Below are 57292 nucleotides of genomic sequence, written 5' to 3' on the forward strand. Positions count from 1 at the left end.
TGCACCTCGGGCGCGAGCAGCCGCCCCCAGCGGCCGGCATCGCGCAGTGCCTGCGGCAGCGCCGGCAGCGCGACCTCGCCACGGCCGCGCTGGTAGTAGTCGGCGGCGAACGACACGAGCGCGAGCCAGTCCGGCGACAACGGCGGCAGGTCGGTGCAGATCGCGTCGACTGCGCGCAGCCGCGATGGCGGCACATCGGTGTGAGTCGTCACTTCGCAGACGAGCCCGACGGCCTGCCGCTTGCCGAACGGCACCTGCACGAGCGTGCCGGGCCCGGGCACCGGTTGCGCGTCGCAGCGGTAATCGAACAGGGTGGCGAGCGGATGGTCGAGCGCGACGCGCAGATAGGTGCCGCTCATCACGGCGCTCCGGCGGCGGCATGCGCCGCATGGGCATGGACGGCCGACATCCGCGCCCGCATCGTGGCAGCGAACTTAAAGTAAAACTTCAGATTCGGCGCTAAGTTTTGGATTCGCATTAGGAATCGCCGTATACCCTGCCCAGCCTGTGGATAACTTTGTTGAGAACTCGCCGCTCGCTGGCCGCAACGCGCGCGGGGCCGCGCTTTGCGCTGATTTTCGCCGCTTGTTGCGGTGCCCCGCGGAGCCTTATTCCATAAGGCTGCTATTCAAATTACCGGACCATAGCGAGGCGAATTGACCGATACAGGGCTCTACCGCGCTGCAACGTGGAAAATGTGCATAAGTCAAGTCTTGACAAGCACTGAATCGGCAACCGGTGCGGGGTTGCGCCCTGTTTAGTGCCGGCAGCGAAACGCTGTCACGCCGCAGTGCAGCATGACAGCGCTTGCGTTCAGCCAGCGGCTCCGCTACGAATCGCGCGGCTGTGGCTATGCACTTCGTCGACGAGTTCGGCGACGTGATCGGGCGACGTGAATTGCGAAATGCCGTGCCCGAGGTTGAAGACGTGGCCCGGATGATTGCCGTAGCTGTCGAGCACCGCGCGCGCCTGCTCGCGTACCGCAGCCGGCGGCGCAAACAGGATCGTCGGGTCGAGGTTGCCCTGCAGCGCGACCTTGCCCGCGACGCGCTCGCGCGCCTTGCCGAGGTTGACCGTCCAGTCGAGCCCGACCGCATCGACGCCGGTCGCCGCGATCTCCTCGAGCCACAGCCCGCCGCCCTTCGTGAACGTGATCACCGGCACGCGCTCGCCGTCGTGCTCGCGCTTGAGCTGCGAGACGACGCGGCGGATGTAGTCCAGCGAGAAGCGCTGGTACGCGCCGTCCGCCAGCGCGCCGCCCCACGTATCGAAGATCATCACGGCCTGCGCGCCCGCTTCGATCTGCGCGTTCAGGTACGCGGCCACCGCCTGCGCGTTCACGTCGAGGATCCGGTGCATCAGGTCGGGGCGCGAATACGCCATCGACTTCACCGTGCGGAAATCGTCCGACCCGCCGCCTTCGACCATGTAGCACGCGAGCGTCCACGGGCTGCCCGAAAAACCGATCAGCGGCACGCGCTGGCGGCCCTGGCCGTCGGTGAGCGCGCGGCGGATCTCGCGCACGGCGCCCGTTACGTAGCCGAGCGTCTCTTCGATGTCCGGCACCGCGAGCTTCGCGACGTCGGCCTCGGTACGCACCGGATGCGCGAACTTCGGCCCTTCGCCGACCTGGAAGTCGAGGCCGAGCCCCATCGCGTCCGGAATCGTCAGGATGTCCGAGAACAGGATCGCGGCGTCGAGCGGAAAGCGCTCGAGCGGCTGCAGCGTCACTTCGGTCGCGTAGTCGGGATTCTTCGCGAGACCTAGGAAGCTGCCGGCGCGCGCGCGCGTCGCGTTGTATTCGGGCAGGTAGCGGCCGGCCTGGCGCATCAGCCAGATCGGCGTGTAGTCGGTCGGCTCGCGCAGAAGCGCACGCAGGAAGGTGTCGTTGAGCAGGGTATGGGCCACGGTAGGAGCGACGATGCGAGGGCAAAGCGGCATTTTACCGGACAGCCGCCGTCGGGCTGCGCTTGCCGACGCGATGGCGGCCATATGACGCGCGCAATGGCTCCGTTATGATCGGACGCTCATATCGAACGAAACGAAGGAGGAGACCGATGAAGACACTCGCCACGCTCGCCGCCACCGCACTGCTTTGCTGCGCCGCCGCGCACGCGCAGACCGGCGCGGGCGCCGCTGCCGCCGCACCGGGCGCAGGCTCGCGGCTCGACGACGTGCTCGCGCGCGGCACGCTGCGCGTGTGCACGACGGGCGACTACAAGCCGTATTCGTACTACCGCGCGGACGGCCGCTTCGAGGGCATCGACATCGACATGGCCGAATCGCTCGCGAAATCGCTCGGCGTGAAGACCGACTACGTGAAGACGAGCTGGCCGAACCTGACCGGCGATTTCGTCGCGAAATGCGACATCGCGGTGGGCGGCGTGTCGACGACGCTCGAGCGCCAGAAGCGCGTGTTCTTCACGCAGCCGTACGTGGTCGACGGCAAGACGCCGATCGTGCGCTGCGCGGACGCCGACAAATACCAGACCGTCGCGCAGATCGACCGGCCGGAAACGCGTGTGATCGTGAACCCGGGCGGCACCAACGAGCGTTTCGCGAAGCAGTACTTCACGCACGCGAACCTCACTGTCTATCCGGACAACGTAACGATCTTCAAGCAGATCCTCGCCGGCAAGGCGGACGTGATGGTGACGGATGCGTCGGAGACGCTGCTGCAGCAAAAGCTGAATCCGGGCCTGTGCTCGGTGCACCCGGACAAGCCGTTCCAGTTCGGCGAGAAGGCGTACATGGTGCCGCGCGGCGATGTCGCGTTCCAGCAGTACGTCGATCAGTGGCTGCATCTCGCGCTGTCGACCGGCGAATACCAGGCGATTTCGGACAAATGGCTGAAGTAAGCAGGCCCGCGCGCGGCGGCCGATAGCGGGCACCGACCCCGCGGCCACCGCCGCAAAAGTCGCTGCGCGGCGGCGGCCGAAGTGCCGCCGTTACACTTCGACGCAGCGTGCCGACGGCCGCAAAATCGGCCCGAAGCCACCGAATTGGCCGAACGGCCGACTTCCGCGCACACCAATCACGTTTCAAAATCTTTCTGACGAATGACTCGTCATGCGCGGTATCGGGCGAAAGGCGCATTTTCTCGCGTGCAAATCGGCAATTCGTCGAGCCTGATACGCATGAAAAACGCATCGCGCGCATGCGCTGAAAACGCTGCGGAAAATATGAGTAAAAATGACCTTTTTCAGGCCCTCAAAAACAGCAAAAAATCCCGGAAAGCCTTATCTGGCGGGCGTTACAACCTGAAACACTTTGTTACCGCGAGGGGTCATTAATTCGCCCACAATGGCCTCAACGGTTTCAACACGGATGCGGTCTCGTGTGCCAAGTGTGAGCGGACGCGAAGCGCTGCGAGCCAGTCGGTCACGTACCGAAGCCCTTCCGAGGGGCATCCCTGTTGGAGTCGTTTCCGGCCCCCCGCCGGACTCGGTTTCATCTTTGGTCTCCTCGCGCTAACCCCGTAGCGTGTGGTTTTTAGCGGGCTAATAAGCCCGCTTTTTTTCGTCCATCGAAAGCGCAACGGCCCGCAGGCCGCCGCGTTTTTTCCCGCCAGCATGCCGCGCTACGCGGTCTTCTGCACGTCGAGCTTCAGCTCCTCGATCATCCGGTCGCGCATCACGAACTTCTGCACCTTGCCCGTCACCGTCATCGGCAGTTCGTCGACGAAGCGGATGTAGCGCGGAATCTTGTAGTGCGCGATCTGCCCGTTGCAGAACGCACGCACGTCGTCCTCGGTCATCTGCTCGTCCGCGCGCAGCACGATCCACGCGCACAGCTCTTCGCCGTACTTCGTATCGGGCACGCCGAATACCTGCGCGCTCTGGATCTTCGGATGCCGAAACAGGAATTCCTCGATCTCGCGCGGATAGACGTTCTCGCCGCCGCGAATCACCATGTCCTTCAGCCGGCCGACGATGTTGCAGTAGCCGTCCGCGTCGAGCGTCGCGAGGTCGCCCGTATGCATCCAGCCGTCCACCAGCACCTCGCGCGTCTTCGCGTCGTCGTCCCAGTAGCCGAGCATCACCGAATAGCCCTTGGTGCACAGCTCGCCCGTCGCGCCGACCGGCACGATGCCGCCGCTCGGATCGACTACCTTCACTTCCAGATGCGGCTGGATGCGCCCGACCGTCGTCGTGCGCTTCTCGAGCGGATCGTCGGTTGAGCTCTGGAACGACACGGGGCTCGTCTCCGTCATCCCGTACGCGATCGTGATCTCCGACAGGTGCATCTGCGACACGACGCGCTTCATCGTCTCGATCGGGCACGGCGAGCCGGCCATGATCCCGGTGCGCAGCGTCGACAGGTCGAATTTCGCGAACTCGGGGTGATCGAGCTCGGCGATGAACATCGTCGGCACGCCGTGCAGCGCGGTGCAGCGCTCGTCGGCCACCGCCGCGAGCGTCGCGACCGGGTCGAACGCTTCGCCCGGGAACACCATCGCCGCGCCCTTCGACACACATGCGAGCACCGCCAGCACCATCCCGAAACAGTGATACAGCGGCACCGGGATGCACAGCGTGTCCTGCTCGGTGAACCGCATCGCCGTCGCGATCGAGCGCCCGTTGTTGACGACGTTGCGATGCGTGAGCGTCGCGCCCTTCGGGCTGCCGGTCGTGCCGCTCGTGAACTGGATGTTGATCGGCTCGGTGGCCGCGAGCGTCGCGCCGATCGCATCGAGCAACGCGGGGTCGACGGCCTGGCGGCCGCGCGCCATCACGTCCGCGAAGCGGAACATGCCGGCCGGCGCGACGTCGCCCATCGACACGACCGTGCGCAGGCTCGGCACGCGCGCCGCATGCAGGTCGCCCGGCGTCGCGGTCGCGAGCTCCGGCGCGATGGTCTGCAGCATCTCGACGTACGCGCACGTCTTGAAGCGCTCGGCGGCGATCACGGCCTTGCAGCCGACCTTGTTCAGCGCGTATTCGAGCTCCGACAGCCGGTAGGCCGGATTGATGTTGACGAGCACCGCGCCGATCCGCGCGGTCGCGAACTGCGTGAGCAGCCATTCGCTGCGGTTCGGCGACCAGATGCCGACGCGATCGCCCTTCACGATGCCGAGCGAGGCCAGGCCGGACGCGAGCACATCGACCTCGTTCGCGAACTCGCGCCAGGTCCAGCGCACCTGCTGCTCGCGGAACACGACGGCCGGACGATCGGGAAAGCGGCTGGCCGTATCCAGCAGGAACCGGCCGATCGTCGCTTCGGACAGCGGTACATCGGTCGTGCCGCGTACGTACGACAATCCGTTTTCGGGCGCGATCAGCGCCCCTACGCCAAGGTCTGCTGCCATGAATGTCTCCGTCCTTTTTGTCTGATCGGCCTGCACGCGCCTTCGGCGCCCGCCTCCGCCGCGCAATCGCGACGGACGGCCTCAACAAGGATGATGACGCGCGCGGCTGACGATACTCTGACAGCAAATCGCGGCGGACGGATGAAATAGCACGACCGGACGGATTGATCCGGCCCGCAAAAAATCAGACGAACACGACGGACGAAAAAAAAGCAGCCCGAAGGCTGCTTTCTTTCGCGGGATACGCGACGCGGCTCAGTGCCGGCTGCGAATCTTCGCCAGACGCTGGATCGCCTCGAGCTGCGCCATCGCGGTCGCGAGCTCGGATTGCGCCTTCGCGAGGTCGAGATCCGACTTCGCGTTCTGCAGCGTTTCCTCGGCACGCTTGCGTGCTTCCTCGGCTTTCGCCGCGTCGAGGTCCTTGCCGCGGATCGCGGTATCGGCGAGCACCGTCACGGCACCCGGCTGCACTTCGAGAATGCCGCCCGCGACGAACACGAATTCGTCGTTGCCGCCCTCGACTTCGATGCGCACCGCACCCGGACGAATCCGCGTGATCAGCGGCGTGTGACCCGGCAGAATGCCCAGCTCACCCGTTTCGCCCGGCAGCGCGACGAATTTCGCCTCGCCCGAGAAGATCTGCTCTTCCGCGCTGACGACGTCTACTTTGATGGTTGCCATATGGACTCCTGTCGGCGAGAGCGAACGCCTTGCGGCGCCTGCCCTCGTCCCATGCACGGCGGATTGAGCGTGTTGCGGTCGGCGCGACCGGCCTGACTATCGGTCAATGAAGACCGACAACCCGACCCGCACGCGCCGTGCGACTCACTCGAACCCTTACGAGATCTTCTTGGCCTTTTCGAAGGCTTCGTCGATCGTGCCGACCATGTAGAACGCCTGTTCCGGCAGGTGGTCGCACTCGCCGTCGACGATCATCTTGAAGCCGCGGATCGTTTCCTTCAGCGGCACGTACTTGCCCGGCGAGCCCGTGAACACTTCAGCAACGTGGAACGGCTGCGACAGGAAACGCTGGATCTTACGAGCGCGCGCGACCGACAGCTTGTCTTCCGGCGACAGTTCGTCCATACCCAGAATCGCGATGATGTCGCGCAGTTCCTTGTAGCGCTGCAGCGTTTGCTGAACGCGACGGGTGATCGAGTAGTGCTCTTCACCGATCACGTTCGGGTCGATCTGGCGCGACGTCGAGTCGAGCGGGTCGACCGCCGGGTAGATACCCAGCGAAGCGATGTCACGCGACAGAACGACGGTTGCGTCCAAGTGGCCGAAGGTCGTAGCCGGCGACGGGTCGGTCAAGTCATCCGCAGGGACGTACACGGCCTGGACCGACGTAATCGAGCCCTTCTTGGTCGACGTGATGCGCTCTTGCAGCTTGCCCATTTCTTCAGCCAGCGTCGGCTGATAGCCCACTGCCGACGGCATACGGCCGAGCAGTGCCGACACTTCGGTACCGGCCAGCGTGAAACGGTAGATGTTGTCGACGAAGAACAGCACGTCGAGGCCTTCGTCACGGAAGTGCTCGGCCATCGTCAGGCCGGTCAGCGCGACGCGCAGACGGTTGCCCGGCGGCTCGTTCATCTGGCCGTACACCAGCGCGACCTTGTCGAGAACGTTCGAGTCCTTCATTTCGTGGTAGAAGTCGTTCCCTTCACGGGTACGCTCGCCCACGCCCGCGAACACGGAGTAACCGCCGTGTTCCTTCGCGATGTTGTTGATGAGCTCCATCATGTTGACGGTCTTGCCCACGCCAGCACCGCCGAACAGGCCAACCTTGCCGCCCTTTGCGAACGGGCAGATCAGGTCGATAACCTTGATACCCGTTTCGAGCAGTTCGGTCGACGGCGACAGTTCGTCGAACGCCGGAGCCTTCTGGTGGATCGAACGCGTCGTTTCGCTTTCGATCGGGCCAGCTTCGTCGATCGGACGGCCGAGGACGTCCATGATTCGGCCGAGGGTCGGCTTGCCGACCGGCACCGAGATCGGCTTGGCCGTGTTCTTCACGGTCAGGCCGCGGCGCAGGCCGTCGGATGCACCCAGACAGATGGTACGGACAACGCCGTCGCCCAGCTGCTGCTGGACTTCGAGCGTCAGTTCCGAGCCATCGAGAATGAGCGCGTCGTAGATCTTCGGCATGCTGTCGCGCGGGAATTCCACGTCGATAACGGCGCCGATGCACTGTACGATCTTGCCTTCTACCAAAGCAGCAGTACTCATCGCTTTTCCTTTAAATACCTGATTCTTTACTCGCGCAAAGGCGCAGTTGTCGTCCCGGGCGCGCGCTTAAACAGCGGCTGCGCCGCCGACGATCTCCGACAGTTCTTTCGTGATCGCGGCCTGACGGCTCTTGTTGTACACGAGCTGCAGTTCGCTGATCACCGTCTTCGCGTTGTCGGACGCGGCCTTCATCGCGACCATGCGCGCCGATTGCTCGGACGCCATGTTTTCCGCGACGGCCTGGTACACCAGCGCCTCGACGTAACGCACGAGCAGTTCGTCGACGACTGCCTGCGCGTCCGGCTCGTAGATGTAGTCCCACGACGTGGCCGGCGTACCGTCATCGGCTTCGAAGTGTTCCGACGACAGCGGCAGCAACTGCTCGATCACGGCTTCCTGCTTCATCGTGTTGACGAAGCGCGTGTAAGCGATATAAACCGCCGACAGCTTGCCTTCCGAGTACAGATCGAGCTGCGTCTTCACGGCGCCGATCAGCTTGTCCAGATGCGGGGTGTCGCCGAGGTGCACGACCTGCGACATCACCTTCGCGCCGAAGCGGTTCAGGAACCCGAGGCCCTTGCTACCGATCGCGGTGGCTTCGACCTTCTGACCCTTCTCTTCCAGCTCCTTGAACTTCTGCACCGTCGCACGCAGCACGTTGGTGTTCAGACCACCGCACAAACCCTTGTCCGTCGTGACGAGGATGATGCCGGCCGTCTTCGCGCCTTCGTTCGCCACCATGAACGGGTGGCGGTACTCCGGGTTCGCGCGGCTCATGTGCGCAGCGATGGCACGGACCTTGTCCGCATACGGACGAGCGGCGCGCATGCGTTCCTGCGCGCGGCGCATCTTCGATGCGGCCACCATCTCCATCGCCTTCGTGATCTTGCGCGTGTTCTGCACGCTCTTGATCTTGCCGCGAATTTCCTTCATTCCAGCCATAGCTTGCTCCTTGACCGAAGCGGCGCGGGCGCATCAGCACCCGCGCGGCCTCAGTGTGTCACTCGCGGATCAATAGGCACCGGACTTCTTGAAGGATTCGATCGCCGAGCGCAGTGCGCCTTCGTCGTCCTTCGAGAGATCCTTGGTGTCTTCGATGCGCTTGATGAGGTCAGCGTTGCTGGTCTTCAGGCTTTCGCGCAGGCCCTTCTCGAACGACAGCACTTGCTTGACGTCGAGGTCGTCGAGGTAGCCGTTGTTCGCGGCGTACAGCGACACGGCCAGTTCCCACACCTGCAGCGGCTGGTACTGCGGCTGCTTCAGCAGTTCCGTCACGCGGCGGCCGCGCTCGAGCTGCTTGCGGGTCGCTTCGTCGAGGTCCGATGCGAACTGGGCGAATGCCGCCAGTTCACGATACTGCGCGAGGTCGGTACGGATACCGCCCGACAGCTTCTTCACGACCTTCGTCTGAGCAGCGCCACCGACTCGCGACACCGACACGCCGGCGTTGATTGCCGGGCGGATGCCTGCGTTGAACAGGTCGGTTTCCAGGAAGATCTGGCCGTCGGTAATCGAGATCACGTTCGTCGGAACGAACGCGGTCACGTCGCCAGCCTGCGTTTCGATGACCGGCAGTGCCGTCAGCGAACCGCTCTTGCCCTTCACTTCGCCGTTCGTGAACTTCTCGACGTACTCTTCCGAGACACGAGCAGCACGCTCGAGCAGACGCGAGTGGAGATAGAACACGTCACCCGGGTACGCTTCACGGCCCGGCGGGCGGCGCAGCAGCAGCGAGATCTGACGGTATGCCCAGGCTTGCTTGGTCAAGTCGTCATAAATGATCAGCGCGTCTTGACCGCGGTCGCGGAAGTATTCGCCCATCGTGCAGCCGGCGTACGGTGCGAGGTACTGCATCGCTGCCGAATCCGAAGCCGAAGCGGCGACGACGATCGTGTATTCCATCGCGCCCGTTTCTTCGAGCTTGCGAACCACGTTCATGATCGACGAAGCCTTCTGGCCGATCGCGACGTAGATACAGATCAGGTCCTTGCCCTTCTGGTTGATGATCGCGTCGAGCGCCACTGCGGTCTTGCCGCACTGACGGTCGCCGATGATCAGCTCACGCTGGCCACGGCCGATCGGCACCATTGCGTCGATCGACTTGATGCCCGTCTGCACCGGCTGCGACACCGACTTACGCCAGATCACGCCCGGGGCGATCTTTTCGATCGCATCGGTCAGCTTGGCGTTGACCGGGCCCTTGCCGTCGATCGGGTTGCCGAGCGCATCGACCACACGGCCGACGAGTTCCGGACCAACCGGGACTTCGAGAATGCGGCCCGTCGTCTTGACGATGTCGCCTTCCGAGATGTGTTCGTATTCGCCGAGAATCACCGCGCCGACCGAGTCGCGCTCGAGGTTCAGCGCGAGACCGAACGTGTTGCCCGGAAACTCGAGCATTTCGCCCTGCATCACGTCCGACAGGCCGTGGATACGCACGATACCGTCGGTCACGGAGATCACGGTGCCCTGGTTGCGAACGTCTGCGCTCGCTTCAAGGCCCTGGATCCGGCTCTTGATCAGCTCGCTGATCTCAGAGGGATTGAGTTGCATTATTCGCTCCTGATAGTCAATTCTGTTGCGTGCCGGCGTGGCGCTCAGGCGGTCAACGCTGCCTGCATCGATGCGAGGCGCGCGCGAACCGAGGTGTCGAGCACTTCGTCGCCGACCGTCACGCGCACGCCGCCGATCAGCGACGAATCGACTGCGACCGTCGGTTTCAGCTTGCGCTTGAACTTGCGTTCGAGGCCCGAGACGAGACTCTCGAGATCCGCGCCGTTCAGCGGGAACGCGCTCACGATCTCGGCGTCGGCTGCACCTTCACGTTCGTTCTTGAGCGCCTCGAACTGCTCTGCGATTTCCGGCAGCAGCGCGATGCGATGATTGTCGACCAGCATCTGCACGAAGTTCTTCGCTTCTGCGCCAGCTCCGAGCGGCGACTTCACCGCAGCAAGCAGCAACTCGGCTACTTGCGTGCGCGTCACCTTCGGGCTCGACGCGACCGACAGGACTTCCGGCAGACGCGCAACCTGGGCCAGCTCTTGCACGAGCGTGGACCAGGCGGCGATGTCACCGCCCTCGGCCACGCGGAACAGCGCTTCTGCGTAAGGGCGGGCGATGGTTGCAAGTTCGGCCATGATCAGAGCTCGGCTTTCAGTTGATTCAGCAGTTGGGCGTGGGCCGTTTGATCGACTTCGCGCTTCAGGATCTGCTCGGCGCCCTTCACGGCCAGCGTAGCGACTTCACCACGCAGCGCTTCGCGCGCCTTCACGATTTGCTGTTCTGCTTCCGCCTTCGCCTGGGCGATGATGCGGGCGGCTTCAGCCTGGGCGTTGGACTTGATTTCCTCGGCGACCGCCTGGGCACGCTTTTCAGCGTCGGCGATGCGCTGCTGGCCGTCATTGCGGGCCTGCGCGAGTTCCTGGTCCACGCGCTTGTGCGCTGCGTCGAGTTCTGCCTTGCCCTTCTCGGCGGCGGCGAGGCCGTCGGCGATCTTCTTCGAACGTTCGTCGAGGGCGTTGATCAACGGCGGCCACACGAATTTCATCGTGAACCACGCGAGGACCAGGAACACGACCATTTGCGCAAACAGAGTTGCGTTGAGATTCACGGTGTTTCCTTATCTGCTATTCCGGAAAAATGAAACGGTAAGGCGCTCATCGAGTTGCATTCGATCAGCGCCCCAAGTCTCCGTTCCGCCCTGCGCCGGCTTGCGCCGGACGCATGTTTCCGAGAAACCTTAGCCTGCGAGCTTCGACAGGAGCGGGTTCGCGAACGCGAACAGCATTGCAACACCCACGCCGATCAGGAATGCCGCGTCGATCAGACCAGCCAGCAGGAACATCTTCGTTTGCAGCGGGTTGATGAGTTCCGGCTGACGTGCGCAGGCTTCGATGTACTTACCACCCATCAGCGCGATACCGATACAGGCGCCGATTGCACCCAGGCCGATGATGATGCCGATACCGATGGCGGTCAGACCCTGGATGTTGGCGATGTAAGCTTGCATGATCACTCCTTTGTGAAAAGACTTGGAACTGAGATTTAAAAAACTAAAACGGAAACTCTTTCTTGCACGCCGCGCTTAGTGCTTGTCGTGCGCCTGGCCGAGATACACCAGCGTCAGCATCATGAAAATGAATGCCTGCAACAGAACAATCAGGATGTGGAAGATTGCCCAGACGCTGCCCGCGATCACGTGGCCAACGAAGCCGAGGAACGTTGCGTCGCCACCGAAGCTCCACATGCTGCCGAGCAGGGCGATCAACAGGAACAACAGCTCACCCGCGTACATGTTGCCGAACAGCCGCATACCGAGGGAGACGGTCTTCGCGAGATATTCGACGATGTTGAGCGCGAGGTTCGGGATCCACAGCAGCGGGTGGGCGCCAAACGGTGCCGACAGCAGCTCATGCACAAAGCCGCCCGCGCCCTTGATCTTGATGCTGTAGTAGATCATCAGGACGAACACGCCGAGCGCGATGCCGAGCGTGCCGTTCAGGTCGGCCGTCGGGACGATGCGATGGTGGGAAATTACGTTCGACAGACCGAGCAGCTCGATGATGCGGCCCGGCAGGTCGACCGGCAGGAAGTCGAGGGAGTTCATCAGCGCGACCCACACGAACACGGTGAGCGCGAGCGGAGCGATGAAGGTACGATTGCCGTGAACGATGGCCTTCGATTGGTCTTCGACCATCTCGACGAGCATCTCGATTGCGCACTGGAAGCGGCCCGGCACGCCCGACGTCGCCTTGCGGGCGGCCAGACGCAGCACGAGGATCGTCACGATGCCGCAAACGATCGACCAGAACAGCGTGTCGAGATTCCAGACGTGGATGTCGAAAATCGACGTCTGATGCGAGGTGGAGAAATTCTGCAAGTGGTGCGCAATGTACTCGGACGGATCCGGACCGCGCGTGCCTTCGCTAGCTGCCATATCGTTAATGCCACCCAAATTGTCGAAAATCGTTTTGCCAGTTCCGCAACACGCTATTGCGGGAACGGGCCGGTGCGGTTCGTTGTCGAAACCGCACGCTGCTTGTTCCTTACCGCCAGGCCAGCGCGATCCAGTACGTCTTCAGCACGACGAGGTATGTAACGAGGAACGGCACCCAGTGCACGCCGGACCAGCCGAACGCCACTGCAGTGAACATCCCGATCGTCAGAGCGAGCTTCAGGGCTTCGCCCATCACCCAGCTCATCACGGTGGCCGAGCCACCTGCCTTCAGTCGTGCCACGAATACCGCACTGGGCACCCAGCCGATCGCTCCGCCCAGAAACGCGGATTGCGCAGCGGCGCCCGGCGACTTTGAAAACAGCCACCACGCCAGCGTTGCAACCAGGGACAGAACCACTTGCGCGAATACCACCTTATAAGGGGTCACGCGCGAGGGCTTGCTCACGTCCGGGCCGAACAGCTTTTCGGCTTCTACCCGTGTGAGCGGAACGATATTGTTATCTTGCTGCTCGGCATCCCAGTCATCATCGAATTCGCGCCGCTCGCCGGCCGCTGAAGCGGTGCGTTGCGTGCGCTGATCATCGTGCCTGTCGTCCGGCGCCTGACCCGCCATCGCAATCTTCCGCAAAATCCTTGAACCCGGCCCCAAGCTTTCTGAAAGCTTTCAGGGGTGCCTAGCTAACAAATCCGGGCGATTGTAAGCGATAGTTGCAAGTGATTCAAGGCTTTAGACGCGACAAAAACCTGCGTAAAACGACGCCTCATCATGTGAAAAAACGCGCGATTCGACGACGTACGATGACAGTTGTAAGGTCGCTTTTTTGCACCGGTATTTCTTGCTCGAAAAAATCCGGCGACGAGGGAATGGTGAGGAAACGATGCCCGGCGCGGGCGCCGGCGGGGCGGCACGATCGCCACCCAGGATCCACGCTGTGACGCGACTTCGGACCCGAGCTCCGCACGACACCCCGAACAAGCGAAACACTGTGGCCGCCCGGCCGCGACGGATGCGCGAAATCCGGACCGTCGTTGACGCAGCGAATTATCCAATCAGTTGTCATGCCACCACAGTCGATCGACTGTGGATTGCCGCACTTATCAACAGCCCCGCACCAGCGCGAATGCTGTGCGCCCTCCTCGCCACTCGAATGGCACGCCTGTGCCACGCACAGCGGCATCGCTCAACCGTGAACGAGCAGCCATGCGCCGAGTGCCGCGCTGGCGAGCGCGAACGGAATCGAGACCAGGTGGAACGGCAGCCACATGCGCGGCTCCTTCGCGAGACGCACCGCGATCAGGTTCGCCAGCGAGCCGATCGCGAAGCCGAATCCGCCGACCGATACGCCGAACGCGAGCGCGCGCCAGTCATGCGTGAACTCCGACAACAGGATCGCGGCCGGCACGTTGCTGATGCCCTGCGACAGCACGGCACCGGCCGCAAAGATGCGCAGCGGCGAATCGAGGCGCGCATGCGCAATCGCGTCATGGATGGCAGGCAGCGCCGCCGCGCTGCGCAGCACGACGAACATCAGCACGAAGATCAGCAGCAGCAGCCAGTCGATCTTCAGGACTGCGTCGCGTTTTACGACGAGCAGCACGATCGCGACGGCGACCAGGCCCGGCAGCGGATGATGCGCATCGGCGAGCAGCACGAATGCCGCGAACAGCACCGCCGCGATCAGCGCGTGCACGCGTTGTACGGGAATGGCGACGACGTCGCCGGACAGGTCGAGCGGCTTCGCGCGAAACGCGCACGCGGTCAGCACAAACAGCAGCGCCATCAGCGCGATCGCGAGCGGCCCGAGCGTGACCACGAAGTGGCCGAACGACACGCCACTCAATTGCCACAGGAAAAGATTCTGGGGATTGCCGAGCGGCGTCGCGACGGACCCCGCGTTGACCGCCAGCGCGACGACGATCACGAGCCGCCGGAACGGCAGCGGCGTCAGCGCACGCAGCGACACCATCAACGGCACGACGACGAACAGCGCGACGTCGTTGGTGAGCCACATCGACAGCACCGCGGCGAACCCGACGAGCAGCATCGCGAGCCCGCGTTCGGAATGCACGTGATGCACGATGCGGTGCGCGAGCCACATCAGGCAGCCGGACAACTCGAGCGCCTTGGTCAGCATCAAGAGGCCCGCGAGCGTCGCGACCGTCTGCCAGTCGACACGATCGGCCAACACGGAAAATGGTTGCGGACGCACCCATTGCAGCACAATCAGGCCCAGCGCGAGCACCGATAGCACGGGCTCCTGCGCAAGCCATCCGAGCCACCGGCGCGGCGCCGGTGCGCCCGTCTCTTCCATCGGCGGCCCGTTACTCTTCGGTTGCGACGTTGCCGCGCAGTCGCACGAGAATGCCCTCGAGCGCGTCGAGGTTGCCGAAGTCGATCGTCACCTGCCCTCGCCCGCGGCGGCCGAGCTTGATCTTCACCGTCGACGCGAGCAGGTCGGACAATTCCTCCTCGAGACGGCGCGTATCGCGGCCGCCGTCGTCCTTCGCCCGCGCCTTCACGGCCGGCACTTCCTTCGTCGTGTGCGTGACGAGCTTCTCGGTCTCGCGCACCGACATGCGCTTGTTGACGACCTGATGGGCGAGCGTGATCTGCGTGGCCGCATCGACGGCGAGCAGCGCACGCGCATGGCCCATGTCAAGATCGCCAGCCAGCAGCATCGTCTGCACCGGCGAAGCCAGGTTCAGCAGACGCAGCAGGTTCGACACCGCGCTGCGCGAACGGCCGACCGATTCGGCCGCCTGTTCGTGCGTGAAACCAAACTCGTCGAGCAGGCGCTGGATACCATGCGCCTCTTCAAGCGGGTTCAGGTCCTCGCGCTGAATGTTCTCGATCAGCGCCATCGCCGCGGCGGCCTGATCCGATACGTCCTTTACGAGCACCGGCACTTCATCGAGGCCCGCCAGGCGCGCCGCGCGGAAACGGCGTTCGCCTGCGATGATCTCATATTTGTCTGATGAAATGGGCCGTACCAGGATCGGCTGCATCACGCCCTGTGCGCGAATGCTTGCCGCGAGCTCCTGCAGGCTGCCTTCGTCCATCCGCGTCCGCGGCTGGTACTTGCCGGCCTGCAGCTTGCCAAGCGCGAGCGTGTTCGGTGCCCCTTCGATCTTCACCGCTTCGGTGATATCGGCACTGCCGCCGAGCAGCGCTTCGAGGCCACGTCCCAAGCCCTTCTTCTTTGGTACCGCGTTCATGTCTTTCTTCCTCGCTTCGCTCATGTCCGGATCACGACACCTCGAACGCGCGAACGCGGTCGATCATCTCGGCGCCGAACTGGAGATACGCTTGCGCACCGCGCGAGCTGCGGTCGAACACGACGCCCGGCAGCCCGTAACTCGGCGCTTCCGCCAGGCGCACGTTACGCGGAATCACCGCGTCGAACACCTTGTCGCCGAAGTGCGCTTTCAGTTGATCGGAGACTTGCTGCTGCAGCGTGATGCGCGGATCGAACATCACGCGCAGCAAGCCGATGATCTTCAGGTCACGGTTCATGTTCGCGTGAACCTGCTTGATCGTGTTGACGAGGTCCGACAACCCTTCCAGTGCGAAGTACTCGCACTGCATCGGAATCACGACACCGTGCGCCGCGCACAGCCCGTTCAGCGTCAGCAGCGACAGCGTCGGCGGGCAATCGATCAGCACGAAATCGTAGTCGTCGGTCACGCGCTCGAGCGCAGCCTTCAGCCGGCGCTCGCGGTTGTCGATGCTGATCAGTTCGATCTCGGCACCGGACAGCTCGCGGTTCGCAGGCAGCACGTCGTAGGTGACGCCGTCCGGGCGGATGCGCGCGTCGGTCACCGACACGCCGTCGACCAGCACTTCGTACACGGTCGCTTCGCAAGCAGCCTTGTCGATCCCGCTGCCCATCGTCGCGTTACCCTGCGGGTCGAGATCGATCAGCAGGACTCGTTGCTCCTGCGCTGCAAGGCTTGCGGCGAGATTGACCGATGTCGTCGTCTTGCCGACGCCCCCCTTCTGGTTCGCAACGCAGAAGATCTTTGCCATCGTTGGTGTGTTCCCTTTACCTTCAAACAAACGGCGCGCTACTGCGCGCCTGCCCTTCAATTCGCCTCGTCGACGGCCACTTCGATCAGATGCCGTTCGGCATCGAGCATCGGTACCGCCAGCCGTATCGTCTGCTTCACGCGGCTGCCTTCCGGCAATCGCGCAATCTCGTCGTCCGGGTGGACGCCCTTCATCGCCCAGATCGATCCGCCCGGCGCGACCAGATGTCGAGCAAGTTTAACGAAGTCGGACAGATCCGCGAAAGCGCGGGATACGATCATGTCGAATTTTTCCGGCACTTCGACACCCGGCTGCAGCGATTCGACCCGCCCGGTGACCACCGACAGGTTCGCGAGCTTCAGCTCCGCGCGCATCTGAGTCTGGAATGCAGACTTCTTCTGCACGATATCGTTCAGCGTGATCTGCCAGTCCGGCTCCACGATCGCCAGCACGATACCAGGCAATCCGCCGCCCGAGCCGACGTCGAGCACGCGGGCCGATGCACGGCCACGCAGATGCGAGACGATGGAGAGCGAATCGAGGATGTGCTGGATCAGCATCTGCTTCGGGTCGCGGATCGCGGTCAGGTTGTAGACCGCGTTCCACTTGCCGAGCAGCGCGACATAGTCGAGCAGCTGGTTGTGTTGTGCATCCGTCAATGCGAGGTCGAGCGCCGTCGTGCCTTCGACGAGCATCTGTTCCAGTACGTCCCGATTAACCGCCGGCGCGCGACGCGCCGTCATTGTTGCGTCGGGACGGCGCCGTCCCCCTGCTCCGTTGCCGCTTCGGCAGTGCCATTACGGCGGCCCAGGCCGCGGCGCTTCAGGTGCACCATCAGCAGCGAGATCGCGGCCGGCGTGACACCCGAGATACGCGATGCCTGCCCGATCGTTTCCGGCCGGAACTCGTTGAGCTTCTGGCTCACCTCGAACGACAAACCACGGACTTCACGGTAATCGATACCGTCCGGCAGGCGCGTGTTCTCGTTCGCATCGTTGCGTTCGATCTCGGAGGCCTGGCGCTCGATATAGCCCTGGTACTTGATGCCGATCTCGACCTGTTCCTTGATCTGCTCGAGCAGCACCGGATCGTCGGCCAGCGGCTCTGCAGGGCCGCATTCGCCGCCCTTCAGCCCGCAAACGCCGTCGTAGCTGATACCCGGACGGCGCAGCAGCTCGGCGAGGCTGTACTCGTGATCGATCGCCTTGCCGAGCAGCGCGGTCGCCTCTTCCGCCGGCAACGTCTTCGGCGTGACCCACGTCGACTTCAGGCGTTCGGTTTCACGTGAAACAGCGTCGCGTTTCCGGCTGAATGCATCCCAGCGCGCGTCGTCGACGAGCCCCAGTTCGCGGCCGATTTCGGTCAGGCGCATGTCGGCATTGTCTTCACGCAGGCTGAGACGATACTCGGCGCGGCTCGTGAACATCCGGTACGGCTCGGCCACACCACGCGTCACGAGATCGTCGACCAGCACGCCAAGGTAGGCCTGGTCACGGCGCGGGCACCATGCGTCCTTCTCCTGCACATAGCGGCCCGCATTGAGGCCGGCCAGCAGACCCTGAGCGGCCGCTTCTTCATAGCCGGTCGTCCCGTTGATCTGGCCCGCAAAGAACAGCCCGTTGATCGCCTTCGTCTCGAGCGACGCCTTCAGCGCGCGCGGGTCGAAGTAGTCGTACTCGATCGCGTAGCCGGGGCGCAGGATATGCGCGTTCTCGAGGCCACGCATCGAATGCACTAGCTCGAGCTGGACGTCGAACGGCAGGCTCGTCGAGATCCCGTTCGGGTAGAACTCGTTGGTCGTCAGCCCTTCCGGCTCCAGGAAGATCTGGTGCGATTCCTTCGATGCGAACCGGTGGATCTTGTCCTCGATCGACGGGCAGTAGCGCGGCCCGACGCCTTCGATCACGCCTGTATACATAGGCGAACGGTCGAGACCGCCACGAATGATGTCGTGCGTGCGCTCGTTCGTATGCGTCACCCAGCACGGCAGCTGCTGCGGATGCTGCTCCGCGCGGCCCAGGAACGAGAAGACGGGGACCGGATCGAGATCGCCCGGCTGTTCGGTCAGCTGCGAGAAATCGATCGAGCGGCCATCGATACGCGGCGGCGTACCGGTCTTCAGGCGGCCCTGCGGCAGCTTCAGTTCCTTCAGGCGCGACGACAGCGACACGGCCGCCGGATCGCCCGCGCGACCGCCCGTGTAGTTGTTCAGGCCGACGTGGATCTTGCCGTCGAGGAACGTACCGGCGGTCAGCACGACCGCACGGGCGCGGAAGCGGATGCCGATCTGCGTGACGGCGCCCACCACGCGGTCGCCTTCGACCATCAGATCGTCGACGGCCTGCTGGAACAGCCAGAGATTCGGCTGATTCTCGAGCCGGTGGCGGATCGCGGCCTTGTACAGGATGCGATCGGCCTGCGCACGCGTCGCGCGCACCGCCGGCCCCTTCGACGAATTGAGGATCCGGAACTGAATACCGCTCTCGTCCGTCGCGGCTGCCATTGCGCCGCCCAGCGCATCGACTTCCTTGACCAGATGGCCCTTGCCAATGCCGCCGATCGACGGATTGCAGCTCATCTGCCCGAGCGTTTCAATGTTGTGGGTCAGCAGCAGTGTCTTTGCGCCCATGCGGGCGGACGCCAGCGCAGCTTCGGTGCCGGCATGACCGCCACCGACGACGATGACGTCAAATTCTGTGGGAAAAAGCATGGTGGATTCCGTCCGCAGGACTGCGCACGAACCTATCTGAGAAATGTATGGGCCGAATTATAGCGGGTTCGCTTTTCACCCGAATGCCGTCCGAATGGTAGGGTCTGTGCATTTCGACGATTTTTCAGCCAGAACCCGATGAATCTGTGGTTCGGAGCCCACTGCTGCGGAGCCTCCGGCCCACCCGCCGCGCACAGTTGCACCTGTGCAGAGATCCACTTGCCGGGAGATTTCACGTGGAACATACAACCCGTTCGAGGCCTGTGCCCCACCCAAGACCTCGGACGAAACACTCTGTGCAACCACACCCGCCCTCTTCCTCACAGAATTTTCGCCGGTTCGCTAGATACTTATCCCCAGTGACGCGGCATATCGTCGGCCGGTGGAACAAGCGGCAAGCTCCCACGCGTGAGATATCGGATCGTCATCTGTGCCGCGAACACCTCACCCACTGCTAACGCACAGCGCTTTTGATTGTTCCTCCGGTACTTATCCCCTGGTTGTTAACTGTGGATGTATCGGCATCACCGCTCACCCCAAAAACAAAAACGGCGTGTTTCACGTGAAACACGCCGCCCGTTTCCCGCCAACCGCACCTCCGATCAAGCCGTTTTCTTCGCCAACCCGAGGTACGTTTCGATCACGCGCGGGTTCTGCGCGAGTTCGGCCGCCGGCCCTTCCAGCGCAAACTCACCCGTCTCCAGCACGTAGCCGTAGTCGGAGATCTGCAGCGCCGCCCGCGCATTCTGCTCGATCAGCAGCGTCGCCACGCCCGTACCGCGCAACGCGCTGATGATATGAAAGATCTCTTTCACGATCAGCGGCGCCAGCCCGAGGCTCGGCTCGTCGAGCATCAGCAGGTCGGGCTTGCCCATCAGCGCGCGGCCAACCGCGAGCATCTGTCGCTCGCCGCCGGACAGCGTGCCCGCTGCCTGCTTGCGCCGCTCCTTCAACCGCGGAAACAGCGCAAACACGTGATCGAGCTGGTCGAGGAAGTTCGCTTCGCCGGCCTGCTTGCGCCGATACGCCCCCAGCACGAGGTTGTCTTCGACCGTCATCGTGCTGAACAGCTCACGCTTTTCCGGCACGAGGCACATCCCGCGTGCGACACGCTGCTCGACCGGCAATGCGCCGACGTCGTGACCGCGGTACACGACCGCGCCCGACGCATGCCCGGTCACCGGCAGCGCGCCCATGATCGCGTTCAGCAGCGTCGATTTGCCAGCCCCGTTCGGGCCGATCACGCTGACGATCTGCCCCGCACCAACCTTGATTGCCGCGCCATGCAGCGCCTCGACCTTCCCGTACCGGACCGCCAGCCCGCGCACTTCGAGAATCGGCATCGTCGTGTCCGTCATCACTCCACCCCGCCCAGATACGCTTCGAGCACCGCCGGATCCTGCTGCACATCCTGCGGCAGCCCTTCCGCGATCCGCGTGCCGAATTCCATCACCACCAGTCGGTCGGTGAGATTCATCACGAAATCCATGTCGTGTTCCACGAGCAACACGCTCATGCCTTCCGCCTTCAGCCGCCGCAGCAGGTCGGCGAGTTGCTGCTTCTCCTGATAACGCAGCCCGGCGGCCGGCTCGTCGAGCAGCAACAGTGTCGGGTCGCAGCACAGCGCCCGTGCGATTTCGAGAATCCGCTGCTGGCCCAGTGCGAGGCTACCCGCTTCGTCGTACATGTGCTTTTCGAGCCCGACGCGGCGGATCTGCTGTGCGGCCTCGGCCAGCAACTGCGCTTCCTCGTGGGCATTGAGCCGCGCGACGCTGCGCCACACGCCCGTATGGCCACGCAGGTGTGCTCCGATCGCGACGTTCTCGAGCACCGTCATCGCCGGCAACAGCTTCACGTGCTGGAACGTCCGGCCAATGCCGCGGCGGACGATCTGGCGCGATGTCAGCCCGTCGATGCGCTCGCCACGGAACGTGATCGTGCCGCCCGTCGGCTTCAGCACGCCCGTCACGAGGTTGAACGTGGTCGACTTGCCGGCGCCGTTCGGGCCGATCAGCCCGATGATCTGCCCCGCTTTCACATCGAAGCTGACGTCATTGACGGCCACGAGCCCGCCGAACTGCTTGCGCGCGTTGTCGACGACGAGCAGCGGCTCGCCGGCCGTCGGCTTCGCGCGTTGCGGCAACGGATCGGCATGCTCGGGCACGTGCGCACGCGGCCCGCGCGGAAACAGCCTGGCGACGAACGGCCATACGCCCTGGCGCGCGTACTGCAGCAGCAGCACCATCAGCACGCCGAACACGATGATCTCGAAGTTGCCTTCGGAGCCGAGCAGCTTCGGCAGCAGCGTCTGCAGGTAGTCCTGCAGCACGGTCAGGATCGCGGCACCGAGCACCGCGCCCCACACGTGCGACACGCCACCCACCACGGCCATGAACAGGAACTCGATCCCGTGGTTCAGCCCGAACGGCGTCGGGTTCACCGCACGCTGCAGGTGTGCGTACAGGAAGCCCGATACGGCCGCGAGCACGGCCGCATAGACGAAGATCACGACGCGCATCCACGCGGTGTTCACGCCCATCGCCTCGGCCATCACGCCCCCGCCGCGCAGCGCGCGGATCGCGCGGCCCGGGCGGCTGTTCAGCAGGTTCTGCACCGACACGATCGCGGCCAGCACGACAGCCCAGATCAGGAAGTACAGGCTGCGGCCGCTTTCGAGCTCGATGCCGAACAGGTTCAGCGCCGGAATCCCGTTGATCCCGTCGTACTTGCCGAGCAGTTCGAGGTTGCCGAACAGGTAGAACAGCGCGAGGCCCCACGCGATCGTGCCGAGCGGCAGGAAGTGACCGGACAGCCTCATCGTGACCGCGCCGAGCACGAGCGCGACGAGCGCCGTCAGCACGACGCCGACGATCAGCGCGAGCCACGGCGATACGCCGTAGCGCGTCGTCAGGAGCGCGGTCGCATAGGCGCCAATGCCGACGAACGCGGCCTGCCCGAAGCTCGTCATCCCGCCGACGCCCGTGAGCAGCACGAGCCCGATCGCGACGATCGCGTAGAGGCCGATGTAGTTCAGCAGCGTGATCCAGTATTCAGGCACCTGCAGCGCGCCGGGCAGCACCGGCAGCGCGAACAGCACCACGAGAAACACCCAGAAGGTCTTTTTGCGTACCATCGTCTTCATCGTGTCACTCCTCTTCCTCTTCCGCGTGCGGCGTGGCGAAGCTCCGCCACAGCAGCACCGGAATGATCAGCGTGAACACGATCACCTCCTTGTAGGCGCTCGCCCAGAACGACGAATACGATTCGAGCACGCCGACGAGCAGCGAGCCCGCGGCCGCGAGCGGATAGCTGACGAGCCCGCCGATGATCGCGCCGACGAAACCCTTCAGGCCGATCAGGAACCCCGAGTCGTAGTAGACCGTCGTCAGCGGCCCGACGAGGATCCCGGACAGCACGCCGAGCCCCGCCGCGAACGTGAACGCGAGTCGCCCTGCCTCGGTCGTGCCGATGCCGACGAGCCGCGCGCCGAGCCGGTTCACCGACGTCGCGCGCAGCGCCTTGCCGGCGATCGTGCGGCCGAAGTACACGTAGAGCGCGCCGATCAGCACGAGCGCCGTCACGACGACCAGGATGCTCTGCACCGACACGGTCATGCTGCCGATCGACACCGACGCATCCGAGAAGCCGTTGGTGCGCGAGCCTTCCGCGCCGAACATCACGAGCCCGAGGCCGACCATCGCGAAGTGGACGGCAACCGACACGATCAGCAGCAGCAACGTCGTGCCTTCAGCGATCGGCTGGTAGACGAGCCGGTAGACGAACGGCCCCATCGGCACGACGATCGCGAGCGTCAGCGCGATCTGCGCAAGCATCGGCAGCGGCTGCACGGCGAAGCTGCGCGTGATCGCGAACACCGCGAGCGGCAGCAGGATGTAGCGGCTGCCGAGTGTCGCGAGCGTGCGGCCGAGCTGATGGCGCCGTTCGCGATGGCGGATCAGGCCGCCGACTTCGAGCAGGAAGCACGCGATGCCCATCACGAACAACAGCCAGCAGGTGGCGGGAAATTTCTGCGCCTGCAACGCGGCAAGCGTCAGCGCACCGTAGGCGACGAATTCGCCCTGTGGAATGAAGATCACCCGCGTGACGGAAAACACCAGTACGAGCGCCAGCGACAGCAATGCATATATGGCGCCGGTCGTGATGCCGTCTTGCGCGAGGATCGCTGCAATCGAGAGATCCATACGTTTCGTGTATCGAGAAGGCTGCAGAGAAACGGAAGACGGGAACGGCCGGGGCGCACGGGCCGCAAGATCGGCGCGTCGGGCGCCACACAGCGAGCCCCGGTGGTTCCACACGACATGGGCACGGTCGCGGGCCCGTCAGGCCCGGCGCCCTGCCGACGGCATGCACGGCGCCATTCGCGCCGCGCACGCCGGTTTCACGTGATGCTTACTCGGCCTGCAGCTTCCACTTGCCGTCGACGATCTGCACCATCACGCGCGCCCGCGTGTCGAAGCCGTTGTGATCGGTCGGCGTCATGTTGATCACGCCGTGCGACACGGGCAGGTCCTTCACGTTCTCGATCGACGCGCGCAGCGCCTCGCGGAACGCTTCGGTGCCCGGCTGGCCCTTCTTCAGCGCTTCCGGAATCGCACGCTGCAGCAACAGCCCCGCATCCCACGCATGGCCGCCGAACGTCGCCAGCGAGCCCGCGCCGTACGCCTTCTCGTACGCGGCCTTGTAGCCGAGCGCCGGCTTCTTCACCGGGTTCGAATCCGGCAGTTGGTCGGTCACGAGCACCGGGCCGGCCGGCAGGATCTCGCCTTCGCAATCCTTGCCGCACACGCGCAGGAAGTCGTTGTTCGCGACGCCGTGCGTCTGGTACACCTTGCCCTTGTAGCCGCGCTCCTTCAGCGTCTTCGCCGGCAGCGCCGCCGGCGTGCCCGAGCCGGCGATCAGCACCGCATCCGGATTCGAGCCCATCAGCTTCAGCACCTGCCCCATCACCGATGCATCGGTGCGGTTGTAGCGCTCGTTCGACACGACCTTCAGGCCGTTCTTCGCGGCGGCCGCGTCGAACGTTTTGTACCAGCTGTCGCCGTACGCGTCCGCGAAGCCGATGAAGCCGACCGTCTTCACGCCGTGCTTCGCCATGTAGCCGGCGATCGCGTCGGCCATCAGCTGGTCGTTCTGCGGCACCTTGAACATCCACGCACGCTTCGCATCCATCGGCGAGATGATCTGGGCGCTCGCCGCGAGCGAGATCGTCGGCGTCTTGCCCTGCGACACGGGGTCGAGCATCGCGAGCGAGTTCGGCGTGACGGACGAGCCGATGATCGCGTCGACGTGGTCTTCATCGATCAGCTTGCGCACGTTCTGCACCGCGCGACTCGTATCGGATGCGTCGTCGAGCACGATGTACTGCACGCTCTTGCCGGCAATTTCCTTCGGCAGCAGCGCGATCGTGTTCTTTTCCGGAATCCCGAGCGACGCGGCCGGCCCGGTGGCCGACAGCGTCACGCCGATCTTCACCTGCGCCGACGCCGTTGCCGCCGCACACACGAGGCCCGCGGCGAGCACGGCCTCCATCCATCGATTCATCTTCATTTACGTTGTCTCCAAACGCTGCTCGAAAAAGCCACGGGTCGCTCGGGCGGCTCCCGGTCCCCAAAACAAGTTAATAATTTAACTATCTCGCCTTGCCACGCCTACGCTCGTTTTCCCGTGAAACACCTCACCTTCAACCGCGCACGAACAGCACCGCGCGCGGACGCACCGGGCGGCGGTCGAAACGGTCGTTCGACCGTCACGATGCGCAGCAGCGGTGTCGTCTGGATGAAGAAAGCGGAGAAATGCGGAATCGTGCAGGCAATCGATGTATGCACAACGATCAAGGAAAGGCACGTCGATCCGGCCTGATGCGACCAGGCCCGCGATCGGCGCATGATCGGGAAGCCGGTCGCTCATGCGAATGCGGATGCAGATGCGGATATCGATACGGATGCGCACGCAACGACCGGCGACGGCGCCGGAACGCGCCTACAGGCCGCAGAACGGCTCGGGAAGGCCGCCGCGACCGCAGCCCAACCCCACGACGAACGAACGGCACCCGCCGCCCTTCCTGCCCCGATCCATCGTCCTGCGCTGCTCATCCAACCGTACTCCCTCTTCTGCATTCTGCTTGTAGGAGAACTGCCGACCGATTTTCCCGACCGCGCGGTCGGCGAAAGCTGAGTGTAACGGACGCGTTTTGCGCACGCCAACCGGGTTAGCCCGAACGGCCGGCGCACGGCTGCGCATCGTCTGCGAACGAATCGCGGGAAAGCGGAAAGTGGAAAACGGGGGGACGCGGCGAAGCGCGGAAGAAACGCGGTGCGAACGCAAGCGCGGAATACGGCAATCGCGCAGGCCGATGCACCATCGGTGGAAATCCGTGCACGCAAATGAAAAAGCGCTGTTGGATTCCGTCCAACAGCGCTTTGGGGTCCGGGCACTTTGTGCCTCGATTGTCTCCTCGTTCTCCACCTGCAAATTCGTTTCGCGGTGCATCAGAACTAGGACGAAGATTAAAGGACCTTTCACACTGCGACAACTTAGCATTTACCCCTATGGTGCATCGCCGCACGAAAATGGGGCACCAGCCTGCCGCGTGGCGCCGGCCCGAGCCCGCTGCGACGCCCTTCCGAAGCATGCCGGATGGTGCTTCGCATCAACGCCCGGTGACGCGCGCCGCACGCATTCAGGATGCCCTGAGCGGCTTGATCCGGGCGACCATTTCGCCGACGATGCCGCGCCGGAATGCGAGCACGCATGCGATGAAGATCAACCCCGTGACGATCGTCGCCGATTCGCCGAGCGAATGGAACCACGCGACGCCGGTCGTCGATGCGAGCCATTCGCCGATGTCGCCGAGCCGGTCTTCGAGCGCAACGATCAGCGCCGCGCCCAGCAGCGGCCCGAACAGCGTGCCCATCCCGCCGACGAGCGTCATCAGCACGACGAGCCCCGACATCGTCCAGTACGCGTCCGACAGCGTCTCGAAGCCGAGCACGAGCACCTTCAGCGAACCGGCCAGCCCCGCGATGCCCGCCGACAGGATGAACGCGAGCAGCTTGAAGCGGTCGGTGTCGTAGCCGAGCGAGATCGCGCGCGCTTCGTTCTCCTTGATCGCGACGAGCACCTGGCCGAACGGCGAATGCACGACCCGCACGATGAACGCGCACGCGGCGACGACCACCGTCAGCACGACGTAGTACAGCGCGACGTCGTTCGACAGGTCGAGCAGCCCGAACAGGTGGCCGCGCGGCACGCCCTGCAGCCCGTCCTCGCCGTGCGTGAACGGCGCCTGCAGGTAGATGAAGTAGACCATCTGCGCGAACGCGAGCGTGATCATCGCGAAGTAGATGCCCTGCCGCCGGATCGCAAACAGCCCGACGACGAGCCCAAGCAGCGTCGCGGCGACGGTACCGGCGAGCACGCCGAGCTCCGGCGTGAAACCGAGCGTCTGTATCGAATAACCGGTCGCATAGCCGGCGGTCGCGAGGAACATCGCATGGCCGAACGACAGCAGCCCCGTATAGCCGATCAGCAGGTTGAACGCGGCCGCGAACAGCGCGAACGTGAGCACCTTCATCACGAACACCGGGTACGCGCCGATGAACGGCGCGGCGAGCAGTGCGGCGAGCAGCACGCCGTAGAGCACTTTTCTCTGCATCATTTTTCCTTGCCGAAGAGGCCCGCCGGGCGGAACAGCAGCACGATCGCCATGATCACGAACACGACGGTGGCCGACGCTTCGGGATAGAACACCCGCGTGAAACCCTCGATCACGCCGAGCAGCAGGCCCGTGACGATCGAGCCGAGGATCGAGCCCATCCCGCCGATCACGACCACCGCGAACACGGTAATGATCATCGGCTGGCCCATCAGCGGCGACACCTGGATCACCGGTGCGGCCAGCACGCCCGCGAACGCGGCGAGCGCGACGCCGAAACCGTAGGTGAGCGTGATCATCATCGGCACGTTCACGCCGAATGCCTCGACGAGCTTCGGGTTCTCGGTGCCCGCGCGCAGGTAGGCGCCCAGGCGCGTCTTCTCGATCACGAACCACGTCGCGAGACACACCGCGAGCGATGCGACGACGACCCACGCGCGGTAGTTCGGCAGGAACATGAAGCCGAGGTTGGTGGCGCCGGACAGCTGCGACGGCACGTCGTACGGCTGGCCGGACGATCCGTAGATCGACCGGAATACGCCTTCGACGACCAGCGTGAGCCCGAACGTGAGCAGCAGCCCGTACAGGTGATCGAGCTTGTACAGCCAGCGCAGCATCGAGCGCTCGATCAGGATCCCGAACGCGCCGACCACCAGCGGCGCGATCACGAGCATCGCCCAGTACGGCAGCCCGAAATACGACAGGCCCATCCACGCGAGCATCGCGCCCAGCATGAACAGCGCGCCGTGCGCGAAGTTGATCACGTTGAGCAGCCCGAAGATCACCGCGAGCCCGAGGCTCAGGATCGCGTAGAACGAGCCGTTGACGAGCCCGAGCAGCAACTGGCTCAGCATCGCCGGCAACGGAATGCCAAAGATTTCCATCGACTTAGCCGTCAGAATGAGTTTCGTTGCGCGCGCAACCTTCTAGCGCTGCGTACGCGGGCGGCGCAGCGGGCACATCGCTGCGGCCGCCACCGAGCGGCGCGCCCGTGCGCGCCGCTACGCCCTGCTTACTTCCACAACGCGCAACGCGATTCCTGCTTGGTCCCGAACGCCTGTTCGCCCGGAATCGTCGCGAGCACCTTGTAGTAATCCCACGGCTCCTTCGACTCCGACGGCTTCTTCACTTCCATCAGGTACATGTCGTGGATCATGCTGCCGTCCGTGCGGATGTAGCCCTTCGCGTAGAAGTCGTTGATCTTGATCTTCTTCAGCTCGGCCATCACCTTGTCGGAGTCGGTCGTGCCGGCCGCCTGGACGGCCTTCAGGTAGGTCGTCACCGACGAGTAGTCGGCTGCCTGCAGGCTCGACGGCATCTTCTTCATCTTGCCGAAGTAGCGCTGCGCCCACTGGCGCGACGCCGCGTCACGGTTCCAGTACCAGCTGTCGGTCAGCACGAGGCCCTGCGTCGTCTCGAGGCCGAGGCTGTGCACGTCGTCGATGAACATCAGCAGCGCGGCGAGCTTCATCGTCTTCGTGATGCCGAATTCCTTCGCGGCCTTGATCGAGTTGATCGTGTCGCCGCCCGCGTTCGCAAGGCCGAGGATCTGCGCCTTCGACGCCTGCGCCTGCAGCAGGAACGACGAGAAATCCGACGCGGACAGCGGGTGACGCACCGTGCCGAGCACCTGGCCGCCGTTCGCCTTCACGACATCCGACGTGTTCTTCTCGAGCGCCTTGCCGAACGCGTAATCGGCGGTCAGGAAGAACCACGTCTTGCCGCCCTGCTTCACCACCGCCGAACCGGTGCCCTTCGCGAGCGCCATCGTGTCGTATGCGTAGTGGACCGTGTACGGCGTGCACTGCTCGTTGGTCAGCGTGTCGGCGCCCGCGCCGATGTTGATGTAGACCTTCTTCTTCTCAGCCGCGACCTGGTTCATCGACAGCGCGGTGGCGGAGTTCGTGCCGCCGACCAGCAGGTCGAGCCCGCCGCGGTCCATCCATTCGCGCGCCTTCGACGCGGCGATGTCGGCCTTGTTCTGGTGATCGGCATAGACGACCTCGATCGGCTTGCCGAGCACCTTGCCGCCGAAGTCGGCGACCGCCATGCGGATCGCTTCGAGACCGCCCTGCCCGTCGATATCCGCGTAAAGCCCCGACATGTCGGTGATGAAGCCGATCTTCACGGTATCCGCGGCCTGCGCGGCGCCGGCGGTGAACGCGGCAGTCGCGAGCGCGAGACAGGCGTGTGCGAGGGTCTTCATTTTCATTGACGTCTCCTGTTGTTCTGATGCGTTGTGGTTGTTCGAAGCCGCCACGGCTAGCGGCGAGAGAGACGGGGCGGCGTCACACCCCGAGCAGGTCGTGCAGGGTCGGCATCTTGCTTTCCAGTTCGGCCGCCTGGAAATGTTCGACGATGCTGCCGTGCTCCATCACGTAGAACCGGTCGGCGAGCGGTGCCGCGAAGCGGAAATTCTGTTCGACCATCACGATCGTGTAGCCGCGCGCCTTGAGCGCGACGATCATCCGCGCCAGCGCCTGCACGATCACCGGGGCGAGGCCTTCGGAAATCTCGTCGAGCAGCAGCAGGTTCGCGCCGGTGCGCAGGATCCGCGCGACCGCGAGCATCTGCTGCTCGCCGCCTGAGAGCCGCGTGCCCTGGCTCTGCCGGCGCGACGCGAGGTTGGGGAACATCGTGTAGATCTCGTCGATCGACATCGCGTGGTCGCGCGAACCGATCGGCGGCGGCAGCATCAGGTTCTCCTCGCACGACAGGCTCGAGAAGATCCCGCGCTCCTCCGGGCAGTAGCCGATGCCGAAATGCGCGATGCGGTGCGTCGCGAGGCCGATCGTCTCGTTGCCCGCGACCTTGATCGACCCGCTGCGGCGGCCCGTGAGGCCCATGATCGCGCGCAGCGTCGTCGTGCGGCCCGCGCCGTTGCGGCCGAGCAGCGTGACGACCTCGCCGCGATGCACCGTCAGGTCGACACCGTGCAATATGTGGGATTCCCCGTACCAGGCCTCCAGGCCCGTGATCTCCAGCGCGGGCGTGCCGCTTTCGACGCCGCTCAATTCGCGTTCCTCCCGTTCGCTGTGCTTCATGCGTGCGCCCCCGCGAGCGCCGCGTCGGCGCTGCCCATGTAGGCCTCGATGACGAGCGGATTCTTCGACACTTCCGCATACGAGCCTTCGGCCAGCACCTCGCCGCGTTGCAGGACGGTGATCGTGTCGGAGATGCCCGCGATCACGTTCATGTTGTGCTCGACCATCAGGATCGTGCGGCCGCTCGCGACCTTCTTGATCAGTGCGGTCACGCGATCGACGTCCTCGTGGCCCATCCCCTGCGTGGGCTCGTCGAGCAGCATCAGTTCGGGCTCCATCGCGAGCGTGGTCGCGATCTCCAGCGCGCGCTTGCGGCCGTATGCGAGCTCGACGGTCGGCACCTGCGCGAAATCGGTGAGACCGACCTGCGTGAGCAGGTCCATCGCGCGGTCGTCGAGCCGCTTCAGCGTGCGTTCGCTGCGCCAGAAATGGAATTCGGTGCCGAGCGCGCGCTGCAGGCCGATGCGCACGTTCTGCAGCGCGGTCAGGTGCGGGAATACCGCCGAGATCTGGAACGAGCGGATGATGCCGCGCCTCGCAACCTGCGCGGGCCGCTCGTCGGTGATGTCGATGCCGTTGAAGACGATCTGGCCGGCCGTCGGCGTCAGGAATTTGGTGAGGAGGTTGAAGCAGGTGGTCTTGCCCGCGCCGTTCGGTCCGATCAGCGCATGGATCGCACCGCGACGCACACGCAGGTTCACGCCGTTGACGGCCGTGAAACCCCTGAATTCCTTGGTCAGTCCGCGTGTTTCCAGAATCGTGTCGCCGAGAATCATGTTCCCTTCCGTACGAAGTCAGGCGAAGCACCGGGAAGATTCGCGAGAAGCGTCCGCGAAACAGGTCAGCGGATGAGCGGGCTGCCCCGGGCGCCGTGTTACGCCTCGAGGGTGGTCTCCCGCGCCGACGCGTATGCACACTGCGCCACATTGTCTCGCCGTTGGTGCAGTGCAATCATCGGGATTTGCACTTATAGGGCTGGCCGCCATGTCGCGTGCGGCTGTGCACGGTTTTTCACGCCGTTTTTTTGACACGTGCATCATCGACCGTTGCCCGCCGCACGCCCGGCAGGCGCGCAACAAAAAAGCCGTGCGGCGGCACGGCTTGCATGGATCTTGCCGGCGAACCGGCGTGTTCGGCACCATCAGCATCGGCACCGGCGCTGCAACGGCAGCTTGTTTCGCATAGCGAATCAGCGGGCGTCATCGTGACGGCCCGCTGTCGTGCGTGTCAGCGTTCCGTCACGCGGCCGTCACCGCCGGCTCCGTGCGCACCGGCGTCGCTTCGCGCGCCGCGCGGCGATCGGCACGAATCATGTCGCTCGCGCGCTCGGCGATCATCAGCGTCGGCGAATTGGTGTTGCCCGACGTAATGAACGGCATCACCGATGCATCGACGATCCGCAGCCCGGCGATGCCACGCACGCGCAGCCGGCTGTCGACCACTGCGCGCTCGTCGTCCGCACGCCCCATCCGGCAGGTGCCGACCGGATGAAAGATCGTCGTGCCGACCGCGCCGGCCGCCTCGATCAGCTCGGCTTCGCTCCGGTACTGCAGGCCGGGCAGGATTTCCTCGGGACGATAGCGTGCGAGCGCCGGCGCGGACGCGATCCGGCGCGTGAGCCGCAGCGCGTTCGCGGCAACATGGCGATCGTGGTCGGTCGACAGATAGTTCGGCGCGATCGCAGGTGCCGCGCCCGGATCGGCGCTCGCGATATGCACGCTGCCGCGCGACGTCGGCCGCAAATGGCACACGGACGCCGTAAACGCGTTGAAGCTGTGCAGCGGCTCGCCGAAGCGTTCGAGCGACAGCGGCTGCACGTGGTATTCGAGATCGGGGCGCGTGAGCGCGGGGTCATCGGGATCGGATCTGGCGAACGCGCCGAGCTGCGACGGCGCCATCGACATCGGCCCGCGCTGCAACAACGCATATTCGGCGCCGATCATCAGCTTGCCCCACCAGTGCGCGGACAGCGTGTTGAGCGTGCGCACGCCTTCGACGCGAAACGCCATCCGCAATTGCAGGTGATCCTGCAGGTTTTCACCGACGCCCGGCAGATCCTGCACGACGTCGATGCCGAGCGCCTGCAGCCGCTGGCCGTCGCCGATACCCGACAGTTCGAGCAGCTGCGGCGAATTCACCGCGCCGGACGTCAGCAGCACCTCCGAGCGCGCCCGTGCAACGTAATCGGTGCCGCCGCCGTGATATTCGACGCCGACCGCGCGCCGCCCGTCGAAGATCACGCGCTGCGCCTGCGCGCCGGTGATCACGGTCAGGTTCGGGCGCGCCATCGCGGGCCGCAGGAACGCCTTCGACGTATTCCAGCGCACGCCGCGCTTCTGGTTCACCTCGAAATAGCCGACCCCGGCATTGTCGCCACGGTTGAAATCGTCGGTTGCCGGGATGCCCGTCTGCTGCGCAGCCTGCGCGAACGATTCGAGGATCTCCCAGCGCAGCCGCTGCTTCTCGACGCGCCAGTAGCCGCCCGCGCCGTGCGCGTCGCTCTCGCCCGCATAGTGATCCTCGCTGCGCTTGAAGATCGGCAGCACGCTGTCCCACGACCAGCCGGCGTCGCCGGTTTCCTGTGCCCAGCTGTCGTAATCCTCGCGCTGGCCACGCATGTAGATCATCCCGTTGATCGACGAGCAGCCGCCGAGCACGCGGCCGCGCGGATACGACAGCGCACGGCCGTTGAGCGCCGCTTCGGGCTGCGTCTTGTACAGCCAGTCGGTGCGCGGGTTGCCGATGCAATACAGATAGCCGACCGGGATATGGATCCAGTGATAGTCGTCCTTGCCGCCCGCTTCGAGCAGCAGCACATGGATATCGGGATCTTCGGTCAGGCGGTTCGCGAGCACGCAGCCCGCGGTGCCCGCGCCGACGATCACGTAATCGAATTCGCCTTCTAGCGTGCGTTGGGTAGTCACGGTTTGTCTCCTGTCACGCGGCGCAACGCCGCGCGTCATTTCCAGCATAGTGCGTCGCGAGCCACGCTTGCGGCCCCGCGCGCCACGACCGATGAAGCGTACTCCGGCCGCCGGCCGCCGATCCAATGAGTTATGCTGAACTGCGTTATAAGCTGCGCTCATATCACGACGATGGATCTCACCCTGCTCCGTGCGTTCGCAACGGTCGCGCGCGAAGGCAACCTGACACGCGCCGCCGTACACCTGCACCTGACGCAGCCAGCGGTCAGCCTGCAGATCAAGCATCTGCAGGAAACGCTCGGCGTCACGCTGTTTACACGCACGTCGCGCGGGCTCGCTCTCACGCGCGACGGTCAGACGCTGTTGCCGCATGCGGAACGCGCGCTCGCCGCGGCCGCCGACGTGCAGCGCGCCGCTGCTGCGCTGCGGCACGAGGTGCGCGGCAGGCTGCGGATCGGCACGATCCTCGATCCGGGTTTCCTGCGGCTCGGCGGCTTCCTGCGCGCGCTCGTCGAAACCCATCCTCAGATCGAGACGGCGCTGCGGCACGGGATGTCGGGCTGGGTGATCGAACAGGTGCGCACGCAGGCGCTCGACGTCGGCTACTACATCGGCCGTCCGGGCGAGGACGACCCGCTCGACGGCGCACTGTTCCACACCGTCACGCTCACGCATTTCCAGTACCGCGTGCTTGCGCCCGCCGGCTGGAAGGAGCGCGTGCAGCGCGCCCACGACTGGCGCTCGCTTGCCGCGCTGCCGTGGATCTGGACGCCGCCGGCGTCCGCGCACCACCGGCTGCTGTCGCGGCGCTTCGCCGATGCCGGCGCGCAGCCGCTCAAGGTGGCCGAGGTCGACCAGGAGCAGTCGATGCTCGATCTCGTCAAATCGGGGATCGGGTTGACGCTCGCGCGCGACTCGACCGCGCTGGCCGAAGCGCACGCGCATGCGCTGACGATCGTCGAGCCCGTGACGGTGCCGACCGAACTGACGTTCGTGGCACTCGCCGAGCGGTGCGACGAACCGGCGATCGCGGCGGCACTGCGGCTGATCGAGGCGCAATGGTCGATATGAGTGTCGCTGATAGCGCTACGGCCGGCCAAGCATCGGGCGCCAACGCCTGACACATCGCCGGTCTGCAGCCGGCGGCCGTGCGGGCCATCACGTGTGCGTGAACGGCGAAATCACGGGGCCGAACGCCCGGCCGCGTCGTGTCGCCGCGGCCCACCGCTCGTCACGCCACCTTCGCGGGCTTTTTGCTAGATTGTGCGTTCGCACACCGCGAGACCCCGATTGAAGGAGACCCGCATGGCCCGCAACATCGAGATCAAAGCCCGCGCCCGCGAATTCGACCGGCTGCGCGAACGCGCGGCGACCCTCGCGACCGAAGCGCCGCTGTTCTATCGCCAGCAGGATTTCTTCTATGACGTGCCGCGCGGCCGGCTGAAGCTGCGCCGCTTCGAGGACGGCACGCCGGCCGAACTGATCTTCTACCAGCGCGACGACCGCGACGGCCCGAAGGCGTCGTACTACACGCGCAGCCCGGTGACGAACCCCGACGCGATGCACGCGCTGCTCGCCACCGCGCTGACCACGCGCGGGATCGTGACGAAGGAACGGCACGTGTACCTCGCGGGCCGCACCCGCATCCACCTCGACCGCGTCGACGGCCTCGGCGATTTCATCGAACTGGAAGTCGTGCTCGGCCCCGACGACGACGAAGCCGGCGGCGAAGCCGAAGCGCACGACGTGTTCGCGAAACTCGGCGTGTCGCAGGACGATCTCGTCGCGGTCGCGTACGTCGACCTGCTGAACGCCGACACGCAGCACGAAACGGCCTGATCCGGCCCCGCCCTGCGGCGGCGCAGCCCGCGCCGCCTTCAACCCTGCCGCCGCCCTGTCGCCGCGTTATGCGGCGCCGGGTGCCAGGTGCGCGAGCGGCAGCGCGCCGTTGCGCTTGAAGGTCGTCAGCACGATGTTCGAGCGCACGCTGTCGACGCCCGGCACGCGCATCAGTTTCTTCATCACGAATTGCGACAACGCGTTCAGGTCGGGCGCGACGATCCGCAGCAGGTAGTCGGCATCGCCCACCACCGCATGGCATTCGAGCACTTCGGGCAGCACGTCGATCTGCTGCTGGAACTGCTCGATGATCGAATCGCCGTGATGCTTGAGCTTGAGGCTCGTGAACGCGGTGACGCCGAGCCCGAGCTTTTCGGGGCGCAGCATCACGCGGTAGCCTTCGATCACGCCGGCCGCCTCGAGGCGCTGCAGCCGCCGGCCGATCTGCGACGGCGACAGCGGCACCTCCTCGCCGAGCTGCTGATGTGTCGCGCGGCCGAAGCGCTGCAGCACGTCCAGCAGCGCGAGATCGAAGTGATCGAGTTCCAGCATGAGCATTCTCCGCATTGATTCGTGATTTAATGCGCGATTATCGCATCATCGAGCGAATCAGCGCCAATATTGCGCCCATTCCGCGCGCAGCCCGCTCTACACTTGCATGGTTCCCAACCGCCAAGTGCAGAGCCAGATCATGTCCACCGTCGTCACCGCGAAACTGCAGGAGCAGTTCGATGCGGGCCTCGAAACCCGCGCCGATTTCACCATCGACCAGCCGCTCACGCGTTACGGCCAGGTCGACCACGCGGTGTGGAAGCAGCTCTATGCACGCCAGTCGGCGCTGCTGCGCGGGCGCGCGTGCGACGCATTCGTCGCGGGGCTCGGGAAGATCGACCTGCCGGCCGATCGCGTGCCGTCGTTCGCCGACGTGAACCGCCAGTTGAAGCCGGCAACGGGCTGGGAAATCGTCGCGGTGCCGGGCCTCGTGCCCGACCGCGTGTTCTTCGAGCATCTCGCGAACCGGCGCTTCCCCGTCACCTGGTGGATGCGCCGCCCCGACCAGCTCGACTACCTGCAGGAACCCGACTGCTTCCACGACCTGTTCGGCCACGTGCCGCTGCTGATCAACCCGGTGTTCGCCGACTACATGCAGGCGTACGGCCGCACCGCGCTCGCGGTCGCCGACGACGAAGCCGCGCTGGCGCGCCTCGCGCGGCTCTACTGGTATACGGTGGAATTCGGGCTGATCCGCGATCCGCGCGGCACGAACGGGCTGTCGATCTACGGTGCCGGGATCGTGTCGAGCAAGGGCGAAAGCCTGTACAGCCTCGAAAGCGCGGCGCCGAACCGGCTCGGCTTCGACCTCGAGCGCGTGATGCGCACGAAGTACCGGATCGACACGTTCCAGAAGACCTACTTCGTGATCGACGATTTCGCGCAGCTGTTCGCGCTCGCCGACGTCGACGGCCGTGCGCTGGCCGACCGGCTGGCGGCGCTGCCGGAGTTCGTGGCCTGCGCGGTGCTCGATACCGATCGCGTGCTGCATCGCGGCACGGGCGAAGGCTGGTCCGACGACGACGACGCATGACGCTCGAGGGTGCCGGAACACGCCTCTGCCGGCCGCCCGATCGCCTCCCCCGGATGGCCGTCCCACAACTATGAAACAATGACCGGTGCCGGCTTCGCCGCGCGGCGCAGCCGTGCGCGGGCGCCGTTACCGACCGAGAGGTGCAAGATGATCCACAAGCTCACATCAGAAGAACGCAAGACCCGGCTCGAAGGCCTGCCGCTCTGGACGGCCGTACCGGGCCGCGATGCGATCCAGCGCAGCCTGCGCTTCGCCGATTTCAACGAAGCATTCGGCTTCATGACGCGCGTCGCGATCAAGGCGCAGGAAATGAACCACCATCCGGAATGGTTCAACGTGTACAACCGCGTCGACATCACGCTGTCGACCCACGATGCCGACGGCCTGACCGAACGCGACATCGAACTGGCACTGTTCATCGACCGTGCCGGCGCGCACGCGCAACCCGCCGCCTGAGGCATTCCTCTACCGCCGCGCGTCTTTCGATGCGCGGCGCGTCAACTTTTCATTTCGATGAACGTTTTCTAGGATGTAGTGAGCGAAAGCCTTCAGCTTTCCAAGCCATCCTTAAGGCGCACGTAAGTCTCGTATGCAATCCGTGCCTTGGGGTCCAAACCTTCCAGTTGCAGCGCGCTTTCGCGCTGTACAATCAGCAGCGCATACGGCTTGGAAAGCGCGCTGGCCTCTTCGCAGAGTTTGAGTTCGTCGCCGCTCGACGGCGAGCGGGCGCGCCAGAAATTGATCGCGGCTTCTAGGTCGTTGATCGAAATATCGGACATGTTTGGATTTAATCGTTCGCTGGCCGCCATGCTTGATGTCAGGTGTTGCGGCGCCCCTGTGGAAACGGCGTCGTGCTGTCCGCGTGCCTGAACCGCCAACCCATTGTACTTGAGCGAACTTCATGCGACTCCTTCTGATTGAAGACGACCGCCCCATCGCACGCGGTATCCAGAGCAGCCTCGAGCAGGCTGGCTTCACCGTCGACATGGTGCATGACGGCATCTTTGCCGAACAGGCGCTGGCACAGAACCGCCACGAACTCGTGATCCTCGACCTCGGCCTGCCGGGCATCGACGGGATGACGCTGCTCACGCGCTTCCGCCAGACCAACCGCCACACGCCCGTCATCGTGCTGACCGCACGCGACGAGCTGAACGACCGGATCCAGGGCCTGAACTCCGGCGCCGACGACTACATGCTCAAGCCGTTCGAGCCGGCCGAGCTCGAAGCGCGCATCCGCGCGGTGATGCGCCGCAGCGGCCCGCACAGCGACATGCCGCGTCCGGAAGTGTCGCTCGGCGGCGTCCGCCTGTCGGGCGTCGACCGCCGCATCTTCAACGACGACAAGCCGCTCGAACTGTCGCCGCGTGAATTCGCGGTGCTCGAGATGCTGCTGCTGCGCCACGGCCGCGTCGTCAGCAAGGCCCAGCTGCAGGATCACCTCACGCACTTCGGCGGCGATCTCGGCGACACCGCGATCGAAGTCTACGTGCACCGCGTGCGCAAGAAACTCGAGCAGTGCCGTGTCGAAATCGTCACGGTGCGCGGCTTCGGCTACCTGCTGCAGGAAATCCGCCAGACGGCGAGCGTCTGAGCGGCACCGCACGCCGGGCGGCCACGTGCCGCCCGTGTGTGCACGCTGCTCCGCGTCGCCGCCCGGCGCAAGACCGCGCCGCTCCCCGTGAGCGGCGCTTATCCATTTGCCCGTCGAAATGTCTCCTGATCCGGCTGTGACCACCAGCCTGCGCCGCTCGCTGCTCCGGCGCCTCGCCGCCCCGCTGTCGATGCTCGCGCTGATGAGCGGCCTGATCGCCTACTGGCTCGCGTGGCAGTACACGCAGCACGTGATCGACCGCTCGCTCGCCGATCTCGCGACCGCCATCTCCAAACAGATCCAGATCGCCGGCCCCGACGCGCCGTTCACGGTGCCGCCGCTCGCACAGGCGATGTTCTCCGATCCCGCCGAAGCGCTGATCTACCGGATCAGCGACGGCGAACAGGAACTCGCCGGCGATCCGAAGCTGCCGCTGCAGGGCATCAACGTGCGCCGCATGCATCACGCGTACGTGTTCGAGGCTGAATACGACAACCGCGCGGTGCGGGTTGCGCAGGTGCGCGTCGACGACGTCGACGGCGGCAAGCCGATGGTCGTCGAGGTCGCGCAGCCGGTGCGGCACCGCTACCGGATCGCGGCCGAATTCCTCGTCGCGATCATGATGCCGCTGCTGCTGCTGCTGCTCGCGGGCTGGGGCATCGTGTGGCGCGTCGTGAACCAGCAGCTCGGCCCGCTCACGCACCTGGCCGATTCGCTGAACCGGCAGACCCACACGTCGCTGGAACCGGTCGACGAAACCGAGGTGCCGCTGGAAATCCGGCCACTGACGAGCGCGATGAACGCGCTGCTCGGCCGCCTGAAGACTGCCCTCGACGCGCAGCGCAAGTTCATCGCCGATGCCGCGCACCAGTTGCGCACGCCGCTCACGGCCGTGAAGCTGCATGCGGAGCAAGCGGCCGTTGCGCGCGACCCGCACCAGACCTTCGCCGCGGTGCGCGAACTGCGCGCGGCCGCCGACCGCGCGGTGCGGCTGTCCAACCAGTTGCTGTCGCTCGCCCGCGCGGAACCGGGCGAACAGGCCGCGCGGTTCGTCGACGTCGACCTCGCGGCGATGGCGTTCGAGACGGGCGCCGAATGGGTGCCGCGCGCCCTCGCGTCGCACGTCGACCTCGGCTTCCAGCGCACCGACGATCCCGGTGACGACGAGAAGCTGGTCGTGCGCGGCAACCCCGTGCTGCTGCGCGAGGTGATCGCGAACCTGCTCGACAATGCGCTGAAGTACGTGCCGCTCGCACGGCCGAATGGCGCGCGGATCACGGTGAACGTCGCGCGCGGCGCGCTCGAGGACGGCCAGCCGGCCGCCGAGATCGTCGTCGAGGACAACGGCCCCGGCGTGCCCGCCAACCAGCAGGCCGACCTGTTCAAGCGCTTCTTCCGCGGTGACGCGCAAAGCGGCAACGGCGTCGAGACGGGCGCCGGGCTCGGCCTCGCGATCGTGCACGACATCATCGCGATACACGGCGGCACCGTCTCGTACGAGGATGCATCGGAAGGCGGTTCGCGCTTCGTCGTGAGAGTGCCGCTGGTCGCGCGCACCGAGAAGCCGGCCAGCGAAACACCGGCCGCCGCGTCGACGCACTGAGGGATGGAGGGACTCACGGCGGGCGGCCGCTGATCGGGCCGCGCGCCGGATGAGGAAGGCGGACAGCACGGCTGCACGATGCGGCAGCCGTCTGCTGAAACGACAGCGGCAGCGCACGATGCGCCGCCGCCTGCGTTACTTCTTGCTTTTCTTGTCCTTCGACCGGGACTCGGACTTGCCGTCCTTCTTGTCCTTCTTCTTTTTCTTCTTCCCGCCCTCGTCGGTCGTCGCGAGCAGCGTGCCGCGGCACGACGCCGCGCCGCAATGGCACGCGTATTCGCGCTTGAGCGTCTTCGTCAGCTTCGCATCGATCACGAGGCCGTAGTCGTAGAACAGCTCCTCTTCCGCCCCGATGTCGCGCAGCGCGTGGATGTACACGCGGCCTTTGACTTCCTCGGCTTCGCAGTTCGGCGCGCACGAGTGGTTGATCCAGCGCGCGCTGTTACCGTCGATCTTGCCGTCGATCACCCCGCCTTCGTCGAGTGCGAAGTAGAACGTATGGTTCGGTTCGCTCGGGTCGTGCGGGTGGCGGCGCAGCGCTTCCTTCCACGAAATTCGTTCGCCCTTGTATTCCACTACGCGCTCGCCGGCCTTGATCGGCGCCACGGCGAACACGCCCTTGCCGTGTACTCCCGAGCGGCGCACCGCGATCCTGCGTGAACTCATCGAACGAATCCTTGTGAAGACGACTTGAATGGAGGCGGCCGCGGTCGCGGCCTGGCGTCGCGCAAAACGAAAACGCGGCACCGGTTGGTGCCGCGTCGGGGCATGCGGCGAATCACCCGCATCCTACACGTTCACGATTGCTTCGTTCAACATCACGCGCAATATTGCACGCGCGGCGCTCAACGCTGGCCGAATGCGATGTCGCCGAACAACGCCTTGTGCTCGCGCGGCTGCGAGCGCCAGTATTGCGGCGGCGCCGTCACCTGCGCGCCGAGCTCGGCCGCCGCATGCCACGGCCAGCGCGGGTCGTACAGGATCGCACGAGCCATCGCGACGAAATCGGCATCGCCGGCCTCGATGAGCCGGTTCGCATGCGCGGGCTCGTTGATCAGGCCGACGGCGATCGTCGGCATGCCGACCGCGCGCTTCACGGCCTGCGCGAACGGCACCTGGTAGCCGGCCGACAGCGGAATCTTCTGCAGCGGCGACACGCCGCCGGACGACACGTCGATCCAGTCGCAGCCGCGGCGCTTCAGTTCGTGCGCGAACGCGATCGTATCGTCGAGCTCCCAGCCGCCTTCGACCCAGTCGGTCGCGGACACGCGCACGCCGACCGGCCGGTCTTCCGGAAACGCCGCGCGCACGATCTCGAAGATCTCGAGCGGGAAACGCATGCGGTTTTCGAGCGAGCCGCCGTATTCGTCGGTGCGCTGGTTCGCGAGCGGCGACAGGAACTGGTGCAGCAGGTAGCCGTGTGCCGCGTGCACCTCGATCGCGTCGATGCCGAGCCGCGCGGCCCGCTTCGCCGAGGCCGCGAACGCTTCGCGGATCCGGTTCAGGCCCGCGGCATCGAGTGCGAGCGGCGGCGTCTCGCCATCCTTGTGCGGCACGGCCGACGGCGCATGCGGCAACCAGCCGCCGTCGGCGACCGACACGAGCTGACCGCCCTGCCACGGCACGTTGCTCGACGCCTTGCGCCCCGCATGCGACAACTGCATCGCGACGCGGACCGGCGAATGCTTGCGGATCGCGGCCAGCACCGGCTTCAGCGCGGCTTCGGTCACGTCGTCCCAGAGGCCGAGGTCGCCGTGCGTAATGCGCCCGTCGGGTTCCACGGCGGTCGCCTCGATGCAGAGCAGCCCCGCGCCCGACAGCGCGAGATGGCCGAGGTGAATCATGTGCCAGTCGGTCGCCTCGCCGCGTTCGGCCGAATACTGGCACATCGGGGAGATCACGATCCGGTTCGGAAGGGTCACGCCGCGCAGCGTGAACGGGGAAAACAGCGCAGTCATGGAGGCCGCTCGCCAGGAAAGGAAAGAGCGAACGAGCGTAGCACGCAGGCGGCAAGCGTGCAGATGGCGCACCCGGCAGTAAGCGGATGGTCAGGTACAGCCGGCGGCCGGTTGCCTGCAACGGAGAAAAGGCAGCGCATACGGCGATGCGCCGGCCTGCAACGGATGCGGGCCGGGCAACACCTTCGCGGCGAACGGCAGTGCCGCCGCCGGCGTCAGAGTCCGACGCTGTCGAGCCACTCCGCGAACATGCGGCGCGCGGCCGCCTCGAGCGCGGGGCCGTGCTGAGCGGTATCGGCACGCAACTGGCGCGCGTCGATGCCCGGTGTCGCCGCGATTTCGCCGGCATTCGAAATCAGCCACGGTTCGAAGCGGTCGGTGCGGATTTCCGGATGGCATTGCAGCGCCAGCACGTGCTGGCCCCATGCGAATGCCTGGTGACGGCAGGCCGGTGTCGACGCGAGATGCATCGCCCCGCCCGGCAGGTCGAACGTGTCGCCATGCCAGTGCAGCATCGACGTCGCCGCGCCATCGAGATGGCGCAGCGGCGATGCGCGGCCGGCGTCGGTGAGCGTCAGCGGCGCCCAGCCGAGTTCGTGCTGCGCAGCCGGATAGACACGTGCACCGAGCGCCCGGGCGATGAACTGCGCGCCGAGGCAGATCCCGAGGATCGGCAGCCCGGCGTCGATGCGCTTGCGCACGAGCGCCGCGAGCGGCGCGATCGTCGGATACTGCGCATCGTCGTACACGCTGAGCGGCCCGCCGAGCACGACGAGGAGCGACGGCTCGAGCACGTCGAGCACCTCGACTCGCGACGACCCGACGTCGACATAGCGCACCCGCCGACCCCGTTCGCCGAGCACCTGCTCGAAGCTCCCGAGATCCTCGAAATGCACGTGGCGGATCGCCACGACTTCAGCGTTCATCATCGGCCTCCCGGTCGATCGACGGACGTCAGCCTGCGAAAATCTTCCAGGTCTTCTTCTGCGTCGCCGCGTCGGCCTCTTCCTGCACCGAGCAGTCGAGACGCAGATCGCTGTCCGTCATCGAGATGTCGAGCGCCGCGCAGTGATGCACGGTCTTCTTCGACAGCTTGCCCGGCTGGAAGTGGGCGCACGTCACGCACATGCGCTGCGGCGGCGTCGCACCGGCCACCTGCAGTTCGCGCAGCGTCTTCAGCAGCGCGCGATACAGTGCGCCCTGCTCGTCCGCGCCGAGCTTGCCGACCGCTTTCGTCAGGAATTCAGGCCATTGCAGTGCCTTCTTCGCAGCCGTGCGGCCACGGGCCGACAGGCGCACGGCCAGCGCGCGACCGTCGTCGAGTGCACGGCGCTTCTCGACGAGACCCTTGGTCTCGAGCGTGCTCACCGCATCGCTCGTGGTCGCCGCGGTCAGCTGCGTCTCGCGCGCGATCTCGCCGAGCCGCATCGGGCCCTTGCGCTGCAGCAGCAGCACGAGAATCTCGCCCTGTGTCGGCGTGAGGCCTGCGCCTTCCGCCCAATCCCATGCCTGGCTTCGCATGGCCGTACTCAACCGCAGCAGGCTGTGGGTCACACGTCCCGAAGCCTGATTCCCGTAAACGCCTTCGCTCATAGTCTTTTCGCTTTGCCGCCGCCCGGTTTGCCGAGCGGCCGTAGTGTGGAGATCGAATGTCTATCTCAAAACAGACACGCTCTTGCGAGTGCATCAGCACGGCCGTCGCGAGGGCACACGCGGCGGTCGCGTTCGCGGCGACCGGTAAGACACTCGACGTTCCGGTGTCCGCAAAGCCGACATTCTAAGCGAGAGCGGAAAATCGCACAGCTAAGTTATCCCCTTCATTCTGTGGAAAATCGCTGGATAACCAAAATTTTTCGTTGTGCCTGCAATGCCGAACGCCCGCCGAACGGTGCGCAAGGGCATTTTCCTGTTCGGATCGGCCATCGGGCCGACCGCAATGATCCACCGGGTTATCCCGCGCACAGATCGTTGACTTTGCAGCGGAATATCAAGTTATCCACAGATTTTCAGGACAACCGGCAACGATTTCGGCCGCAATCGGGGCCGCCGATCGTTCAGTGAATCGCGACTCGGTCGACCCCGTAATCTGCAAAACATTTTTTCACTCGCGCCAACGTAAGCACTGCTGGCGGACCGTCTCATTGAGCGATTTTTCCTGTTTGAAAACGGTTCTCAACCACGATGCGTCGTTCACGCGCGCCTTGGCGAGCGCACCGATCTCGTCGAGTGCCGCGCGCGAGCCGAGTGCGGCCGCATGCGGCGCGATCCGGTCGAGCGTGTCGAGGATGTCCTCGGCGATCGTGCGGCGCTCACCCGTCTGAGGATTCACGCAGGTGCCCTCGAGCCCGAAGCGGCACGCCTCGAAACGGTTGAACGTGTAGACGAGGTAGTCGTCCTCGGACAGCTTCAGCGGCCGGTCGGTCAGCAGGTAGCGCGCGAGCGTCTGGATGTAGCAGGCGATCGCCGCCGCGCGGTCGACCGACAGCGGCGTGTCCATCACGCGCACCTCGATCGTCCCGTAGCCCGGCTTCGGGCGGATGTCCCAGTAGAAGTCCTTCATCGAGTTGACGACGCCGGTGTTCACCATCTTCGTGAAGTACTCCTCGAAGCTGTCCCAGGTCAGCACGAACGGCGCACGGCCCGACAGCGGGAACGCGAACACCGAATTCAGGCGTGCCGAGTGGAAGCCGGTGTCGACGTTCTGCACGAACGGCGACGACGCGGACAGCGCGATGAAGTGCGGAATGAAGCGCGACATCGAGTGCAGCAGGAACAGCGCGCTGTCGGGATCGGGGCAGCCGATGTGCACGTGCTGGCCGAACACGGTGAACTGCTTGGCGAGATAGCCGTACAGCTCGGAGATGTACTGGAAGCGCGGCGCATCGTAGATCTGCCGGTCGCTCCATTGCTGGAATGCATGCGTGCCGCCGCCGGCCAGCCCGACGTTGAGCTGGTCGGCCGCCTTCACGAGCACGTCGCGGATCGCGTGCAGCTCGCTCACCGCCTGCTCGTGCGAATGGCAGATGCCGGTCGACAGCTCGATCATGCTCTCGGTGATTTCCGGCGTGATGTTGCCCGGGAAGGTCTCGCCCTGGATCAGGCGCATCAGGTCGGACGCTGCTTTGGTCAGGTCGTAGTTGTGCGTGTTGACGACCTGGATCTCCAGTTCGACGCCGAACGTAAACGGCTCGGAATTGACGAAGGTTTCGAGTGCCATGGCAGGTTCCGGAATCAGTTGCTGTCGCTGCGTTCACCGACCGCCGACAGGCAGCGGTACACGATGAACGGGCTGACGAGCTGCAGGATCACGATCGTGCACATCACGATCGCGCGCAGGTGCGGGTCGAAATTCGGATAGAGCTGGTAGGTGTCGTCGACGAGCAGGTACGACAGCGCGGACATCGGCGTGAGCGCAATGCCGAGCGCGATGCCCTGCTTCATCCCGATGCCGCTCGGCTTCGCGAACGCGACGACGCCGGCCAGCTTCGCGACGAGCCGCGTGACGATCAGCACGATCGCGAGCAGCCCGCCGAGCGCGATGTCACCCCACGTGAACGACGTGAGCGTGAGCACGAACAGGATCACCGTCAGCAGCCAGCCGGCCGTGCCGAAGTGCTCGGGCCACAGTTGCGGGCGCGCTTCGAGGTTCTTCACGATGATGCCGGCAAGCAGCAGCGTAAGCAGCGTCGACAACTTCAGCGCCTGGGCGACGGCGATCGCGAGCATCACGAGCCCGAACAACGCGACGAACGAATGCTCGTCGCGCATCGTCGCGGTCATGTGGCGGAACAGGTAGTTGCACGAACGTGCGACCACATACGCAACGATGAACGAACCGGCGATCAGGTAGAGCGGCTGCAGGATCGTCGCAAACACGTTGCCGTACGCTTCCTGGTGGAGCCAGCTCGTCACGAGCTTGGTCAGCACGATCGCATAGACGCTGTTGAGCGCGGTCAATGTGATGAGGCGTTGCGACACCTGCCCTTCCGCACGCAGTTCGGTCTTCAGCTGGATCACCATCGACGGCGACGTCGCGATCGCGATCGCCGACAGCACGAGCGCAACCATCCCCGACACGCCGAGCGCGAGCATCACGAACAGCACCAGCACGAACGACAGCGTGGCTTCGGCAAGGCTCGATGCGATGAGCCACGGATTGCGCCGGATCCAGCGCAGGTCGAGGCGGCTGCCGAGCTCGAACAGCAACAGGCCGAGCGCGACGTCGATCAGCAACCGGGACGTTTCGTCGGTGCTGGCATCGATCACGCCGAATCCGAACGACCCGGCGATGAGACCGATCACCGCATAACCGGTGATGCGAGGCAGACGCCATGCGCGATAGCAAAGCTCGCCACACAGGCCGGCCGCGAACAACGCGAGCCCGGCCCAGAACACGGCATCCGGCGTGAGCGGCCAGTTGGGCAGGAATGAGAACGCCGACTTCATCGTGGTGACTTCTCCTTTGGAAGCGACCGCCAGCGACGCGGGGTCAAGCGTCAGAAATGGATGCGCGCCGGCTGGGTATCGCCCCGAATGTGATTGTTGTGTCGACGACGGCGGGACATGGGATCCGCCTTTTCCGCCACAGGGCGGAAAGTCGTTCAGGTTGCCGATCTGGATTGTCGGCCTGGTGTGTGAACGGACTGCGCAGTCTCGAAGATTCAGATTCGAAATCGTGCCGACCGTTCCATTGAAGCATGTCCGGCGCCTGGCCGGATGAACGCGAAGGAAACCGATTGTGCCACAGCTTTTTCGGTCTGGAACCCATTGAATCGACTCGCGGCGCTGTGCGGCACCGCAGGTCTTTGGTTTCAAAGGTTTACTTGTATATATACATAGTAGAAGTTAACAAAGGACGCACAGTTCTGTGGATAACTTCGGTTTACGTCGACAGATCAAGATGTTGCAGAGCCCATAACCCGTTGCACAGACTGTTCGTGCACAGAGGTTTGAGTTGAGCAACTTTTGGGCCGCTTCACAGCTGTGCCGAGTTGCCCAGTTTACGTCCACTGTGATTGCACACGAAGTGCGCGCGGATTCCGCGCGGTTATCCACAGTGCGGAGTGGATAACCTTGCGCGAAAAAGTCGGGAAACTGTGAGTGGTTCGGGTGAGCGATCAGCCGGCCCGGCCGACGCGGCGTGCGCGCAACGCGCGGATCAGGAAGCGTGCGGGGTCGACGGCATCGGCGAGTTCGCGTTCGAGCGGCCAGGGCTCGCCTTCGAGTTGCGAGGCGATCAGTTCGGCGCCGAGTGCAGCCCATACGAGGCCGCGCGAGCCGAAGCCGAATGCACCGTAGAGCCCGGGCAGGCGCGGCAGGTCGCGCGCCTGCGCACCGCTCAGCGCGCGTGCATTGGCGATGGCGCTGGCTTCGTCCGCGAGCGGGCCGAGCAGCGGCAGGCGGTCGCCGACGACCCAACGGAACGCGACGCGGCCGCGCAGTGTGTCGGGGTCCGGCAGGTCGCCGATCAGGCCCGGCAGCAGATGCCGCACGCGTTCGAGGTTTTCGAGGTGGCCGGCCGTGCGCATTGCGGGATCGACGTCGTCGGGTTCGAACGTCGCACCGATCAGCAGCGTGCCGTCGTCGAGCGGCACCGCGTAGCCGTCGCCGATCGTCGGGCACGGCAGCGGTGCTGTACTGCCCGGCGGCAACAACGTGAGCTGGCCGCGCACCGGTTGCAGCGCGACATGCTGCAGCCCGGCGAGGCGCGCGGCGTCGCCGGCATTCGCGAGCACGACGACGGGTGCTTCGGCCAGCGTGCCGCCCGCGTCGTCGAGTGCATGCCATGCGTCACCCCGCCGTTCGAGTTTTGCAACGCGGGTGGACGCGAGCAAGCGCACGCGTTCGCCGGCCGCCGCGTATTGAGCCGCGCAAAGGCCGGCTGGCCAGACAGCGCCGCCATGCGGAAACAGCAGGCCGCCCTGCGCGACCGACAGGTTCAGATGCGCGCGCGCGGCCTCGACGTCGAGCAGCGACACATAGTCGGACGGCGGGCCGAACGCATCGAATGCATCGCGCATCCGTTCGAAGTCGTCGGCCGATTCGGCGAGATGGATCATCCCGTTCGTACTGCGCGCGAATGCATGACCTGCGTTTTCGAGTGCGCGCCAGCGTGCGATCGCATGCAGGAAGCCACCGCGCGTGAGCCGGCTCGCGACGTTGTCGTCGCGTGTCATCAACGGATGGAATACACCGGCCGGATTGCCCGATGCGTCGCTCGCGATCCGGTCGTGCCGCTCGATCAGCGTGACTTCCCAGCCGCGCGCGGCCAGCCGCTCGACGACCGCGCAGCCCGCCAGGCCCGCACCGATCACGATCGCGCGGCGCGTCGCAACCGGCAGCGCGAGCGGCGGCTCGTGCCGGCGCGCGCGCCAGCGCGGCGCATATTCGCCGACGAGCAGATCGTCGACCTCGCGATACGTGAAACCCGATTTGCCGAGTGCGTGTTTCAACGCATCCGAACTCGCATGCACTGCAAACGTTGCGTGTTCGCCGGCGATTTTCGAGAGCGCACGGACCACGTCGGTCGATTGGAGATCCGCGTCGCTCGACGACGCGAGGCCGTCGAGACAGAACGCGTCGGCGCGCGCGACGAGCTTCCCCAGCAGGTCGATCGCCTCGCCGAACGCGAGCGTGAGCACCACGCGCCCTTCGTCGAATTCGAGCCGGTGCAGACCTGGCACAAGCATCGGCCACGCGTCGGCAAGTGCATCGACATCCGCCGATATGGTTGTGTCCGCAACGATATGAGAAGCTGCGCGGCGCAGGTCGTCGCGTGAAAACGGATGCGATTCGACTGCGACAAAATGCAGCCGCTCGCAGCGCGCGGGATCGTCACGCCACGCGGCCCAGGCCGCAAGGAAACTGCCGCCCGCGCCGAATCCGGTCGCCACGATCGTGAACGTGCGGCGGCCCTGCCAGCGTGCCGGCAGCCCGTTGCCGGCGACGAACACGCGATGCGCAAGCGCACCTGATGCGCCGCGATGGAGGTCGCCGAACTCGGGCGAGACGAGCGTGCCGTCGTCGCGAAGCGCGAGCGAGGCGGGAACAAGTCGGTCGGTCATGCGAAACAAAAAACGTGGCAGCCAAGCCTGGCAAGGGATTGCGCGGGGCCGTCCGACCGGTCGTTGGAAAAAGCCAACGGCGCGGCGCACGGGCGGACCGCGCTGCGTATCCTGTCCGGCTGGCGCTGGTCAAAAAACGGGCAGTCGATGATTCATTCGGCGAAATACCGATGAAAATCTTTGAAACCCTTGTCGTTATTGGGTTTGCGCTGCGCTATCATAGCAACGCCGTACCGCGGGGTGGCCACCGGCTAACCGGAGGGCGCGTCGCGCGGGCCAGGATTCGGCGCTGTGTCGTCGGAGTCTGACTCTCGACGGCACGGTTCGCGCACGTATAATCGGCGCGTTCGCGCTGTTCGTGTCAACCTAACCTGATAAAGGAACCTTAATGAACAAACAGGAACTGATCGACGCCGTCGCCGCCCAAACGGGCGCCAGCAAGGCTCAAACCGGCGAAACGCTGGACACGCTGCTCGAAGTCATCAAGAAGGCCGTGTCGAAGGGTGATGCGGTTCAGCTGATCGGCTTCGGCAGCTTCGGTTCGGGCAAGCGCGCAGCACGTACGGGCCGCAACCCGAAGACCGGCGAAACCATCAAGATCCCGGCAGCCAAGACGGTCAAGTTCACGGCTGGCAAGGCGTTCAAGGACGCCGTCAACAAGCGTTAAACCAGCGCCTGTTCCAAGAAAAACCCGCCTTTCGGCGGGTTTTTTTTTGGGCGCGCGCGGCATTTTCGCCACAGTCCACGCCCCTCTTGCAAGATTTAACGGTTGTTTTTACAACGCGTTACGCGTGCACGATCTGCGTGTCGCCGTGATCGTCGTCGTCGTGCGAATCGACATCCCATGCCGGGAACGGATCGTCGAACGCATGCCATCCCGCTGCGCCGAGTGCGAATTCCGCATCGGTCAGCAGGCACGCATCGAGCTTCTCGCGCCATGCCTCCGCGTCGAGCGCGATGCCGATCAGCACGAGTTCCTGCCGGCGATCGCCCACGCTGTGGTCGTCGAGATCGCCGTGCCATTCGGCGCGGATTTCACCGAGCAGCTCATCGTCGTCGGGCCATTCCGCGCGATCCTGCGCCGCCCACCAGAGACCTGCCGGGCCATGCCGGCATACGCCGCCCGCCTGCGACAGCGATCCCGCGATGTCGTTGCGCGTCGCGAGCCAGAAGAAGCCCTTGCTGCGCAGGACGCCTGGCCACTCCTGATGCAGCAGCGCCCAGAGTCGCGCCGGATGAAACGGCCGGCGCGCACGGTAAACAAAATTGCCGATGCCGAATTCGTCGGCTTCGCCGTGCACGTGCGCATGATGTTCATCATGGCAGTCCGGGTCGTCGCAATGCGTGTGATCGTGATCGAGCGACGCGAGCCAGCCCGGTGCGTTCGCGGCCTCGTCGAAATCGAAGCGGCCCGTGTTCAGCACTTCGTCGAGCGGCACGTTGCCGAACGTCGACACGACCTGGTGTGCGCGCGGATTGAGTCGCGCAAGAATGTGCTGCAGGCGTGCGAGGTCGTCCGCGGCAACGAGATCGGCCTTGTTGATCACCAGCACGTCGCAGAACTCGATCTGCTCGATCAGCAGCTCGACGAGCGTGCGATCGTCCTCTTCCGATGCGGCGATGCCGCGCGTCGCGAGCGCGTCGTCCGAGCCGTAGTCGCGCAGGAAGTTGTACGCGTCGACCACGGTGACGAGCGTATCGAGCCGCGCGATTTTCGACAGCGACGTGCCGTCGTCGTCGACGAACGTGAAGGTTTCGGCGATCGGCATCGGCTCCGCGATGCCGGTCGATTCGATCATGATCGCGTCGAAGCGCCCTTCGGACGCGAGCGTGCGGATTTCGACGAGCAGGTCGTCACGCAGCGTGCAGCAGATGCAGCCGTTCGACATCTCGACGAGGCGTTCCTCGACGTGCGACAGCGCCTGCGCATCGCGCACGAGCGAGGCATCGATGTTGACCGCCGCGAGATCGTTGACGATCACGGCGACCTTCAGGCCCGCGCGGTTCGCGAGGATGTGATTGAGCAGCGTGGTCTTGCCGGCGCCGAGGAAGCCCGACAGCACGGTGACGGGCAACGGCTGGTTCATTGCCGGATTCATAGCGATATGCACCAACGGAAAAATTGAAAAAGCGGCCGCGACGCCCTTCCGGGGCGCGATCGTCCCGTGGACGGGCGAAACTGCGGCGTGAGCCCGCATTGTGCATCAAACGCGCGCCGGCCGGCCGGTACGGTGTCAGGCCGCGCTGCGGCGCCGCGTCATTGCACGGGCGGCAGCAGCTTCCACTGGGTCAGGATGCCGGCGATCTGCCGCGCGTACTTGTCGCGCAGCGACGGAGTTTCCGAATGATAGGCGCCGACCGCCTGCCACGTGTTGCCGTAGCGGTTCATCTTCTGCTTGAGATGCCACGCGGCGATGTACACGTTCTTGCACGGTTCCATCAGTGTGTCGCGGCCGATCCCGTAACGCGACAGCGTCGGCAGGTGGATCGAATTGATCTGCATCAGGCCGTAGTCGACCGAGCCGTTCGTGTTCTTGTTCAGCGCGCCGGGCCGGTTGCGCGATTCCTGCCACGCGATCGCGCGCAGGATCAGCGGATTGACCTGCTGATATTTAGCGGCTTCATCGAAACAGTCCGCGCGAGCGTTCGCGCTGGCGAAACATACGCCGGCGGCGATCAACGCGATCGAAACGAACCGTCTGTTCATGGTGCGAAATCGACAAGAAAATGCGTGAGGGTCGGGAAAACCCGTGCCTGTTATTCGTGCGACGAGAATCGTGCCGCCCGTATCATACCGACAGTCCGTCAGCTTGCGACATACAGGAATACGGCAGCGCGGTTATACCGCATTTCCGTGTCGGTTCATCGTGAAACGGGGGCGATGGCCGGCATGCCGAGAAGAGCATCGAATCTTACATATCGCATACGGTTCGCCGGATACATGTCGTATGTGAGACAGTCCTCGGATCAATGTGATATTTCGGACATGAAAAACTGCTAATGTCGCCTCTTTCGGACTTGGATCCCAGCACTACCGCCGGAAGTGGCCTGAGCCGGCATCGACCCATTCATCCATGACAAGAAATCGCTTCGTTATGCGGCGTGTCGCCACGACTCTGATCGTCGCCGGCATCATCGTCTCGCAGGCCGCCTACGCTCAGGTCACGCTCAACTTCGTGAATGCGGATATCGACCAGGTCGCCAAGGCGATCGGCGCCGCAACCGGCAAGACCATCATCGTCGACCCTCGCGTGAAGGGGCAGCTCAACCTCGTGGCCGAACGGCCGGTGCCGGAAGACCAGGCACTGAAGACGCTGCAGTCGGCGCTGCGCATGCAGGGCTTCGCACTCGTCCAGGATCACGGCGTGCTGAAGGTCGTGCCCGAGGCCGACGCGAAACTGCAGGGCGTGCCGACCTACGTCGGCAATGCACCGCAGGCGCGCGGCGACCAGGTGATCACGCAGGTGTTCGAGCTGCACAACGAATCGGCGAACAACCTGCTGCCCGTGCTGCGGCCGCTGATCTCGCCGAACAACACGGTCACCGCCTACCCGGCGAACAACACGATCGTCGTGACCGACTACGCGGACAACGTGCGGCGCATCGCGCAGATCATCGCGGGCGTCGACAGCGCCGCGGGCGCGCAGGTGCAGGTCGTGCCGCTGCGCAACGCGAACGCGATCGATCTCGCCGCGCAGTTGCAGAAAATGCTCGACCCGGGCGCGATCGGCAACAGCGACGCGACGCTGAAGGTGTCGGTCACGGCCGACCCGCGGACCAACTCGCTGATGCTGCGCGCATCGAGCGCGTCGCGCCTCGCGGCCGCGAAGCGGCTCGTGCAGCAGCTCGATGCACCGAGCGGCGTGCCGGGCAACATGCACGTCGTGCCGCTGCGCAACGCCGATGCGGTGAAGCTCGCGAAGACGCTGCGCGGGATGCTCGGCAAGGGCAGCGGCAGCGATAGCGGCTCGTCGGCGTCGTCCAACGATGCGAACAGCTTCAACCAGAACGGCGGCTCGTCGTCGAGCGGCAACTTCTCGACCGGTACGTCCGGCACTCCGCCGCTGCCGTCGGGCGGCCTCGGCGGTTCGTCGTCCTCGTCGTCGTACGGCGGCGGTTCGTCGTCCGGTGGCAGCCTCGGCAGCGGCGGCCTGCTCGGCGGCGACAAGGACAAGGGCGACGACAACCAGCCCGGCGGGATGATCCAGGCCGACGCGGCGACCAACTCGCTGATCATCACCGCGTCGGATCCGGTCTACCGGAACCTGCGCTCGGTGATTGACCAGCTCGACGCGCGGCGTGCGCAGGTCTATATCGAAGCGCTGATCGTCGAGCTGAACTCGACGTCGCAGGGCAACCTCGGCATCCAGTGGCAGGTGGCGAGCGGCCAGTTTCTCGGCGGCACGAATCTGAACCCCGGGCTGGGCCTGGGCAACAGCATCATCAACCTGACGGCGGGTGGCGTGACCAACGCCGCCGGCGGCATTACCGGCGGCGGGCTGGCCAACAATCTCGGGGCGCTGAGCCAGGGCCTCAACATCGGCTGGCTGCACAACATGTTCGGCGTGCAGGGGCTCGGCGCGCTGCTGCAGTATTTCGCGGGCGTGAGCGACGCGAACGTGCTGTCGACGCCGAACCTGATCACGCTCGACAACGAGGAAGCGAAGATCGTCGTTGGCCAGAACGTGCCGATCGCGACCGGTTCGTATTCGAACCTGACGAGCGGCAATACGAACAATGCGTTCAATACCTACGATCGTCGCGACGTCGGCCTGACGCTGCACGTGAAGCCGCAGATTACCGACGGCGGGATCCTCAAGCTGCAGCTCTACACCGAGGATTCGGCGGTCGTCGCGGGTACCACGAGCGCGCAGACCGGCCCGACCTTCACGAAGCGCTCGATCCAGTCGACGATCCTGGCCGACAACGGCGAGATCATCGTGCTGGGCGGCTTGATGCAGGATAACTACCAGGTGTCGAACAGCAAGGTGCCGCTGCTCGGCGACATCCCGTGGATCGGCCAGCTGTTTCGTTCCGAATCGAAGGTGCGCGCGAAAACCAACCTGATGGTGTTCCTGCGCCCGGTGATCATCTCCGATCGCAATACCGCGCAGGAAGTCACGTCCAACCGCTACGACTACATCCAGGGCGTGACGGGTGCGTACAAGTCGGACAACAACGTGATCCGCGACAAGGACGATCCGGTCGTCCCGCCGATGCCGATCGGCCCGAGCCAGGGCGGCACGGCCGCGGGTAACCTGTTCGACCTCGACAAGATGCGTCGCCAGCAGTTGCAGCGCCAGGTCGTGCCGGTGCCGGCCCAGCCGTTGCCGGAGGCAACGCCCGCGCAGCCGCAGGGCGTGCCGCAGCAGGCGGTGCCGCAACAGCCGCTGACGGCCACGCCGGGAGCGTCGCAGTGAGCGACGTGCTCGCGTCTCCCTCCCACGACGGCGCGCCGGGCGAACGGCAGCCGCCGTCGCCGCTCGCCGCGCGGTTGTTGCCGTACGGCTTCGCGAAGAGCGGCCAGGTGCTGATCGCGCATCAGCTCGACGACACGCTCGAGGTGTGGATCAGCGAACGCACGAGCGACGCCGCGCTCGCGGAGATCGCGCGCAACTTCGGCTCGATCTCCGTGCATCGCGTGCCGGCCGACGAGCTCGCGCAGGCGATCAACCATGCGTACGCACGCCAGGACGGCAGCGCCGCGCAGGTGGTCGGCGAGGTCGAAGGCGAAGTCGACCTGTCGCGGCTGATGCAGGACATCCCCGAAGTCGAGGATCTGCTCGAATCGGAAGACGATGCGCCGATCATCCGGATGATCAACGCGCTGCTCACGCAAGCGGCGCGCGAACAGGCATCGGACATCCACATCGAGCCGTTCGAGAACGCATCCGTCGTGCGCTTTCGCGTCGACGGCACGCTGCGCGACGTCGTGCGGCCGAAGAAGGCGCTGCACGGCGCGCTGATCTCGCGGATCAAGATCATGGCGCAGCTCGACATCGCAGAGAAGCGCCTGCCGCAGGACGGCCGCATCACGCTGCGCGTCGGCGGCCGGCCGGTCGACGTGCGCGTATCGACGCTGCCGACCGGGCACGGCGAGCGGGCGGTGCTGCGTCTGCTGGAAAAGGATGCGGCGCGCCTGAACCTCGAAGCGCTCGGGATGGGCCGCGACACGCTCGCGCAATTCGACAAGCTGATCGCGCGCCCGCACGGCATCGTGCTCGTCACGGGCCCGACGGGTTCGGGCAAGACGACCACGCTGTATGCGTCGATGTCGCGGCTCGAAACCGCGACGACCAACATCATGACCGTCGAGGACCCGATCGAGTACGACCTCGGCGGCATCGGCCAGACGCAGGTGAACGAGCGGATCGGGATGACCTTTGCCCGTGCGCTGCGCTCGATCCTGCGCCAGGATCCGGACGTGATCATGATCGGCGAAATCCGCGACCTCGAAACCGCGCAGATCGCGGTGCAGGCCTCGCTGACGGGCCACCTCGTGCTCGCGACGCTGCACACGAACGATGCGGCCTCGGCCGTCACGCGTCTGACCGACATGGGCGTCGAGCCCTATCTGCTCGCGTCGTCGCTGCTCGGCGTGCTCGCGCAGCGGCTGGTGCGGCAGCTCTGCCCCGTCTGCAAGGAAGAGCGCCAGGAAGAAGGCCGCACCGTGTGGCATCCGGTCGGCTGCGACAAGTGCGGGCATTCGGGTTATTCGGGCCGTCGCGGTGTGTATGAACTGCTGCTGGTCGACGAGTCGATCCGCTCGCTGATCCACCGCAATGCGGCCGACGCGGAGATTCTCGCCGCCGGCCGTGCGGAAGGGATGCGCACGTTGCGCGACGATGCCGAGCGCTGGCTCGCGTCGGGCGCGACGTCGCTCGAGGAAGTGCTGCGCGTGACGGGAGGCGCATAGCGCGATGCCGGCATTCCGTTTCGAAGCAATCGATTCGGCGGGACGCGCGCAGAAAGGCGTCATCGATGCCGACAGCGCACGTGCCGCGCGCGGCCAGCTGCGTACGCAGGGGCTGACGCCGCTCGTCGTCGAGCCGGCCGCCAGCGCGACGCGCGGGGCGCGGTCGCAGCGGCTCGCGTTCGGCCGCAAGCTGTCGCAGCGCGAACAGGCGATCCTCACGCGCCAGCTCGCGAGCCTGCTGATCGCCGGGCTGCCGCTCGACGAGGCGCTCGGCGTGCTGACCGAGCAGGCCGAGCGCGACTACATCCGCGAACTGATGGCCGCGATCCGCGCCGAGGTGCTCGGCGGCCATTCGCTCGCGAATGCGCTGGGCCAGCATCCGCGCGACTTCCCGGAAATCTACCGCGCGCTCGTCGCGGCGGGCGAGCACACCGGCAAGCTCGGCATCGTGCTGTCGCGCCTGGCCGACTACATCGAGCAGAGCAACGCGCTGAAGCAGAAGATCCTGCTGGCGTTCACGTATCCGGGGATCGTCACGCTGATCGCATTCGGCATCGTCACGTTCCTGCTGAGCTACGTCGTGCCGCAGGTCGTCAACGTGTTCGCGAGCACGAAGCAGCAACTGCCCGTGCTGACGATCGTGATGATGGCGCTGTCGGATTTCGTGCGGCACTGGTGGTGGGCGATCCTGATCGCGGTCGTGCTGATCGTGTGGTTCGTGAAGGCGACGCTGTCGCGCGACGGGCCGCGCCTCGCATTCGACCGCTGGGTGTTGACCGCACCGCTCGCGGGCAAGCTCGTGCGCGGCTACAACACGGTGCGCTTCGCGAGCACGCTCGGCATCCTCACCGCGGCGGGCGTGCCCATCCTGCGCGCGTTGCAGGCGGCCGGCGAGACGCTGTCGAACCGTGCGATGCGCGCGAACATCGACGACGCGATCGTGCGGGTGCGCGAAGGCTCCGCGCTGTCGCGCGCGCTGAACAACGTGAAGACATTTCCGCCGGTGCTCGTGCACCTGATCCGTTCCGGTGAAGCGACGGGCGACGTGACGACGATGCTGGATCGCGCCGCCGAAGGTGAAGCGCGAGAACTCGAGCGTCGCACGATGTTCCTGACGAGCCTGCTCGAGCCGCTGCTGATCCTGGCGATGGGGGGCATCGTGCTCGTGATCGTGCTGGCCGTGATGCTGCCGATCATCGAGCTGAACAACATGGTGCAGTGACGGCCTGACCGTTGGTCGGGCCGTCGCCTTCGGCTTCAGCGCACGTAGATCGCCGGGGACGGCGTGTTGGCGGGCAGCTGGACTTCGGTGCGGGCGCCATTGCGCTCGACGATGATCGAGCGGGGGCGGACTTCGGCGAGCTTCGCGCCGGACGTGACGTCCGCGCCGAGCGACACGGCGCGCGGCGGTTCGCCACCGATACCGACGATCGCGGCACCGCCGTGGTCGAGCGCGAGGATGCCGAACAGGTGGATGTCCTGCACGGGATTCTTGTCGAGCTGACCGCCGAAGAGCGCCGCGGCGTCCTCGGTGCGGATTGGCAGCCGCGCGGCGGCGGCGGGCAGCGGCGCTTCGCGGGCGGACAGCGTGACGACCCAGTAGGTGGCCGTCGCGCACAAACCCGCGAAGAGGGCTAGGGAGAGGATCCGGATCGAGAGCGCGTTCATGCGCGCTATTGTACGGATGTATATGAAATTTGCGTTGGGTGAAAGCCCTCGGCAATGCGCGCCTTACAATGCGTGCTCCGCGCCCGCGGGTTCGGAAGGTTGCCGTCAGGCAATCGTCCGGTGCGCCGGGTGCGTCACTCAACCAACGACATTTTTTGGAAAGAGGTAGTCAGTCATGCAAACGTGGA

At 65.2% G+C, this 57292-nt stretch carries 51 protein-coding genes and 1 pseudogene (1 of these 52 cut by a window edge); 13 read left to right on the top strand and 39 right to left on the bottom strand.

The window, feature by feature from the left end; genetic code table 11:
* Together G3O00_RS07000 and hemE are read right to left on the bottom strand one after the other, a co-directional pair.
* Nucleotides 1-359, bottom strand: a pseudogene (locus tag G3O00_RS07000) (primosomal protein N'); the annotation flags it as partial.
* Between the two features lie 454 nt (nt 360-813).
* Nucleotides 814-1908, bottom strand: coding sequence for a uroporphyrinogen decarboxylase (gene hemE / locus G3O00_RS07005; protein WP_041492712.1), 1095 nt, complete (start codon nt 1906-1908; stop codon nt 814-816).
* Between the two features lie 149 nt (nt 1909-2057).
* On the opposite strand from hemE, the gene G3O00_RS07010 reads away from it, so the two are divergent.
* Nucleotides 2058-2858 (top strand): transporter substrate-binding domain-containing protein, encoded by an 801-nt coding sequence (locus G3O00_RS07010; protein ID WP_011350529.1) that lies wholly within the window; start codon nt 2058-2060, stop codon nt 2856-2858.
* Between the two features lie 722 nt (nt 2859-3580).
* Here G3O00_RS07010 and G3O00_RS07015 read toward each other — a convergent pair.
* From G3O00_RS07015 to G3O00_RS07105, 19 genes are all read right to left on the bottom strand, one after another.
* Nucleotides 3581-5308, bottom strand: coding sequence for an AMP-binding protein (locus tag G3O00_RS07015; protein ID WP_206142559.1), 1728 nt, complete (start codon nt 5306-5308; stop codon nt 3581-3583).
* 255 nt (nt 5309-5563) lie between these two features.
* Nucleotides 5564-5989 (bottom strand): F0F1 ATP synthase subunit epsilon, encoded by a 426-nt coding sequence (locus G3O00_RS07020; protein WP_006477288.1) that lies wholly within the window; start codon nt 5987-5989, stop codon nt 5564-5566.
* 156 nt (nt 5990-6145) lie between these two features.
* The gene (atpD, locus tag G3O00_RS07025; RefSeq protein WP_011350527.1) at nt 6146-7540 is read right to left on the bottom strand and encodes a F0F1 ATP synthase subunit beta; all 1395 of its coding nucleotides are present in this window, start codon (nt 7538-7540) and stop codon (nt 6146-6148) included.
* A 66-nt stretch (nt 7541-7606) separates the two neighbouring features.
* Nucleotides 7607-8482 carry a F0F1 ATP synthase subunit gamma gene (atpG, locus tag G3O00_RS07030; protein WP_043184895.1) on the bottom strand — a complete coding sequence of 292 codons (876 nt, stop codon included), beginning with the start codon at nt 8480-8482 and terminating at the stop codon, nt 7607-7609.
* A 69-nt stretch (nt 8483-8551) separates the two neighbouring features.
* The gene (atpA, locus tag G3O00_RS07035) at nt 8552-10093 is read right to left on the bottom strand and encodes a F0F1 ATP synthase subunit alpha (RefSeq protein WP_011350525.1); all 1542 of its coding nucleotides are present in this window, start codon (nt 10091-10093) and stop codon (nt 8552-8554) included.
* A 44-nt stretch (nt 10094-10137) separates the two neighbouring features.
* The gene (locus tag G3O00_RS07040; protein WP_011350524.1) at nt 10138-10677 is read right to left on the bottom strand and encodes a F0F1 ATP synthase subunit delta; all 540 of its coding nucleotides are present in this window, start codon (nt 10675-10677) and stop codon (nt 10138-10140) included.
* A 2-nt stretch (nt 10678-10679) separates the two neighbouring features.
* A complete protein-coding gene (locus G3O00_RS07045) occupies nt 10680-11150 on the bottom strand; it encodes a F0F1 ATP synthase subunit B (protein WP_011350523.1) in 471 nt (156 codons plus the stop codon).
* 129 nt (nt 11151-11279) lie between these two features.
* Nucleotides 11280-11549 (bottom strand): F0F1 ATP synthase subunit C, encoded by a 270-nt coding sequence (atpE, locus tag G3O00_RS07050; protein WP_006482730.1) that lies wholly within the window; start codon nt 11547-11549, stop codon nt 11280-11282.
* A gap of 75 nt (nt 11550-11624) precedes the next feature.
* Complete coding sequence (atpB, locus tag G3O00_RS07055; RefSeq protein ID WP_174935559.1) at nt 11625-12476, bottom strand: F0F1 ATP synthase subunit A; 852 nt, start codon at nt 12474-12476, stop codon at nt 11625-11627.
* A 109-nt stretch (nt 12477-12585) separates the two neighbouring features.
* On the bottom strand, nt 12586-13110 hold the full coding sequence (locus G3O00_RS07060) for an ATP synthase subunit I (protein ID WP_011350521.1): 525 nt from the start codon (nt 13108-13110) through the stop codon (nt 12586-12588).
* Between the two features lie 568 nt (nt 13111-13678).
* Nucleotides 13679-14809 (bottom strand): SLC13 family permease, encoded by a 1131-nt coding sequence (locus tag G3O00_RS07065; protein ID WP_206142560.1) that lies wholly within the window; start codon nt 14807-14809, stop codon nt 13679-13681.
* A 10-nt stretch (nt 14810-14819) separates the two neighbouring features.
* On the bottom strand, nt 14820-15713 hold the full coding sequence (locus G3O00_RS07070; RefSeq protein WP_041492996.1) for a ParB/RepB/Spo0J family partition protein: 894 nt from the start codon (nt 15711-15713) through the stop codon (nt 14820-14822).
* Nucleotides 15714-15744: 31 nt separating this feature from the next.
* The gene (locus tag G3O00_RS07075; RefSeq protein WP_011350517.1) at nt 15745-16524 is read right to left on the bottom strand and encodes an AAA family ATPase; all 780 of its coding nucleotides are present in this window, start codon (nt 16522-16524) and stop codon (nt 15745-15747) included.
* Between the two features lie 56 nt (nt 16525-16580).
* Nucleotides 16581-17267 carry a 16S rRNA (guanine(527)-N(7))-methyltransferase RsmG gene (rsmG, locus tag G3O00_RS07080; RefSeq protein ID WP_174935495.1) on the bottom strand — a complete coding sequence of 229 codons (687 nt, stop codon included), beginning with the start codon at nt 17265-17267 and terminating at the stop codon, nt 16581-16583.
* Nucleotides 17264-19234: a tRNA uridine-5-carboxymethylaminomethyl(34) synthesis enzyme MnmG gene (mnmG, locus tag G3O00_RS07085; protein ID WP_206142561.1), complete on the bottom strand. Its 1971-nt coding sequence runs from the start codon at nt 19232-19234 to the stop codon at nt 17264-17266. Before mnmG ends, rsmG begins: the two co-directional genes overlap by 4 nt.
* Nucleotides 19235-19836: 602 nt before the next feature.
* Complete coding sequence (locus G3O00_RS07090) at nt 19837-20592, bottom strand: ABC transporter ATP-binding protein (RefSeq protein ID WP_059650005.1); 756 nt, start codon at nt 20590-20592, stop codon at nt 19837-19839.
* Nucleotides 20592-22376: a branched-chain amino acid ABC transporter ATP-binding protein/permease gene (locus G3O00_RS07095; RefSeq protein ID WP_206142562.1), complete on the bottom strand. Its 1785-nt coding sequence runs from the start codon at nt 22374-22376 to the stop codon at nt 20592-20594. Before G3O00_RS07095 ends, G3O00_RS07090 begins: the two co-directional genes overlap by 1 nt.
* 4 nt (nt 22377-22380) lie before the next feature.
* Nucleotides 22381-23436 (bottom strand): branched-chain amino acid ABC transporter permease, encoded by a 1056-nt coding sequence (locus G3O00_RS07100; RefSeq protein ID WP_011350512.1) that lies wholly within the window; start codon nt 23434-23436, stop codon nt 22381-22383.
* A gap of 208 nt (nt 23437-23644) precedes the next feature.
* Nucleotides 23645-24802: an ABC transporter substrate-binding protein gene (locus G3O00_RS07105; protein WP_011350511.1), complete on the bottom strand. Its 1158-nt coding sequence runs from the start codon at nt 24800-24802 to the stop codon at nt 23645-23647.
* A gap of 336 nt (nt 24803-25138) precedes the next feature.
* Here G3O00_RS07105 and G3O00_RS07110 point away from each other — a divergent pair, with 336 nt between their 5' ends.
* Entirely contained in the window at nt 25139-25429 is a 291-nt protein-coding gene (locus G3O00_RS07110) for a hypothetical protein (RefSeq protein WP_206142571.1), read from the top strand.
* A 505-nt stretch (nt 25430-25934) separates the two neighbouring features.
* Here the strand turns inward: G3O00_RS07110 and G3O00_RS07115 are convergent.
* The 6 genes from G3O00_RS07115 to G3O00_RS07140 form a co-directional block, all read right to left on the bottom strand.
* Nucleotides 25935-26909, bottom strand: a complete 975-nt coding sequence (locus tag G3O00_RS07115) for a branched-chain amino acid ABC transporter permease (protein WP_206142563.1) — start codon at nt 26907-26909, stop codon at nt 25935-25937.
* Nucleotides 26909-27793 (bottom strand): branched-chain amino acid ABC transporter permease, encoded by an 885-nt coding sequence (locus G3O00_RS07120; RefSeq protein ID WP_011350508.1) that lies wholly within the window; start codon nt 27791-27793, stop codon nt 26909-26911. Before G3O00_RS07120 ends, G3O00_RS07115 begins: the two co-directional genes overlap by 1 nt.
* Before the next feature lie 128 nt (nt 27794-27921).
* On the bottom strand, nt 27922-29121 hold the full coding sequence (locus tag G3O00_RS07125; RefSeq protein ID WP_011350507.1) for an ABC transporter substrate-binding protein: 1200 nt from the start codon (nt 29119-29121) through the stop codon (nt 27922-27924).
* Between the two features lie 76 nt (nt 29122-29197).
* Nucleotides 29198-29953: an ABC transporter ATP-binding protein gene (locus G3O00_RS07130; RefSeq protein WP_174935485.1), complete on the bottom strand. Its 756-nt coding sequence runs from the start codon at nt 29951-29953 to the stop codon at nt 29198-29200.
* Nucleotides 29950-30729, bottom strand: a complete 780-nt coding sequence (locus G3O00_RS07135) for an ABC transporter ATP-binding protein (RefSeq protein WP_021160426.1) — start codon at nt 30727-30729, stop codon at nt 29950-29952. The genes G3O00_RS07130 and G3O00_RS07135 overlap by 4 nt, the downstream gene beginning before the upstream one ends.
* A 462-nt stretch (nt 30730-31191) precedes the next feature.
* Nucleotides 31192-32877 (bottom strand): choline dehydrogenase, encoded by a 1686-nt coding sequence (locus tag G3O00_RS07140; RefSeq protein ID WP_206142564.1) that lies wholly within the window; start codon nt 32875-32877, stop codon nt 31192-31194.
* 171 nt (nt 32878-33048) lie between these two features.
* Between G3O00_RS07140 and G3O00_RS07145 the strand changes: the two genes are divergently transcribed.
* On the top strand, nt 33049-33948 hold the full coding sequence (locus G3O00_RS07145; protein WP_011350502.1) for a LysR family transcriptional regulator: 900 nt from the start codon (nt 33049-33051) through the stop codon (nt 33946-33948).
* Between the two features lie 234 nt (nt 33949-34182).
* Nucleotides 34183-34716, top strand: coding sequence for a class IV adenylate cyclase (locus G3O00_RS07150; RefSeq protein WP_174935479.1), 534 nt, complete (start codon nt 34183-34185; stop codon nt 34714-34716).
* A 66-nt stretch (nt 34717-34782) separates the two neighbouring features.
* Here G3O00_RS07150 and G3O00_RS07155 read toward each other — a convergent pair whose 3' ends face one another.
* The gene (locus tag G3O00_RS07155) at nt 34783-35268 is read right to left on the bottom strand and encodes an Lrp/AsnC family transcriptional regulator (RefSeq protein WP_006408082.1); all 486 of its coding nucleotides are present in this window, start codon (nt 35266-35268) and stop codon (nt 34783-34785) included.
* A 139-nt stretch (nt 35269-35407) separates the two neighbouring features.
* Between G3O00_RS07155 and phhA the strand changes: the two genes are divergently transcribed.
* Both phhA and G3O00_RS07165 read left to right on the top strand, forming a co-directional pair.
* On the top strand, nt 35408-36301 hold the full coding sequence (gene phhA, locus G3O00_RS07160; RefSeq protein WP_241025013.1) for a phenylalanine 4-monooxygenase: 894 nt from the start codon (nt 35408-35410) through the stop codon (nt 36299-36301).
* Between the two features lie 147 nt (nt 36302-36448).
* Nucleotides 36449-36757, top strand: coding sequence for a 4a-hydroxytetrahydrobiopterin dehydratase (locus G3O00_RS07165; RefSeq protein WP_011350499.1), 309 nt, complete (start codon nt 36449-36451; stop codon nt 36755-36757).
* Between the two features lie 92 nt (nt 36758-36849).
* Here G3O00_RS07165 and G3O00_RS07170 read toward each other — a convergent pair whose 3' ends face one another.
* Nucleotides 36850-37080: a DUF3717 domain-containing protein gene (locus tag G3O00_RS07170; RefSeq protein ID WP_041492710.1), complete on the bottom strand. Its 231-nt coding sequence runs from the start codon at nt 37078-37080 to the stop codon at nt 36850-36852.
* Nucleotides 37081-37202: 122 nt separating this feature from the next.
* Here G3O00_RS07170 and G3O00_RS07175 point away from each other — a divergent pair, with 122 nt between their 5' ends.
* Nucleotides 37203-37895: a response regulator transcription factor gene (locus G3O00_RS07175; protein ID WP_006401494.1), complete on the top strand. Its 693-nt coding sequence runs from the start codon at nt 37203-37205 to the stop codon at nt 37893-37895.
* Nucleotides 37896-38013: 118 nt separating this feature from the next.
* Nucleotides 38014-39498: a sensor histidine kinase gene (locus G3O00_RS07180; protein WP_206142566.1), complete on the top strand. Its 1485-nt coding sequence runs from the start codon at nt 38014-38016 to the stop codon at nt 39496-39498.
* A gap of 135 nt (nt 39499-39633) precedes the next feature.
* On the opposite strand, the gene G3O00_RS07185 is transcribed toward G3O00_RS07180, so the two are convergent.
* From G3O00_RS07185 to mnmC, 7 genes are all read right to left on the bottom strand, one after another.
* Nucleotides 39634-40164, bottom strand: a complete 531-nt coding sequence (locus G3O00_RS07185; RefSeq protein WP_174935475.1) for an SET domain-containing protein-lysine N-methyltransferase — start codon at nt 40162-40164, stop codon at nt 39634-39636.
* Between the two features lie 179 nt (nt 40165-40343).
* On the bottom strand, nt 40344-41456 hold the full coding sequence (locus G3O00_RS07190) for an NADH:flavin oxidoreductase/NADH oxidase (RefSeq protein WP_174935473.1): 1113 nt from the start codon (nt 41454-41456) through the stop codon (nt 40344-40346).
* Between the two features lie 215 nt (nt 41457-41671).
* Nucleotides 41672-42382 carry a glutamine amidotransferase gene (locus tag G3O00_RS07195; protein ID WP_174940260.1) on the bottom strand — a complete coding sequence of 237 codons (711 nt, stop codon included), beginning with the start codon at nt 42380-42382 and terminating at the stop codon, nt 41672-41674.
* 28 nt (nt 42383-42410) lie between these two features.
* Entirely contained in the window at nt 42411-43049 is a 639-nt protein-coding gene (locus tag G3O00_RS07200) for a MarR family winged helix-turn-helix transcriptional regulator (protein WP_011350493.1), read from the bottom strand.
* Nucleotides 43050-43557: 508 nt separating this feature from the next.
* Nucleotides 43558-44673: a YbdK family carboxylate-amine ligase gene (locus G3O00_RS07205; RefSeq protein ID WP_006490006.1), complete on the bottom strand. Its 1116-nt coding sequence runs from the start codon at nt 44671-44673 to the stop codon at nt 43558-43560.
* Between the two features lie 14 nt (nt 44674-44687).
* Complete coding sequence (locus G3O00_RS07210; RefSeq protein WP_011350491.1) at nt 44688-45902, bottom strand: cation:proton antiporter; 1215 nt, start codon at nt 45900-45902, stop codon at nt 44688-44690.
* A gap of 671 nt (nt 45903-46573) precedes the next feature.
* Nucleotides 46574-48520 (bottom strand): bifunctional tRNA (5-methylaminomethyl-2-thiouridine)(34)-methyltransferase MnmD/FAD-dependent 5-carboxymethylaminomethyl-2-thiouridine(34) oxidoreductase MnmC, encoded by a 1947-nt coding sequence (gene mnmC / locus G3O00_RS07215; RefSeq protein WP_206142567.1) that lies wholly within the window; start codon nt 48518-48520, stop codon nt 46574-46576.
* Between the two features lie 388 nt (nt 48521-48908).
* Between mnmC and G3O00_RS07220 the strand changes: the two genes are divergently transcribed.
* On the top strand, nt 48909-49187 hold the full coding sequence (locus G3O00_RS07220; protein ID WP_006401505.1) for an HU family DNA-binding protein: 279 nt from the start codon (nt 48909-48911) through the stop codon (nt 49185-49187).
* 118 nt (nt 49188-49305) lie between these two features.
* On the opposite strand, the gene G3O00_RS07225 is transcribed toward G3O00_RS07220, so the two are convergent.
* The gene (locus G3O00_RS07225; protein WP_206142568.1) at nt 49306-50619 is read right to left on the bottom strand and encodes a GTP-binding protein; all 1314 of its coding nucleotides are present in this window, start codon (nt 50617-50619) and stop codon (nt 49306-49308) included.
* Nucleotides 50620-50777: 158 nt separating this feature from the next.
* Nucleotides 50778-51227 (bottom strand): lytic transglycosylase domain-containing protein, encoded by a 450-nt coding sequence (locus G3O00_RS07230; RefSeq protein WP_174935465.1) that lies wholly within the window; start codon nt 51225-51227, stop codon nt 50778-50780.
* Between the two features lie 367 nt (nt 51228-51594).
* Between G3O00_RS07230 and gspD the strand changes: the two genes are divergently transcribed.
* The 3 genes from gspD to gspF are packed head-to-tail and all read left to right on the top strand — an operon-like array spanning nt 51595 to nt 56658.
* Nucleotides 51595-53940, top strand: a complete 2346-nt coding sequence (gene gspD, locus G3O00_RS07235) for a type II secretion system secretin GspD (protein ID WP_206142569.1) — start codon at nt 51595-51597, stop codon at nt 53938-53940.
* A complete protein-coding gene (gene gspE / locus G3O00_RS07240) occupies nt 53937-55436 on the top strand; it encodes a type II secretion system ATPase GspE (protein ID WP_011350486.1) in 1500 nt (499 codons plus the stop codon). Before gspD ends, gspE begins: the two co-directional genes overlap by 4 nt.
* 4 nt (nt 55437-55440) lie before the next feature.
* On the top strand, nt 55441-56658 hold the full coding sequence (gspF, locus tag G3O00_RS07245) for a type II secretion system inner membrane protein GspF (protein WP_011350485.1): 1218 nt from the start codon (nt 55441-55443) through the stop codon (nt 56656-56658).
* 35 nt (nt 56659-56693) lie between these two features.
* On the opposite strand, the gene G3O00_RS07250 is transcribed toward gspF, so the two are convergent.
* Nucleotides 56694-57104 carry a general secretion pathway protein GspC gene (locus tag G3O00_RS07250; protein ID WP_085041256.1) on the bottom strand — a complete coding sequence of 137 codons (411 nt, stop codon included), beginning with the start codon at nt 57102-57104 and terminating at the stop codon, nt 56694-56696.
* A 175-nt stretch (nt 57105-57279) separates the two neighbouring features.
* Here G3O00_RS07250 and gspG point away from each other — a divergent pair, with 175 nt between their 5' ends.
* On the top strand, nt 57280-57292 hold the start of the coding sequence (gspG, locus tag G3O00_RS07255) for a type II secretion system major pseudopilin GspG (RefSeq protein ID WP_174935461.1). 440 nt of this gene lie beyond the right edge of the window; the window shows 13 of its 453 coding nt (coding positions 1-13); its start codon is at nt 57280-57282; its stop codon lies off the right edge, out of view.

The organism is Burkholderia sp. Ac-20384 (assembly GCF_017104605.1).
In the GTDB taxonomy this organism is placed as follows: Bacteria; Pseudomonadota; Gammaproteobacteria; order Burkholderiales; family Burkholderiaceae; genus Burkholderia; species Burkholderia lata.

Excerpts from the sequence above, each read along its gene's own strand:
- G3O00_RS07070 (WP_041492996.1), bottom strand. The coding sequence starts at position 15,713 with ATGAACGCGGTACCAAAGAAGAAGGGCTTGGGACGTGGCCTCGAAGCG.
- G3O00_RS07195 (WP_174940260.1), bottom strand. The coding sequence starts at position 42,382 with ATGAACGCTGAAGTCGTGGCGATCCGCCACGTGCATTTCGAGGATCTC.
- atpG (WP_043184895.1), bottom strand. The coding sequence starts at position 8,482 with ATGGCTGGAATGAAGGAAATTCGCGGCAAGATCAAGAGCGTGCAGAAC.
- atpA (WP_011350525.1), bottom strand. The coding sequence starts at position 10,093 with ATGCAACTCAATCCCTCTGAGATCAGCGAGCTGATCAAGAGCCGGATC.
- G3O00_RS07060 (WP_011350521.1), bottom strand. The coding sequence starts at position 13,110 with ATGGCGGGTCAGGCGCCGGACGACAGGCACGATGATCAGCGCACGCAA.
- gspF (WP_011350485.1), top strand. The coding sequence starts at position 55,441 with ATGCCGGCATTCCGTTTCGAAGCAATCGATTCGGCGGGACGCGCGCAG.
- G3O00_RS07100 (WP_011350512.1), bottom strand. The coding sequence starts at position 23,436 with ATGGATCTCTCGATTGCAGCGATCCTCGCGCAAGACGGCATCACGACC.
- G3O00_RS07065 (WP_206142560.1), bottom strand. The coding sequence starts at position 14,809 with ATGGAAGAGACGGGCGCACCGGCGCCGCGCCGGTGGCTCGGATGGCTT.
- G3O00_RS07040 (WP_011350524.1), bottom strand. The coding sequence starts at position 10,677 with ATGGCCGAACTTGCAACCATCGCCCGCCCTTACGCAGAAGCGCTGTTC.
- G3O00_RS07220 (WP_006401505.1), top strand. The coding sequence starts at position 48,909 with ATGAACAAACAGGAACTGATCGACGCCGTCGCCGCCCAAACGGGCGCC.
- G3O00_RS07130 (WP_174935485.1), bottom strand. The coding sequence starts at position 29,953 with ATGAAGCACAGCGAACGGGAGGAACGCGAATTGAGCGGCGTCGAAAGC.
- G3O00_RS07135 (WP_021160426.1), bottom strand. The coding sequence starts at position 30,729 with ATGATTCTCGGCGACACGATTCTGGAAACACGCGGACTGACCAAGGAA.
- atpD (WP_011350527.1), bottom strand. The coding sequence starts at position 7,540 with ATGAGTACTGCTGCTTTGGTAGAAGGCAAGATCGTACAGTGCATCGGC.
- rsmG (WP_174935495.1), bottom strand. The coding sequence starts at position 17,267 with ATGACGGCGCGTCGCGCGCCGGCGGTTAATCGGGACGTACTGGAACAG.
- atpB (WP_174935559.1), bottom strand. The coding sequence starts at position 12,476 with ATGGCAGCTAGCGAAGGCACGCGCGGTCCGGATCCGTCCGAGTACATT.
- G3O00_RS07205 (WP_006490006.1), bottom strand. The coding sequence starts at position 44,673 with ATGGCACTCGAAACCTTCGTCAATTCCGAGCCGTTTACGTTCGGCGTC.
- G3O00_RS07010 (WP_011350529.1), top strand. The coding sequence starts at position 2,058 with ATGAAGACACTCGCCACGCTCGCCGCCACCGCACTGCTTTGCTGCGCC.
- G3O00_RS07115 (WP_206142563.1), bottom strand. The coding sequence starts at position 26,909 with ATGCAGAGAAAAGTGCTCTACGGCGTGCTGCTCGCCGCACTGCTCGCC.
- mnmG (WP_206142561.1), bottom strand. The coding sequence starts at position 19,234 with ATGCTTTTTCCCACAGAATTTGACGTCATCGTCGTCGGTGGCGGTCAT.
- phhA (WP_241025013.1), top strand. The coding sequence starts at position 35,408 with ATGTCCACCGTCGTCACCGCGAAACTGCAGGAGCAGTTCGATGCGGGC.
- G3O00_RS07230 (WP_174935465.1), bottom strand. The coding sequence starts at position 51,227 with ATGAACAGACGGTTCGTTTCGATCGCGTTGATCGCCGCCGGCGTATGT.
- G3O00_RS07180 (WP_206142566.1), top strand. The coding sequence starts at position 38,014 with ATGTCTCCTGATCCGGCTGTGACCACCAGCCTGCGCCGCTCGCTGCTC.
- G3O00_RS07110 (WP_206142571.1), top strand. The coding sequence starts at position 25,139 with ATGATCGGGAAGCCGGTCGCTCATGCGAATGCGGATGCAGATGCGGAT.
- G3O00_RS07165 (WP_011350499.1), top strand. The coding sequence starts at position 36,449 with ATGATCCACAAGCTCACATCAGAAGAACGCAAGACCCGGCTCGAAGGC.
- G3O00_RS07020 (WP_006477288.1), bottom strand. The coding sequence starts at position 5,989 with ATGGCAACCATCAAAGTAGACGTCGTCAGCGCGGAAGAGCAGATCTTC.
- atpE (WP_006482730.1), bottom strand. The coding sequence starts at position 11,549 with ATGCAAGCTTACATCGCCAACATCCAGGGTCTGACCGCCATCGGTATC.
- G3O00_RS07125 (WP_011350507.1), bottom strand. The coding sequence starts at position 29,121 with ATGAAAATGAAGACCCTCGCACACGCCTGTCTCGCGCTCGCGACTGCC.
- G3O00_RS07175 (WP_006401494.1), top strand. The coding sequence starts at position 37,203 with ATGCGACTCCTTCTGATTGAAGACGACCGCCCCATCGCACGCGGTATC.
- G3O00_RS07145 (WP_011350502.1), top strand. The coding sequence starts at position 33,049 with ATGGATCTCACCCTGCTCCGTGCGTTCGCAACGGTCGCGCGCGAAGGC.
- gspD (WP_206142569.1), top strand. The coding sequence starts at position 51,595 with ATGACAAGAAATCGCTTCGTTATGCGGCGTGTCGCCACGACTCTGATC.
- G3O00_RS07095 (WP_206142562.1), bottom strand. The coding sequence starts at position 22,376 with ATGAAGACGATGGTACGCAAAAAGACCTTCTGGGTGTTTCTCGTGGTG.
- G3O00_RS07225 (WP_206142568.1), bottom strand. The coding sequence starts at position 50,619 with ATGAATCCGGCAATGAACCAGCCGTTGCCCGTCACCGTGCTGTCGGGC.
- G3O00_RS07015 (WP_206142559.1), bottom strand. The coding sequence starts at position 5,308 with ATGGCAGCAGACCTTGGCGTAGGGGCGCTGATCGCGCCCGAAAACGGA.
- G3O00_RS07250 (WP_085041256.1), bottom strand. The coding sequence starts at position 57,104 with ATGAACGCGCTCTCGATCCGGATCCTCTCCCTAGCCCTCTTCGCGGGT.
- G3O00_RS07090 (WP_059650005.1), bottom strand. The coding sequence starts at position 20,592 with ATGACGGACACGACGATGCCGATTCTCGAAGTGCGCGGGCTGGCGGTC.
- G3O00_RS07105 (WP_011350511.1), bottom strand. The coding sequence starts at position 24,802 with ATGAAGATGAATCGATGGATGGAGGCCGTGCTCGCCGCGGGCCTCGTG.
- G3O00_RS07150 (WP_174935479.1), top strand. The coding sequence starts at position 34,183 with ATGGCCCGCAACATCGAGATCAAAGCCCGCGCCCGCGAATTCGACCGG.
- G3O00_RS07200 (WP_011350493.1), bottom strand. The coding sequence starts at position 43,049 with ATGAGCGAAGGCGTTTACGGGAATCAGGCTTCGGGACGTGTGACCCAC.
- G3O00_RS07155 (WP_006408082.1), bottom strand. The coding sequence starts at position 35,268 with ATGCTGGAACTCGATCACTTCGATCTCGCGCTGCTGGACGTGCTGCAG.
- G3O00_RS07170 (WP_041492710.1), bottom strand. The coding sequence starts at position 37,080 with ATGTCCGATATTTCGATCAACGACCTAGAAGCCGCGATCAATTTCTGG.
- G3O00_RS07185 (WP_174935475.1), bottom strand. The coding sequence starts at position 40,164 with ATGAGTTCACGCAGGATCGCGGTGCGCCGCTCGGGAGTACACGGCAAG.
- G3O00_RS07210 (WP_011350491.1), bottom strand. The coding sequence starts at position 45,902 with ATGAAGTCGGCGTTCTCATTCCTGCCCAACTGGCCGCTCACGCCGGAT.
- G3O00_RS07075 (WP_011350517.1), bottom strand. The coding sequence starts at position 16,524 with ATGGCAAAGATCTTCTGCGTTGCGAACCAGAAGGGGGGCGTCGGCAAG.
- G3O00_RS07120 (WP_011350508.1), bottom strand. The coding sequence starts at position 27,793 with ATGGAAATCTTTGGCATTCCGTTGCCGGCGATGCTGAGCCAGTTGCTG.
- G3O00_RS07190 (WP_174935473.1), bottom strand. The coding sequence starts at position 41,456 with ATGACTGCGCTGTTTTCCCCGTTCACGCTGCGCGGCGTGACCCTTCCG.
- mnmC (WP_206142567.1), bottom strand. The coding sequence starts at position 48,520 with ATGACCGACCGACTTGTTCCCGCCTCGCTCGCGCTTCGCGACGACGGC.